The sequence below is a fragment of the Pedobacter gandavensis genome (assembly GCF_014172405.1).
GTDB lineage: Bacteria > Bacteroidota > Bacteroidia > Sphingobacteriales > Sphingobacteriaceae > Pedobacter > Pedobacter gandavensis.
This window is the reverse complement of sequence record NZ_WNXC01000007.1, coordinates 115344-173014: the sequence shown is the minus strand read 5'-3', so window position 1 is coordinate 173014 and position 57671 is coordinate 115344. Positions and strand designations below refer to the sequence as shown.

Sequence of the window (57671 nt, the reverse complement as noted above, 5' to 3'; positions counted from 1 at the left end):
AATCATCCGTCATTAAACTACCCAAATAAGATCAGTCAGAAAGATTTTGAAGGCTGGGTGCAGGAAAGAGGTTTGTACTTTGCTGTCGATGCAGATCCTAAATATACACCGATACTAGGTATGCACGATACCGGTGATACAGAACGGACAGGTTCATTGTTGGTTGCCAACTACGGTAAAGGGAAATATGTTTACACTTCTTTATCCTTTTTCAGGCAGTTACCTGCAGGGGTTACAGGAGCATACCGATTGTTTATCAACTTGCTTTCAAATAAAAAATAATGGATAATTACCGGGGATTTTATAGGTTTTTAATCGGCTGGCTTATCTTCTTAATCTTGATATTTTATGCGTTTACTAAATATTTCCAATGAGTAAAGTAGATTGGGCAGTATTGATTTTCACCTTGGTTGCAATTGTAGTTTATGGTGTTTACAAAAGTCGGGGCGCAAAAAATATCCAGGGTTTCTTATTGGGTAACCGGAGTTTACCATGGTACCAGGTTTGCCTTTCGGTCATGGCCACCCAAGCCAGTGCAATTACCTTTTTATCGGCACCAGGTTTGGCTTATTCTTCTGGAATGAGCTTCGTGCAGTTTTATTTTGGTTTGCCACTGGCGATGATTGTCTTGTGCATCACCTTTGTTCCCATTTACCATAGGCTAAAGGTGTATACTGCTTATGAATTTCTGGAACAACGATTTGACTTAAACACAAGGGCGTTGACTGCCTTTTTATTCTTGATTCAGCGGGGATTATCTACAGGGATCACCATTTATGCACCCTCTATTATTCTATCTACGATATTAGATATCAATACGACATATACGACGCTATTTATTGGGAGTTTGGTTGTCTTTTATACCGTTTATGGCGGCACAAAAGCAGTATCTTATACCCAAATGCTCCAAATGAGTATTATTTTTTGCGGATTGTTTGCTGCGGGAATTATGGTTGTTCATTTATTGCCAGGAGATATTGGTTTCGGAAAGGCACTGAGTATTGCCGGGAAAATGGGACGTACCAATGCCATTGATTTTACTTTCGATTTTAACAATCCTTATACGGTTTGGTCCGGTTTGATTGGCGGATTCTTTCTGCAACTTTCCTATTTCGGAACGGATCAAAGTCAGGTGGGAAGGTATTTGTCTGGCGCCTCAGTGAATGAAAGCCGATTGGGATTGTTGATGAATGGGCTGGTTAAAATCCCGATGCAGTTTCTAATTCTTTTAATTGGGGTACTCGTATTTACCTTTTATCAGTACAATCGGCCACCTATTTTCTTTAACAGCTTTGAGCTGAATAAGCTGGAAAAAAGCCAGTATCAGCCGGAACTGAATAAATTGAAAACTGCCTATGATGAGGCATTTGAAGAGAAACAAAAGGTGGTGGATCAGATGAACCAAGCCCTAGATCAGGATAATAAAGCGAAAATAGACCTTTACAGGACTGCTTTACAGCAAGCTGATGAAAAAGGTAAATCAATCAGGAAAGAAGTCACCACACTGATGACCAAAAATGATGAACGGGCTGATATCAATGATAACAATTATATTTTTCTGAGTTTTGTGACGCAATACCTGCCTAAAGGCTTAATTGGATTGTTGATCGCGATTATCTTCTTAGCTTCAATGGGTTCTACCGCAAGTGCATTGAATTCTTTAGCCTCCACCACAGTGATCGACATCTATAAGCGACTGATCCGTAAAAATGGATCGGATCACGAATACCTGCAGGCCTCCAGATGGGCAACTGTGTTTTGGGGGGTAGTCTGTATCATCATGGCCTTATATGCGAGTAAAATTGGAAATTTACTGGAAGCAGTGAATATCTTGGGCTCTTATATTTATGGAACCATTCTGGGGGTATTTCTGGTAGCTTTTTATATCAAACATGTCAATGGAAGAGCTGTATTTCTCGCTGCGATTATGGCTGAAATTGCCGTTGTGTTAATCGGGCAACAAAAGTGGGTGGCTTATCTGTGGCTCAACGTGATTGGTTGCCTGTTGGTTGTCGCACTGGCAATTATTATTCAGCAACTGATTAAAGGGGATAAGGTGCCAGAAAAGGTAGTTTAGCCCGTGGGATTTTTATTGGACTGAGTATATTTTAAAATCAGAAAAGGTTCCTGTGATCACACCGGAACCTTTTCGCTTTTGAACAACGCTTCTATTGTAGCGGTTGTTTTCCCTTAAAGGGATATTATTTTTTTGCTTCAGCAAGCAAAGCACTATTTAGCCTCACATATTCATCAACTTTCGCTTCAGTAGCTAGTTTTATTCCAGCCTCTGCAGAAGCAATTGCTCCGGCTTTATCACCCATTTTCAATTGAATACGGCCTTTCCATAACCTTACCCATGGCGCTTTAGAATCAGCAGCTTCAGCAGCATTTGCCCATTCTAATGCTTTTTTTAGGTCTTTACCATTTTCGTAGTAGTATTGTGCAGCAGCTAAATAAGGTTTTTTCTCTCCTTTCATGGCTTCCTCAATGCTGGCCATCACCTGAGCATCAATTTCCGTGCTCAGGTCAATGTTTAATCCTGTGTTTTCCCAAGATAGTTGCAATTGAGCAGTAGTTGGGTATACATTAGCAAACTGGATGCTGAAGGTTTCTACTTTTTCTTTTAGTTTCACTGGTTTTACTTTGATGCGCAATACATCTTCAGCTTCCTTATATTCATAAGCACCCCATTGTTTCGAATCTTTATTAAAAATTACGGTCCACTCTGTTTTACCTGGAATGGTAAATAAACCATAGGTACCAGCTGCGAGTTGCTGTCCGCCAATTTTTACGGGTTCACTAAAGGTGATCGCTGTGGCTGAATTAGCCCCAGTGCGCCAAACTTTGTCGAATGGTTCCATAACGCCAAAGACTTTACGGCCTTTCAGGTTTGGGCGGGAATAAGAAACCTTGATTGTACCCAACCCAAAACTTTGAGTAATGGTTTGAGCAGAACTCGCCTGCGGTATTTTTATACCCTGTGCCTGAAGTTCTGTGTTTAATGAAACTGCAAGTGCAAGGATCATTAAGGTCTTTAATGTTGTCTTCATTTGATTAAGTTTTTTTGTTACTAATTTACACTAAAGAATGATTATTTTCTATAAATCAATTATAGAAGCGCTTCCTGCTGAAATATATGACGCACATATTAGAGAATCAATTCCTAAATTAGCCAAATGCTTAATGTACGTCCTGTTTTTCCAGTATTTGCTTTTATTTTTCCAGTGCTTGCTGCTGTTTTCTTATCCTGTGCAACGGTAAAACCCTTACCTGATCCAGGTGTTGAAACCGGGGTTTCCCGCAGTCTCGCAAATTATAGAAAGGCAAATATTTCTGAAGTACAATACCTGATGGAGCTGGATATCCCAGCAGAAAAGGTTCAGAAGATTGGAGGCTTAGCGGAGATTTCTTTTCAGCTGAAGGCTACAAAATATCCCTTGCAGCTTGACTTTAAAGAAGACCAAAGCCGGATTAAAAAGCTTTCCGTAAATAGTGTTTCCGTTGGAATTAATCTACAAAAAGAGCATTTACTGGTAGATCAGCAATACTTGAAAGTAGGAAGAAATGTGGTCAATATAGAATTTTGGGCCGGGGACGGAGCTTTGAACCGAAATGCAGATTATTTATATACTTTGTTTGTGCCAGATCGGGCAAGGACTGTTTTTCCTTGTTTTGATCAGCCAGACCTGAAAGCAGTTTATACGTTGACCTTAAAAGTACCCGAGGACTGGAAAGCGATTGCAAATGCAAAATTGAAGGATTCTATGGTTGTAAATGCCCGTAAAACGTATCGATTTCAACCCTCTGACACAATTAGCACCTATCTTTTTTCTTTTTCTGCAGGGAAATTTGAAGAGATAACAGGCCAAATGGATCATTTAAAGGCAAATTTCTTATACCGTGAAACAGATACCGCTAAGCTAAACCACAGCTTAAACGAGATATTCAAGATTCATGGAAATTCCTTGAAATTCATGGAAAACTGGACTGGGATTGCTTATCCATTTCAGAAGTTTGATTTCGTTTCTATCCCCGATTTTCAGTTTGGGGGAATGGAGCATGTTGGGGCAATTCAATATAAAGAATCGTCTTTGTTTTTAGATGGCGGTGCAACGAAAGACCAATTGAACTCGAGAGTCAATTTGATTGCCCACGAAACTGCGCACATGTGGTTTGGAGATCTGGTTACGATGGATTGGTTTACTGATGTCTGGATGAAAGAAGTATTTGCCAATTTTATGGCAGATAAAAGTACAGAGGGACTTACAGGTAAAGCCGATTTTGATTTGAAGTTCTTAGTGGATCATTTTCCAGCAGCTTATGGGGTTGATCGTAGTATTGGCGCAAACCCGATTCGTCAGGATCTTGGTAATTTAAAAGATGCGGGAACACTTTATGGTAACATTATTTATCATAAAGCGCCAATCATGATGCGGCAGTTAGAGCGTCTGATGGGAAAAGAGAAATTTCAACAAGGAGTTTCTGAATACCTTAAGAAGTTTGCCAATGGCAATGCTTCCTGGCCTGATTTGATTGCTATTCTGGATAAATATGCAGCCGAAGATTTACAAAAATGGAATAAAGTATGGGTAAATGATAGCGGCAGGCCTGTCATAGATTACCAGTTGGAAAAGAAGGATGGTAAAATTACCAGCTTTAAAGTCCAGCAAAAACCGGAATACGGCAATAGAAACGGCAGAAACAATAACGCTATAAACAATAATGTTGGAAATGAAAGCGCTGAAAAGGGAAAAATCTGGCCACAACTTTTTGAACTCAGCTTATATTACCCGGATGGCGTTAAAGAGCTGACCGTAAATTTAAATGCAAAAGAAGTGGAGGTAAAGGAGGCCATAGGAATGGATTTACCCTTATTCCTGCAGTTTAATTCCTCCGGACAAGGTTACGGCGTATGGCCGGTAGATCCTGCGATGTATGCGGCACAAGATCAATTTTCAGTATTTGCTGAAATGAAAGCGCCTTTAAATCGTGCTTCTGCTTATATTTCCCTTTATGAAAACATGCTGAATGGCAGGTCAATAAAACCGGCAGTATTGCTGGATTTGTTGATGAGCAGGCTTGTTTCCGAAAAGGATGAACTTAACCTGAAACTAATTACCGGTTATATTGGTGTGATCTTCTGGGAATTTAGCAGTACGGAAGAAAGGTTGGCTATTCAGGAAAAACTAGAAAGAACACTTTGGAATGCCATGGTAAATGAACCATTGGCAAACCATAAAAAATTACTTTTTAAGGCTTATCAAGATGTTTTTCTATCAAAAACGGCAGCAGATCGATTGTTGCAGATTTGGAAGAATCAACAAGCACCACAGGGCTTAATACTATCAGAAGATGATTATACGGCGCTTACTTTTGCTTTGGCGCTAAGAATGAACGATAATGCTGATCTGCTTCAATCACAATTGGACAGAATTAAGAATGTTGACCGCAGAAAACGTTTTGAATTCATTAAACCTGCTGTTTCTTCTGAACTATCTGATCGGAATGCTTTTTTTAAACGCCTGGAATTAAAAGCCAACAGGGAAAAAGAAGCCAACGTTGGTGTTGCATTGTATTATTTGCACCATCCACTTAGGCAATCCACTTCTATTGCGTACCTGCCTAAGAGTCTGGAAATGCTTGCTGAAATCCAGACCACTGGTGATATCTTTTTCCCTCAAAGTTGGTTGCAATCGACCTTTAGTTATTACCAAACTGAGCAAGCGGTTCAGGTAGTTACAGATTTCCTGAATGCAAACCCGGATTATAATCCTAAGCTGAAGGCAAAAATACTTCAGGCTACAGATTACTTATATCGGGCATCCCGTTTAAAGAAAAACATGAGCATGGAGGAGTAGAAGGACCAATTATTTAGGTTTAATGGTTTTATAGGTTATTTTCATCGTTTCAATAGCATTTCCCTGTTTTCTTGAAAGGCTGGATGGGTAGTTGTTGGTGTTGTATTCATAAGTATAAACACTTCCAACTACAGCTGTGGGCAGATAATCGATCTGCAAAGGATTACTTTTAGAAAAAATCATGCTGGACTGCTGTTGTGTTAAAAGGAACAATTGAAGGTAGGGGATGTGCTGATAGATTCCCGCTCTGTCGTCGTAAGTACTACTCCTCGTCGTCGTTTTACCATTATTGGTTACCGCAATACTATTCGCATTTCCTAAACTATCATAGCCGATCTTTTCTTCTTCAAAAATTTTGCTGTTGACGCCATATTTTTTGACTTCTGAGATCTGGCCCTCCTCATTGTAAATAATGGAATAATATCCTGATGAAGTTGATTTACCATCAAATAAAGAGATCTTGTAAATCTGCCCCTCCTTATTTAGGAAATAATCAAGATACTGTTGGAGTTTATTGTCCTTATAGTATTCATACGTTAGCGGAGTACCATCCGGCCGGTAAAAGAATTTGGTGATCCTGCCATCGGATTGTGTAATTTCTGTCAGTCTGCTGGTTTCCCCCTCATACTTAAATTCGGTACGGAGATTGGTGGTCGTGATTCCAGAAGGAACCATGACTGGTTTGGCTGGAATCGGTTTTTCTGGTTCTTTAGGTTTTTCTTTGTCCTTAGTGGGAGCTAAAACTGATTCTTCATTCTTCTGGCAACCATAGCCTAGTAAAATGAAGCATAACACGACTAAAAAAAGTGGTAGTAAAAGTGTGCCAATTGGGAAAATGATCTTTCTGTTCATAAAATTGGGATTGATGAAGGTCTAATTTATATTTAATTATCTTTAAACGGTGAGTGTTGTGATTAATAGTTAAATGTATTGGGCTTGTTTTTTACTTAGTTATGTTTAATTAATTTGCGAAAAGTATGTTCTACACGCATTAAGCAGTAACTTAGCAAGCAAAGATTCCTTTATCCATTACCGTTTATTTTAAATTAATATGGACGATTTTTTAGCAGCCCGCCTTCAGATGGCCTTCTCCCTCGGCTTTCACATTGTTTTCGCTTGTATAGGAATGGTCATGCCATTTTTCATGTCTTTAGCACATTTTTATTGGCTCAAAACGAAGAAAACAGTTTTTCGGGATGTTACTAAGGCTTGGAGTGCAGGTGTTGCCATTTTCTTTGCCACTGGAGCGGTTTCCGGAACGGTATTGTCCTTTGAACTTGGCCTGCTCTGGCCGAAATTTATGGAACATGCAGGACCAATATTCGGGATGCCTTTCTCTTTAGAGGGAACGGCATTTTTTATTGAGGCGATTGCGCTTGGCTTTTACCTCTATGGCTGGAATAAGCTTAACCCTTGGTTTCACTGGGCAACAGGCGTAGTGGTGGGGATTAGTGGCCTGCTATCCGGAATTTTGGTGGTTGCTGCTAATGCTTGGATGAACAGTCCGGCTGGATTTGATTATATAGATGGAAAATACCTGAACATAGACCCCGTAAAAGCAATGTTCAATGAGGCCTGGTTTTCTCAATCCCTGCATATGACAGTCGCCGCTTTTGTATCCACAGGATTTGCGGTGGCAGGAGTCCATGCGCTTATGATTCTGAAGGGAAAAAACGTAGCTTTTCACAGTACTGCATTTAAGATTGCAGCTATATTTGCTACGGTTGCAGCCTGTTTACAACCGATAAGCGGAGATATCTCCGCAAAAGATGTAGCCAAGCGTCAGCCGGCAAAACTCGCCGCAATGGAGGCTCATTTTCATACGGAAAGGAATGCGCCACTGATTATTGGTGGGATTCCAGACACTGCGCGGAAAACGGTAGATTATGCCATTCGGATTCCTGGTTTGCTCAGTTTCATGACTACGGGTGACTTTAATGGTGAAGTAAAAGGCTTAGATAGCATTCCAAAGGAGGATCAACCACCAGTTGCGGTAACCCATTATGCTTTTCAGATTATGGTAGGACTGGGTATGGCGATGGTTGGATTGGCACTGCTATACTTCCTGGCTTTATGGAAAAAAGGCAACTGGCTGAAAAGTAGTTGGCTGCTCAAATTATTTGTGCTGGCCACGCCAATGGGATTTATCGCATTGGAAGCTGGATGGACAGTGACGGAAGTTGGACGCCAACCATGGATTATTCATGGGGTGATGCGTACTGCTGATGCTGTGACTCCAATGCCTGGAATAGCCTATTCTTTTTATCTGTTTACCGGAGTATACATTTCTCTGGCAGTCATCGTGATTCTGTTATTGTACCGTCAGATTACCATGGTCGGTAAAATTTACGATTCATCATCCAAAGTTCCTAAAAGCTAATATTATGATATACGTTGTGATTACTTTTCTCTGGACCGCAATTCTACTTTATATTTTATTAGGCGGAGCCGATTTTGGCGCAGGTATTATCGAGCTGTTTACCTCTGAAAAGAATAAAGACAGAACGAGAAAAACCATGTATGAAGCGATTGGCCCGATTTGGGAAGCCAATCACATGTGGTTGATTATTGCTGTGGTGATACTTTTTGTTGGTTTTCCTAAAATATACACCACCGTATCCATATACCTGCATATACCACTGGTAGGCATGCTCCTGGGGATTATCGCCAGAGGCACCGCTTTTGTGTTTCGAAATTATGATGCTGTTGAAGATGATATGCAGAAAGTGTATACGCCAATCTTTGTGTATTCCAGCTTGATTACGCCCTTCTTTCTGGGGATTATTGCGGCGAGTGCGGTATCGGGAAGAATCGATCCGCAGGCAAATGATTTCTTGTCAGCTTTTGTGTTTAGCTGGCTGAATTGGTTCTCCGTTGCCGTTGGTATTTTCACAGTCAGCATTTGCGGCTTTTTAGCAACTATTTTTATCATTGGCCAAACCAGGGAGGAAAGTGATCGGCTTCATTTCATCAGAAAAGCAAGAAGAACAATTTTTATCGTTATGTTTTGTGGGGCATTGGTTTTCCTTGCCGCTTATTTTGAACAAATACCATTATTCAGCTGGATTTTCGGGGATACACCAGGGTTAATCGCCATCATTGCTGCGAGTATTTCTTTGGTTGTCATGTTTTTCGTGCTAGACAAAGACAAACCTATACTTTTAAGATTGTTGGCAGGTTTCCAGGTGACCATGATTTTATTTGCGGCTACCTATAGCCATTTCCCTGATATCCTCCTACTGAAAGATGGCGAAAACCTTTCTTTGTTAACGCATCAGGGACAAGTTAAAACCATAGACTCTTTGGGTTATGCTTTATTGATTGGCAGTATTTTTATCTTACCGGCTTTAGTATACCTGATTTATATTTTTCAAAAGAAAAAGGAAGTGCCGGTCGATCATTGAGGAAAGAAGGGGATTTTGCAATTAACCTTTTGGCTTCACAATAAATGCCCTGATGATTAAAAAAACGATGATCAATCCCATTAGCATAATCATGATTTCTGACATTCCTACTTTTACTCCTTGTATATTCATGGTTTCAATTTTTTTTAAGGTATAAAATAAAACAACTAAAAACCCTGTTTTTAATTTACATCAAACAATTAGGCTGTTCATTAGCTTTTAAAGAGGAGAATTCTTTAAAATAGAAAATTATGGACAGGTTGATCATGGAATCCGTATTATCGGATGTAAGCAGTTTTAATTTAACAAAAGATAGCCGCGATGGATTCAGTGGAGCACTGGTGATGGGCTTTACAGAAGATCGTATTGCGCAGGTTAACCACGCTTTTTCTGAATTAAAAAAAATGGTTCAGGAGGAGGGCATACAGCTACTGATCTGTAAAACGATGGTGGATGGTATTTATGATCTGGAAATTTGTACGGATGTTCTGGATGAACCGGTTCGGATTAATAATAAGGCAATCAGCCATGATATGATCCTGGAAATAGCGCGGCATGCTGGCGCTGATCCTAAAGTATTACTCGGTGCAGATGGTTTGTCTGTAGAAAATTGGCTAGGAATTGGTCAGTTAGCCATCAAAAATTGCGAGGGATAGTTTTTAATTTAAAATTCTGTATGTAACAAATTAAGATAAGTATTCTATTCAGGATATATTTTATGTTTAATTCGCGTTGATTTTTGCACACCTTAAAGTTTTGTATTTAGGGAGCCGGATGTGTAATTGTTTGGTTATGAGTTTGGTTGGTTGTTTTATTAGTGCAGCAAGCGAATAATCAGGTACTTAAGACAGCCGGGTACGAAAAGCAAATAAAACAACGGGAAAATGATGGGCTGGGAAATTTAATATATTGATTAAACCTAAACCTTTTTCCAAAGTCTCAAACATATCAACTGATTATACGACCTCTTTAATTTGAACCATTATGAAAATGAAACTCTCCAAACTAAGCCTTTCTTCCTTATTACTCCTCGCATTCAGTTCTGCTGGATATGCTCAAAAACTTCCAGATGTTCAGTCTAAGGGTGTATATGCACCTGCAGGAATAAGAGCAGATGGAAAGAACACGGAGTGGAATGATAGTTTTCAGGCGCTAAATAAGAGCACAAATATTTATTATACGATGGCTAACGACGAGAATAACTTGTATGTAGCCATTAAATCAACAGATGCAGCCAATAATACAAAGATACTGGCGGGGGGCATCACGCTTTCCATCAACCCTGATGGTAAGAAAAAAGAAAAAGAAAGCATCACTTTAACCTATCCTGTGGTGAACAGAGCTGGGATGAGGAATGGCGGAGGTGCTGGAGGAGTTCGTAGAACGGTAACCATGGGTGCTGGTGGTTCGATGACTGTTATGGGGGGTGCTTCAGGGCCTCAAATGACTAAATTGCAAAGAGATTCCATGATGGCCGAAATGCAAAAGAAGCAATTGGCACAGGTTAAGGAGATTAAAATAAGTGGTTTTAAAAACACTACAGATACCTTGATATCTATATATAATGAATACAGCATTAAAGCAGTCGCCAGTATTACCAAAGAGAATGCTTTCTTCTACGAAATTGCCATTCCTTTAACAGCATTGGGTATCACAGCTGATAGCAATAAAGAATTTGCTTATAATATCAAACTGAATGGTTTACAGATGCAAGGCTTTGATGGCGGCGGCGGCGGTGGCGGTGGCAATGTGTCGGTTAGAGTTAGTGGCGGAGGCGGTACCTTTGGTTCACGCGGTGGCGGAGGCGGTAACTTCGACTTTCAGGCCCTAATCAGTCCAACAGATTTTTGGGGTAAGTATACCTTAGTTAAAAAATAAACCCAGGATTCCCGGAGCATTTTCAGCCTTATACACAGACACACAACCAATACAACCTCATGAACCATTTCTACACGGTTACAGCCTTAAGGCTGCAGCAAATTCAGCGCATCCGATATTCTTCTGCAGCGTTAAAAAAAACACTGCTATTATTTAGCTTTCTTTTAAGTTCTGTATATGGCTTTGCTCAAAATCAAGGTAAACAAAATCCACCGCCACCACTTCCTACCAGGGAAATTAGTGGGATGGTAAGAGATTCCACCGATCTAGGTGTAATTGGTGCTACGGTAACACTGACTTCAGCTAAGGATACTTTGAAAACCAGTACAAATTCGGATGGGATTTTTGTCTTCAAAAATGTAAAGTCGGCAACATATACGCTAATGGTTCAAAGTCTTGGTTATAATCCGACCAAACCTGTTCGCTACAAACAGAATGATGCCATACCCAGAATTGTAATGGATCCAATTACCTTAAAAGAAGAGAAAAATCTGCTGAATGAAGTCGTGATCAGCGGAACACCTTCCATTACTTATAAAACTGATACGGTAGAGTATAAGGCCAGTGATTATATCGTCCGGAAGAATGCAACAGTTGATGAGTTGTTGAAGAAAATGGAAGGTATGGAAGTGGGTACAGATGGAAGTTTAGTCCACCAAGGCCAGGCAGTAACCAAGGCTAAGCTGAATGGTAAAGAATATCTTGGCGGAGATATCGCAAATGCGATTAAAAACCTGCCCGCAGAAATCGTCGATAAAATACAGGTCGTAGATGATTATGGAGATCAGGCTGCAAGAACCGGTGTGAAAGACGGAGACCCGGAAAAGATTTTAAACATCACCACCAGAACAGATAAATCAGTGGGAAACATGGTGAATGCCAATGTCGCTGCTGGAAGTAATAAGCGGTTTGAAAGCGGAGTTTTCGGTACGAGAATTAACGGGAATCAAATTCTTGGTGTCAACGGAAGTTTCAATAATACCATTAATGGGGTAGCTTCCAGCGGAGACAACGGCGCTAGCACTAATACCGGCGGCGGTGGAGGCAGAGGTGGGAATACTATGAATACTGGTAGTGCAGGAAGTACCGGCGGTAGTGGCGGAACAACGCAGGTGGGGAATGGTTCATTTAGCTACCGCGACAAAGTGAGTAAGAAAGTTTCTGTGAACCTAAACTATGGTTTCACCTCCACAGATGTGAATTCCCTGACTAGAAGTACAGCACAGAGATTTGCTGTAATTGATACCAATGTACAGAAGGGGGTCATTGATAATAGGACGGATGAAGTGGCAAGAAGTATGGCGGATAACCTGAATCAAGGGCACAATGTTCGATTGGAAGTGGAAGCTGAGCTGGATAGTAGTAACTTTTTAAGAATCATTCCTACCCTTAGGTACAGCTCTTCTACAAGTAACAGATTGGATTCGATCTTCCAGACAGGTTATAACCATAGAAATGAATTTACCCGGAATTATAGTAAAACCACCAAGCCACAGATAGGTACATCGATTTTCTATCAGCATGTTTTCAAAAAGCCTAGAAGAAATGTTTCCATGCAGGTAGACCTGAACAGTAATAATCAGGATGCGGAGCAGATTCAAGATGGTAGGTATGTGTTTTTTAATCCTGATCCAACGAAAGATCCTACAGATTCCCTCGTGAATCGGATCATTGCCCGCAAAAATTTGCAGGATAATTATAGAGGTAGCTTGACTTATGTGGAACCTTTAACAAACAATACTCAATTGGAATTTAATGCGCAGGTGAATTATAATGGTTACGACAATACCGCCACCACCAGAAATATTGGTCCGGATGGATATTTGGCTGTGATTGATTCCCTAAGCAATATTTACGATTACTCTTTTACCCAAGGGCGTATCGCGATGAATTACCGTTATGGTCTGGATAGGATGTCAAAAGTGAGGTTCTCAGTCGGACTAACAGGTGTTCCTGCAGTATTATCCGGAACTAAAGCAAGTTTAGGAACCAGCACACATAGAAACAGTTTTAACCTGATTCCAATCGCAAGATTCGAATATATGTGGTCAAGACAGCATAGAATTCAAATCAACTATGCAGGAAATGCAGTTGAACCTACATTTGATCAGATTCAACCAGTTAGAGATGTAACTAATCCACAAAATCCTGTGATCGGTAACCCAGATCTGCTCGCTTCTTTTACGCATAGCCTGAATGCCAATTACAATAATTATATCGCCAATTCTAAACTGAACTATTCCTTGAATGTGAGGGCTACAATGACAGACAATGCAGTCATCAGAAACGTAGTACAGGTCAGAACGGTGCTTCCTAGTGGTGCTTTTAATACGATCAATGAAACCAGATATTTAAATACCAATGGGGTGTATAATGTAAGTGGTAACTATTCCATAAATAAACAACTGAACGATAGAAAATATAATCTGGCTTTTAGTGGTTCATTTAGCTATGACCACCGGATATCTATGACCAATAACCTTAAAAATAGTGCAAACGTTTTGACCATGATGGAACGTTTTGGTCCAAGGATAAATCCTACGGAATGGTTCGAAATCAATCCAAACGTTTCTTATACCAATACGCGCTCAACAAATAGTCTGGTAACCGCGGCAAATAATGATTATAATACCCTGGCATTAAACGTAGATGGTCGGGTGTATTTTTTGGAAAGCTATTTGTTCGGCTATAACGCCAGTAAAAATTATGTAAGAGGTCTTGCTTCTAACATCACAGCAAATCCTTTTGTAGTCAATATGTATGTAGAGAAGGAGTTTTTTGAACGTAGAGGGAAAGTTACTTTACAAGCTTTTGATATACTAAATCAGAACCATTTCGTGTCAAGGGATATTGTAGGAACTGATATCATCAATACGAATACGAATGCGTTGAGCCGGTATTTTATGGTGAGATTGACGATGAGATTGCAGAAATGGTCTGGCGCGCAAGGGAAAAATGGACGAGGAGTGATGAGAAGAGGGGATGGAAGTTTCATGTAAGACAAAATAAGTGAATCTGTTCGAAGGCTGGAATATTTGCCCGAAGTGGGCAAACCTTCCTAGGCCTTCTCACAGACACTGATTTTGTTGGGAAAAATAGAGGGAGAGGAAGAGGGAGAGGAAGAGGAAGAGGAAGAGGAAGAGGAAGAGGAAGAGGAAGAGGAAGAGGAAGAGGAAGAGGAAGAAGGAGAAGAAGAAGGAGAAGGAGAGGAAAAATTATATAGCCCCTGAGCAGGATTGGAACTAGATTTCAGCTTGCTCAGGGGTTTTTCATTTTCCGGGATACCTTAGCTCTTTAGGGTTGGGGATGGTATTTAAGTGATAATTCTTATATTCGCCTGGGGGATACAATGAAATGCTTAATTATGAAACAATATCGGACAACGAGCTTGCCGAGTTGTTAAGATCTGGGGATAGGGGAGCATTCACAGAAATTTACAACAGGTATAAGTGGTTATTGCATAGCCATGCCTATAAGTGGATGCAAGATCGGGAGGAGGCCAAGGATATTGTTCATGAGCTTTTTGTAGCGTTATGGACAAAAAGAGAAAGTCTGTCTTTTCCGGATAATCTATCCGCTTATCTCTATACTGCAGTTCGAAATCGCATTTTCAATGTCATCTCTCATCAAAAAGTAGCTTCCCAATATCTGAATTCCCTACAGGCTTTTATAGATGAAGAACAAGGTGCTACAGATCACCTGGTACGGGAAAAACAAATGACCTTATTGATTGAAAAAGAAATTGCTGCCCTGCCTGTTAAAATGAGGGAAGTTTTCGAACTCAGTAGAAAAGAACAGTTGAGTCATAAGGAAATTGCAATACAGCTTACCCTTTCTGAGCAAACAGTTAGGAAACATGTACAACATGCACTAAAAATTCTAAGGGCAAAACTTGGCCTTATGGCATTTTTATTCCTGATTTCACATTGATATTTAGCTACTTCGCTATTTAGTTTAACTTTTTTCATTTTTATTTACCCCCTACGGTCTGGTTGCCTGTCTGTTGTTTTGATAAGGATAAACAGCACTCCTTCAAGCTATGGCGAAACTAGACGCAAAAGAGTTATTGATCAAATATCTTTCCGGAGAATGTACGGAAGAGGAGCAAGCGCTATTGGCGCAATGGCACCTGGATAGTACTGCGGAAATGGAGGGTCAAATGACCGGTCTTGAGCTAACAGATCAGGAGCGTAGTGATGATTTGGACGAAATTTGGGGAAGACTTCAGTTAGCAGAAGAAAAATCAGCACCGGAAGTGAGAAAACCATCACGTGTTGTTTTATGGCCTTCAATTGCCGCTGCAGCAGGAATTGCTGTCGCGTTAACCGCGGGAATACTTTTCTATAATGCCAAGTCTGCGAAAGAGAATAAATCCATTCTGGCAAAATCAGCAATCCAGCTGCCATTACCTGCCGGAGGAAACAATGCAGTACTCACGCTAAATGATGGAACGCAGATTTCTTTGTCGGATGCTAAAAAAGGAACGCTGGTTAACGAGTCTGGAATTAGTATTTCTAAAACCAAAGAAGGACAGCTGGTCTACCACCTTTCTAACGTAAATAAACCGAATTCATACAACACGATTAGTACCCCTAATGGTGGCCAATATCAGGTGGTGCTGCCAGACGGCACCAAGGTATGGCTCAATGCAGCTTCTTCCTTAAGATTCCCGCTAACTTTTGATCATTTGACTGAACGTAAAGTGGAATTAAAAGGGGAGGCTTATTTTGAAGTAGCCAAACAACTGAATAAAGAGAAAGGGGAAAGGGTTCCTTTTATTGTACTGACCGACAAGCAACAGGTAGAAGTATTGGGGACTCATTTCGATATCAACGCCTATAGTGATGAGCCAACAGTAAAAACCACCTTGATGGAAGGTAGTGTTAAAGTTGCAGGCCAGAAAAGTTCTTTGTTGCTTAAACCGGGAGAGCAGGCAACTGTTAGCAATGATAAATTTAGCTTATCGAAGGTAAACACCGAAGAGGTGATCGGCTGGAAAGACGGTTATTTCCGTTTCAATAAGACCGATTTAAAAACGATCATGCGCCAGGCTTCACGTTGGTATAATGTGGACGTCGTTTATGAAGGATCTATTCCTCCTGAATTATTTACGGGAGAAGTGAGCCGACAAGTCGATGCCAACGCATTTTTGGAAATGCTGAAATTCATGAATGTCAAATTTAAAATAGAAAAGCAAACCAACGCCAGAAGTAAAATTTTGGTCTCGCTCTAATCAACAAATCATAAACCATAAACTAAAAAAAAGATGAAGAAACATTTACTAACCAAAGAATAGGAGCAGAGAGAAATTAACCTACAAATAACCGGGAAAGTGTTGAAGCACTTCCCCGGTCGAAGATCCTGATTGATACTCGGGATCAATGTCCGGTTAATCCATTTTTCTGTTTGTCCCGATCGTAATCGGGACGGAAAAAAACGCAGCAATAGATCCAACTATTTTTAACCCAACCTTACAAATGTATGTATTTATTTAATACTTCAAAAGGTATGGACAGGGCTCGCCTTGTGCCATATTTTAAACCATTTCAGGCTGTTTATGCAAGGGTTTCCAGCATAGATGCCTTAACCAGAAAACGAATTATGATGCGGATTAATTTGATCACCATAATGATCACTATGACCCTGGTACAAGCTGCGGCGAGCACCTTTGGTCAGAGGGTTACCCTGCGGGAAAAGAATGCCAGTTTACAACAGGTACTCTTGTCCATCAAGAAACAAACTAATTACACCTTTCTTTACAACAGTGAGTTGGTTAACGGTGCAAAGAGAGTGAGCTTAAACCTGGAGAATGTGAAATTGGAACAGGCCTTGGACGCTTGTTTTCAAGGGCAGGATCTGAGCTTTAAGATCATTGAAAATACGGTGGTGATCAAGAAAAAGGATTTCACGGTATTGGATCAGCTAAAAAGCACTTTCAAATTCGTAGAAGTAAAAGGAAAAGTACTGGATGAAAAAGGACTGCCTTTACCTGGAGCAACCGTTCAGGTCAAAGACACGAAGAAAACTGTCATGACCAATGGTAATGGAGATTTTGTACTCCCTGCAGTAGATGAAAAAGCAATGCTGATCGTCTCATTTATCGGTTATAAATCAAAAGAAGTTCCGGTAAGTCAGGGCAACCCTTTGACGATTACTTTAGACGTTAATCCTGGGCAGCTGTCGGAGATCTCCATTGTCTCTACTGGCTACCAGGACATCCCTAAAGAGCGTGCTGCAGGGGCTATCACCACAATTAATGCAGACAAGGATCTGAAGGGCAAATTGCAAACCAATATCTTGGATAGAATTGAAGGGATGTCTGCTGGTTTAACGAGTTATAAAACAGGTGGTCAAACGACTTACCAAATTCGTGGTGTTTCTTCTTTAAATGCAGAGGTGAAACCACTTATTGTAGTTGATGGAGCACCTTTTGAAGGCGATATTCAAGCTATTAATCCTGCAGATGTAGAATCTGTTAATATCTTAAAAGATGCTACAGCAGCCTCAATTTATGGGGCAAGATCCGCCAATGGTGTGATCGTAATTAATTTGCGCAAAGGAAAAAAAGGACCAGTAAGGATTAATTATGCCGGAACTGCGAAACTTACTCCAATTCCTAATCGTGATTATGCCAATAAAATGAGCAGCTCGGAATTGGTTGATTTTCAAAGAGATATGTTTAACCTCAGGTCAGGTTCTTATGAAGGAATAGATCCGCGTAAGTCTATGAATGATATTTATAGATTATTATATGATGCCAAACAAAAAGAAAAGGTAAATGGAAAATGGGATCAGTCGGATGAAAATCTACTGCAGTCTGATTTGAATTTCTACAGAAACAATGATAGATACGATCAGGTTCTTGATCAGTTTATTCGTAAAACAGCCATAGTACAACAACACAATTTGTCAATGTCTGGTGGTTCAGATTTTTATACCTATAACCTGAGCGGAAACTACATGTCGAACAGTCCTTATGAAAGGGAGCAAAATAACAGCCGTGTTGGTTTTAACTTGAATAATACTTTCAATTTTACCAAATGGCTGAAATTAAATGTGGGGGTATTGACCAGTTCTTTTAAAGAAGATTATGACAATGGTATCAGCGGTTTTGGCTTGTTGAATGCAGGTAAAGCTTCTTATTATATGTTAAGAGATAACAGTGGAAATCCGGTAAACTGGTACAATTCAAAATCGCAGTTTGAAATAGACCGATTAAATGCACTGGGTTTACAAGATGAAAACTATGCGCCTGTGAATGAAATGAGCAGGAAACACTATAACAATAGCAGTAATTATCTGAACCTGAATTTCAATGCAAATATCAAAATAATGGAGGGATTGTCCTTAAATCTACTTTATCAGAAGGAGAAGACAGACAATTATACGAAACAATACCTGAGCAAAAATGCGTATGAAGTGAAGACGATGATTAATGATGCGACGAGAATCACCGCTGCTACAGGTGCAAGAGAATTCCTGATTCCAAATGGAGGACAAGTAGATGAAATTCGTGGTGATGTCAACTCACATACTTTACGTGCGCAATTAAATTACAATAAATCATTCGGAGAGAAACACCGAATAGATTTTATTGGGGGGGCTGAGCAGCGTAGCATACTAAGCACGAGAACCAGGTTGTATAGATATGGATACAATGACAATAGTCTTTCTTTTGGTTTTATCAACGAAGGGCTTTTGGCTGTTTTACAACCAAACACGGAGGCTGTTTTTGGTAGTTTCTCTTATAAAAGACCAGATCAGAAATTCATCAATAAAGAGGATAGGTTTGTTTCTTTCTACGGGAATGGCTCTTATACCTTTGACCGTAAGTTGACCGCAACTGCAAGTATTCGTATGGATCAATCGAACTTATTTGGTACAGATCCTAAATACCAATATAAGCCACTTTGGTCTACTGGCTTATTGTATGTTGTTTCAGAAAATGATAATGATTGGTTGGATCGTCTTGCAGTACGTACTACTTATGGTATCAATGGAAACATCTCAAAAATAGGTGGACCATATATGATCAGTGTAGATTATAGCAGTCCTAATCCTTATACTTTGGAGGCACAAGCCTATATCGACACACCTCCTAATTCTGGCTTGCGTTGGGAAAAAACCAAAGTAACTAATCTTGGGCTTGACTATAGCTTATTAAAGGGTAAATTTTCCGGAAGCATAGATTTTTATAATAAAAACACGACCGACCTATTGGGTCCCTTAAATACAGATCCAACTATTGGCTGGAGTTCAGTGATTATGAACTATGGAAGTATGCGAAATCGTGGTGTTGATTTTTCATTCAGTAGCAATAATATAGCTAACACTAATTTTAAATGGAATACTACCCTAAACTTCAACTACAATAAAAACGTAATCACTAAAGTTGAAAATCCAGGTAATACCATTTACAGTTATGTTAATGGGGTAAATAATAGAGTAGGCAAACCAATGAACGCATTGTATAGCATCCGTTATAAAGGATTAGATGAGACCGGTAAGCCTATTGCTTTAACCAAGGATGGCAGAGAGGTGAAAATGACTACAGGTTTAACGGTGGATGATTTGATTTATGAAGGAACAACCACTCCTCCTTATTCGGCTTCATTAATGAATACTTTCAGCTATAAAGATTTTGATTTGTTCTTTATGTTCATCTATTATGGTGGCCATAAAATGCGTGATGTCATTAGTACCTATCTGACGAAGTTACCAGAGCTGAATTATACCGTCAATATGGATAGAGCGAGCTTAAATTATTGGAAAAAACCTGGAGATGAAAATATTCCAGGAATGGGGCCCGGCTATTATTCTAATGCTGCGGATGCTTATACGCAAATCTGGTCGGCTGGAAATCAGGGAATTCAAAGGGCAGATTACATCAAATTAAGAGACGTAACGCTGAGCTATTCACTGGCAAATGAATTTTTGAAAAAGAATTATATCCAAAAATTACGTCTGAGCTTCCAGGTACAAAATGCATGGAGATGGTCTGCAAACAAGCAGAACCTGGATCCTGAAGTTTGGAATGGAACCAATTTGACACCATCGAGAGGGAATTTTATTCCAGCAACCTACACTTTTGGTTTGTCGGCTAATTTTTAATCCATAAAATATATACAAATGAAAAAGATATTTATTGCTTTATTGCTTACTACAGGCCTTTGTACCGGATGTAAAGATTATCTGGACATTAAGCCTAAAGGGTATACCATTCCTGAATCTTTTGAGGATTACAAGAAACTACTGAATGATCAGAGCCTGTATAGGGTTTCCTCAGGTTATCCGAATTACCTGACGGATGATGCACAAGCAGGAGAGTTGAAGGATGTGAATAGTAGTGCTGATTATACTTTATATTCTTTGTTTAAGCGTAATCTGTATAGTTTTCAACCCGGTGCTGTTTTCCAGCCAGGTGAAGGCGATTTCTTTTATGAGCCGGCTTATTCGCATATCTTCACCTATAATGTTGTAATTAACAATATAGAAAAGACACCTGAAGGTGCAGTTGCTGAAAAAAAGCAATTAAAAGCAGAAGCTTTAGTTGGTAGAGCCATGGAATATTTTAATCTGGTCAATGGTTATGCTGTACATTATGATGCTGCAACTGCGAGTACCGATTTAGGTGTTCCTTTGATCTTAACGGAAGATATCAATAAAAAATACACCAGAAATTCAGTTGCTGAAGTGTATTCAATGATTTTGAAAGATCTAACTGAAGCTCAGCCTAACTTGTCTTCTAAAGCTGATCATAAATTTCGCCCGACAAAAGCGGCTGCTTATGCCTTTTTGAGTAAGGTGTATCTTTATATGGGTAGATATACAGAGGCATTACAAAATGCCAATGAGGCCCTAAAGTTAAATAAAAATTTAATCGACTACAGTAAGTATACCACACAGAAAGGTACCTGGGGGAGAGTCTGTGAAATTAAGGATGTAATGGTTCCTTTTCCACAAGTAGATAAGAGTATAGAAACGGTTTGGGCGCGCCAAACAGCATCTAGTAGTGGTACGGTGATGACAGAACTCTATGCTAGCGCTGATTTACTAAATGTTTATGCTAAAGATTTACCTGCCACTGCGGTTGATCAACGTTTTAATCTTTTCTTTTGTACCGGACAGGCACAATTCGGAACGAGTATTATCAAATTCCCTGGAAGATCTATCTGGGCACCATATATCGAGTTTAATATGGCTTTTAGTACAGGAGAGTTGATGTTAATCGCTGCAGAGTGCGAAGCTAGAATAGGTGACCAAGGGATTGCTTTGCAACATTTGAATACCCTTAGAAATGCGAGAATTGTTGGTAATAAGCCATTAACAGCCACTACAAGAGAAGAAGTCTTGAGGATGAGCCTGGAAGAAAGAAGAAGAGAAATGCCTTTTCTTGGAATTAACCGTTTGGTTGATTTGAAACGTCTCAATAAGGATCCTCGTTTCGCAAAAACGATAACCCATACCTTCGGAACGCAAACCTTTACTTTGCCAGCAAATGATAAACGTTACGTGTTGCCAATTCCACCGAAAGTGTTGGAAAGAAATCCTTCCATTCCAGTTTTGGATCGCTAGTAATGTACTTATTTCATTCTGTTTTTCTTTGGCATTTAATGCTTCGGAAAAACAGGATGAAAAATAAACCACTGAGTTTTCATAAATCCGTAGAATCACCCAAATAAAATAGAACATATGAAATACCTTAACCTATTCCTGTTGTTGTTGATCGCCACTGGCCTGAAAGCGCAAGAAGGAATCAAATTTAATAAAACGACCACCTGGGCGGCAACAACTGCAAAATCTGCCGAAGAAGGAAAACTGATCTTTATCGATTGCTATACTTCTTGGTGTGCACCCTGCAAATGGATGGATCAAAATGTATTTACTGATCCGGTAGTTGCTGATTTTTTCAATAGCCATTTTATTAATGCTAAAATTGATATGGAAAAGGGAGAAGGTGTTGAGCTTCGTAAAAAATATAATGTGCAGTCTTTCCCAACCTTCCTTTTTGTAAATGACAAAGGAGAAGTGATCCACAGAACGGCTTCAAGAATGACTGTTGCCGAATTTCTGGAAGAAGGAAAAATGGCTACAGATCCAAAAAGAAACCTTTCTTTCTTAAGCCAGAAGTATGAATCCGGACAAAGGGATATTCCTTTTGTACTGGATTACTTCCTGGCATTGCAGAAAACAAACCGCAATATTGGAGATCCTATCGGAAAAGACATTACCGAAAGAATCAGCCTGCAAGAATTGAATTCTGCATTGGGATGGAAAGCGATTAAAGCTTTGGCCAGAACAGAAAGCGATCGCTTAGGCGCGCATTTCATGGCAAATCAAACTACTTATGCTGCCTTTGCAACTGAAGTAGAAAGAGAGAAACTAAAAGATCGTTTGATCACGAGCACCATGTATGGGTATATGTACAGCAAGAATGAAAAGGCTTTCATGGACCGTCTTTCTTATTTCAAGAACTCGGATAACTTAGATCGTAGAAAGCAAGGTATCATGCTGGAAGCAGACTTCTATCTGGACAATAACAGGGAAGCTGATTATATTAAAATCACGAATGCGGCCTTAAAGGGGGATCTAAAAAGTGATGCGGAAAAGTTGAGCTTTTTAGCGAGAAGAGCAGATGGTAAAAGCGGTTCAAATGATAGAGGTACTGATAATGCGAAAGTGCTTGCTAATCCTAAGATTTTAAAACAAGCCTATAAATTGGCTAAACAAGCAGCAGTCCTGGAACCGGAAGATTACTCTACGCAAAGCACTTTCGCTAAAGTATGTTTAACATTAAAAAAGAAAGATGAAGCACTGGTAGCTGCAAAAAAATCTAGAGTTCTTGCTGATGCAGAAACTTCTAAAATTCAAAAGTTAGCGCAAGAGCTGATCGATAAAATTGAGTTGTTATAAGGCAGTAAAATATTAAGCAAAGGACCATCAATTTAAACAACATCATATAAACACATATAATGAACAAAATATTTAAGATTTCAACGCTGTCACTAGGTTTAGTGGCCCTGTTGAATGTGGCAGGAGCAAATGCTCAACAAGCAAAAGGTTTTACCCTGACAGGTGAATTAACCGGCGTAAAGGACGGAGATAAGATTTTATTAATCCGTAGTACCGATCAGAATACTTCAGACACACTTTCACAAACAGTAAAAGGAGGGAAGTTTGTATTAAAGGGGGTCATAAAGAATGGAGCTGAGTTTTTCAGCATCAGAATGGAAAATAAGCGTCTGAGATACAATGCGTTTCTAGACAATTCCAATATGACATTAAAAGCGAATGCGGATGATTTTACCGAGTCGGTAATTACCGGATCGATTGCACATGAAGATCATTTGAAATATTCGGCAGCTGTGGCTCCTTTGATGAGTACCATGAGGGCTTTGAACAAAGAATATAGCGATGCTAAGAAAGCTGGTAATACAGAGAAACTGGCTGCGATCAGTAAGCAATTTGATGAGCTGGAAGGCGAACAAACAAAGCTAACAGATAATTTTATAAAGAATAATCCACAGTCTTATTATACCCCATACCTGATCTTTAAAGGTGATGTAGAACCAACTACTACTTTGCCACTTTACAATGCCTTATCCGCAGCTGTAAAAAAGAGTACTTATGGTCTACAGCTTAAAGCTCGTTTAGATGCCTTAGCAAAGGTTGCAATAGGTGTTAAAGCACCTAATTTTAGTGCGCAAACACCAGAAGGATTAACACTTTCCTTAGATGAAGTTGTCGCTAAAGGTAAATATACACTGATTGATTTCTGGGCATCCTGGTGTAGCCCATGCAGACAAGAGAACCCAAATTTGGTGGCTGCTTTTGAGAAGTTCCACGATAAAGGACTAAATGTATTGGGGGTTTCTCTGGATAAGCCAACCGCTGCTTCGGCATGGAAGAAAGCGATAGCTGATGACAAATTAACCTGGTACCAGATTTCTGACCTTCAATACTGGCAAAGTCCGATGGTGAAACTATACGCAGTAAGAGGTATCCCTCATTCTGTTTTAGTGGATGCTAAGGGCATTATTGTAGCAAAAGACCTTAGAGGTAAAGCGCTTCATGATAAGCTTGCAGAGCTGATGAAATAAGCGGTCAGCGCTTTTGCAAAGTGCATAAATTTGATATAACCAGAAAAGGCTTATTGAACTGAAACAACACAGTTCAATAAGCCTTTTATATTTTGTATGCATTTTCTTGCGGTCTCAGATTTTAGGGCATAAAAAAAGTCCCTGGTTGATGAGGGACTTTTAATTTCTTCTTTATGATATTAGTAAGGAAATTCGTCGTTACTTTTAGTCGTTACGCCTTCGTGGTTCTCGGAGTATTCGTAACGTTTTTCAACCACATCCTGGTGGTTTTTAATGTAATCAACAGTCTCATTTAATCCTTCTGCAAATTTCTCAAAGTCTTCTTTGTATAGGAAGATTTTATGCTTTACAAACACACCGTCTTCTAGTCTTTTCTTACTTTCAGTTAAAGTTAGGTAATAGTCCCCTGATCTTGTCGCTTTTACGTCGAAAAAGTACGTTCTTTTACCGGCCCTTACTTTCTTCGAAAAAACCTCTTCTCTCTCTTTGTTGTCAAATTCTCCCATGTTGGTATTAATCTTGGTTTTGGTTCGGGTAAATATAAAGCAATAATTATTAAACTTCAAAATAGAAAATTACACAAAAGAACTTTCATTTATCTAAATCGGAGGGAAAAACAGGGTTTTAGGATTTTAATAATTGTTATATCGCAGAACTGCTGTTAGTTTCCTCTTCCAACAATTGATTTTGATACATTTCCGCATAAGCACCATTAAATTGAAGTAATTCGGCATGTGTACCCTGTTCAATGATCTTTCCGCCATCTAAAACCAGGATCTTATTGGCATTTTTGATGGTGGATATCCGGTGGGCAATCAGGATACTGGTTTTTCCTTTCATGACACGTCCGAGATTGTTCAGAATCTCCTCTTCTGTACGCGTATCTACTGCGGAAAGACAATCGTCAAAGATCAAGACTTTAGGCTCTTTGATCAGGGCTCGTGCAATGGATACCCGCTGCTTTTGTCCGCCAGAAAGGGTGATGCCCCGCTCACCAAGCATGGTATCAAATTGATGCTCGAAATTGATGATGTTTTGATAGACGGCCGCATTTTTAGCAGCCTGTATCACCTCAGCTTCATTAACCTCGTCTAAACCAAAGGCGATGTTGTTTTGTATCGTATCGGAAAACAAAAAGACTTCTTGTGGTACAAAGCCAAACTGACTTCTGTAATGTTGTAAGTGGAGGGTGTTGATCGGCTTTCCGTCCATTTTGATATGGCCTTCATCTACATCATACATGCGCATCATCAGATTGGCAAGTGTGGATTTTCCAGAACCTGTGCGGCCAATAATGGCTACAAACTGACCCTGTTCGATTTCAAAACTGATATTCTTCAGGGCCTGAATTCCGGTATCAGGATAGGTGAAAGTCACATTTTCGAACTTGATGTTTCCGTTAATTGGACCGATCTCCGCAGATCCGGAAATAATCTCTGGTTTCAAATGGAGAAACTCATTGATCCTTTTCTGAGATGCTGAAGCGCGTTGAATCAGGGTGGTTACCCAACCCAACATGGATACCGGGAAAGTAAGTTGGTTGACATATACAATAAACTCGGCAATATTTCCTGGCGTGATGGCTCCTTCAATCACCTGTTTTCCGCCAATATAAACGGTTAAGATCGTACTCAGTCCAACCAATAATAACATGGTAGGGTAAAAGAGCGCTTGAACTTTTACTAAGCCCATTGCGTTGTTCTTATAACCCTGGCTTTCTTCTGCGAAGACAGCTTTGGTATGGTCCTCCCTAACATAGGACTTGAGTACACGGATGCCGGAAAAGCGCTCTTGTACAAAACTACTCAGTCGGGAAAGCTGTTCCTGAATCTGCTCACTTTTCTTGTTAATTACTGTATTGACAAAATAAATGATCAATACGAGTACGGGAAGCGGGAGTAAAGAGAACAGTGCGAGGGTGCTATTGACTGAGAACATCGCATAAATGACCAATATAAATAACACACCAGTATTGATGGCATACATAATTGCAGGGCCAACATACATACGTACCCGGTTTACATCTTCCGTAGCGCGGTTCATTAAATCACCGGTATTGTTTCTACGGTAAAAACCAAGGCTCAGTTCCTGGTAATGTGCGTAAATTTCATTCTTCATGTCATACTCAATGTGTCTGGACATCAGAATAATGGTTTGACGCATGAAAAACAAGAATATTCCCCTTAATAGATACAGAACAAGTACCAGGAGTCCAAAATAGAACAGACTTTGACTGAAAATATCATAGATGATGCTGCGGCGTTCAAAACCTTCGAATAAGCCATAGATCTGTATGTTTTCTGTAATTAAATTGAAAGCATGGCCGATGACCTGTGCAGGTATCACAGCGAAAATATTCGAGATGATCACGAAAAACACCCCCGGAATTATCCACCATTTATATTTATAGAAATATTTGTTTAAAAATTTGAGGTGTTTCATGAATAAGCAAAGTTAGCCAAATGAAGGTAATTTTTTTAAAGACTTTGGTTAAAACTGTGTAAATAATGTTTTTTTATGCTAGTTTTGCGACATATCTGATAAACAAAATTATATGCCTGATAATAGTTCTCTTGTGAATTCAGTTTTAGATCAATTAAGCGCCGCTGGGCATAAAAAGGTAGTTTTTTGCAATGATCCCGATACCGGTTTAAAAGCCATTATCGCTGTTCATGATACAACATTAGGTCCTGCTTTAGGCGGAACAAGAATGTGGAGTTATGTGACAGAGGCGGAAGCATTGGAAGATGTACTGAGATTATCCAGAGGAATGACCTATAAAGCAGCCATCACCGGCTTAAATATTGGCGGTGGTAAAGCCGTGATTATTGGGGATTCCCGAAAAGGAAAGTCTGAAGCCATGATGCGCAGCTACGGTAGATTTATCAGAAACATGAATGGAGAATTCATTACGGCAGAGGATTTGGGTACCACAACTAAAGATATGGAGTACATCCGTATGGAAACCGAGCATGTAACCGGTGTTCCAGAATCTTTAGGAGGAGCAGGTGACCCAGCACCACATACTGCAAAAGGCGTATTCTTAGGAATAAAGGCCTGCGTAAAAGAGGTGTTTGGAACAGATATGCTGGCAGGGCGTTCAGTAGTAGTGCAAGGGATTGGTAATGTAGGAGAACACCTGGTAGAGCTGTTAAGAGCAGAAAATGTAGAAGTATACATCAGTGATATCAACGAAGAACGTTTGCAACATGTTGCACGTACTTATAAAGCCAAACCTATTGCTGCCGATAAAATATTTGGAATAGATGCCGATATTTATGCGCCATGTGCCCTGGGAGCTACGGTGAATGATAGAACGATTCCTAAAATGAAGTTCGCCATTATTGCTGGTTCTGCAAACAATCAGTTGGCAGATGAGCAGGTACATGGTAAACTCCTGTTGGAAAAGGGCATATTATTTGCGCCGGATTATCTGATCAATGCCGGTGGTTTGATCAGTTGTTATTCCGAATTGACTGGTTACGGAAAGAAACGTACCATTCAGCTCACAGAAAACATTTACAATGCCACGCGCGACGTAATTAGAATGTCTAAAAAAGACAACATCCCAACGATTTGGGCTGCTAATCGCATTGCTGAACAAAGGATAATTGATATCAAGAAAATAAAATCATCATTTTAGTACACAAATCACAAATTAAATAACCCGGTAATTTACCACTCGTTCTTACAAATTCATGTTAAACAGAAGGCACTTAAGAATTAAAGCTTTGCAAAATATTTTTGCATGGCAAATGACAGACAAAAGAGATTTAGCTTCTTCAAAAAAGGCGCTATTGGAAAGTATTGACAGCGTGTACGAGATGTACATCTGGATGCTATCGCTCCTTGTTGAAGTCACAGAATACACTAGCATCGATGCTATTGAAAGGTCAAATAAACATTTGCCTACACCAGAGGATTTAAATCCTAACATGAAACTGCTCCACAATAAATTTGCGGTAACTCTAAAAGAGAACCCAGACTTTAAGGACAATGTCAACAAATATCAGATCAACTGGATGTCTGATCCTGAATTTGTAAAAGGTATCTTCAATGCCTTAAAAGTTACCCCTGAATATATCGCTTACCTTGCCGATGAGGACAATAGTTTAGAGGAATCAAAAGTGATCATCAAATTTATCTTCAGAAAGATTATTTTGAAAAGTCACAACATCATTCAAGCATTTGAGGATAAATTTATCAACTGGTCTGTAGATAAAGAAGTGATGCAAGGAATGGTTGCGAAAACGCTAAAGAACTTTACTTCTGAAGACCCACGCAAAAACAAGCTGACTCCAATTAGTCAGGATTGGGAAGAAGATAAGAAATTCGTAGAAGATCTTTTCATTTACACCCTGAAAAACAACAAAGAATACCAGGAACTTATTGCGGAACGTACCAAAAACTGGGAGTCTGAAAGGATTGCATTAATGGATACCATTTTGATGAAAATGGCGATTTGTGAATTGTTGAATTTCCCTTCTATTCCTGTTAAAGTGACGATTAACGAGTATCTTGATCTATCAAAAGATTACAGTACTCCGAAAAGTAATTCGTTTATTAACGGTATCTTGGACAAAATTTTAGGTGATCTGAAAAGAACGGATAGCATCCACAAATTGGGTCGCGGATTAATCGAAGAATAAGTAAAAAGAATATGAAACGAATCTTGTTAATTGCAATTGCAGCAATGACATTTGCTTCCTGCCAAAATACCACAAAAACAGCTGGTGGAAATACTAAATCGGGGACAACATCTGTCGCTGAAGGTACTGATCCTGTTGCTGCAGCCGATGCCGCAGTGATGACTTTTGATAATGAAAACTATAATTTCGGTAAGATTGCTCCGGGAGAAAAAGTTCATTACAGTTATAACTTTAAGAACACTGGGAAAAGCCCTTTAATCATTACCAATGCGACTGCAACTTGTGGTTGTACGGTTCCTGAGATTCCTAAAGAGCCGATTCTTCCAGGTGCATCAGGTAGCATTAAAGTGGTATTTGACAGTAACGGCAAATTTGGAATGCAGGATAAAGTGATTACGGTTACTTCAAATGCAAATCCAACCGTAGCTGAACTGCATTTAACAGGAGAAATTAAAGAAAAGTAAAAACGAATAAAATCTTATATATAATCATATGATGTCAACAGTAATCTTACAAGCAACAGGTGGTAGCAGCATGCTAGGTACCCTGGTACCAATGGTTTTAATCATGGTGGTATTTTATTTTTTCATGATCAGACCGCAGGTTAAAAAAGCTAAGGATCATAAAAAATTGGTTGAAGACTTGAAAAAAGGAGATAAAATTGTTACTACTGCCGGTATTCACGGTAAAATTGTAGATATGAACGATACGACTTTCTTAATTGAAGTAGAAGGTGGTACTAAAATCCGTTTTGATAAAACTGCGATCTCTTTAGATGCAACGAAAGCTGCAGCTCCTAAAGTTGATCTTGCAAAAACTGATGCTCCAAAAGCATAGGTTTTACAGCTATACTGGTAAAAGCCGCATCCTTCTTTGGTGCGGCTTTTGCATTTCAGTATATTTGTTTACTTTGTCCATATGCCGATCATCAAACTCACAAAAGTAGAGCAAAAGCGTTTCTTGGCGCTGGTCACCTGTCTGTTCCTGGCTGTTGGGGCATGGTTATTCATGGCATTAAACAATAAGTATGTTTATACCGCCAAGACGGTACTCGATTATAAAAACTTCCCTCAAAAGAAGGCTTTTCATCCGCTGCAGTCAGATACGGTAGATTTACAGGTGGAAGGAACAGGCTGGCAGCTTTTATTTGCACGTTTGAGAATCAAACCGCAGTCGATCTCAATCAACCTGGAGAAACTCAATAACAGAAACTATGTGTTGTTTTCTGAACAGCTTTTCAATGTCAATCGTCAGCTGGAATCTTCTCAAAAGATCATTTCGGTGAAACCGGATACGTTGTATTTTGATTTCTCTGAAAGGAGAGTGAAAAGAGTTCCTGTCAAATTGGTTTCGAATCTGAGCTTTGTACCGCAGTACGGGATTTCCAATGCGATTAAAGTGAACCCAGATTATGTGACGATTTCTGGTCCGGAAGAAGAGATCACAAAGATTAAGGAATGGAATACAGATACACTGAAGCTCGAAGATATTCAAAATTCTACCGTAGCTCGAGTAGCTATGGTACAGAATAAGATGAAAAATGTCAATATTTTTCCGACCAGTGTAGACGTGAAATTACCGGTAGATGAGTTTACGGAAAAAGTGATCGAAGTTCCATTAAAGGTGATCAATAATAAAGAGTATTACAATGTCAAGTTATACCCTAAAAAAGTCAAAATCACTTTAATGGTGGCTTTGTCGAAGTATACCCAGGTGAATGAAGAGTTTATCGAGGCAGTAGTGGATATGAACGAGTGGAAAGTTTTTCAGCACAATCAATTGAGTGTACGCTTGAATCGTTTTCCAGAATATTGTAAACTGGTGAAGATTAAACCTGCCAAAGTTGATTTTATTATAGAAAAATAATGTTAAAAATAGGAATAACAGGGGGGATTGGAAGTGGGAAAACCACGGTATGTCGGGTTTTTGAAACCCTGGGCATTCCAGTGTTTTACGCAGACACCGTTGCCAAACAAATTATGGTGACAGATCCCATCCTGATTCAAGGCGTAAAAGATGCCTTTGGAAGCGAAAGTTACAGTGATTCAGGGTTGTTAAATAATAAACATATTGCTGGAATCGTATTTAATCAAGCTTCGGCATTGGAAAAGTTAAATCAGTTGGTTCATCCGGCGGTATTTCGAGCCTTTGACCAATGGGTGGCTCAGGTATCTCCAAATGCTCCGTATATCCTCAAAGAAGCAGCTTTGCTTTTTGAAAGTGGTTCGTATCAAATGTGCGACCGAAATGTGCTGGTGATTGCGCCTTTGGAAACTAAATTGCAGCGCGTCATGCAGCGCGATGGGGTCACCGAAGCGCAAGTGAAGGCACGCATGGATAAACAGCTCTCCGATGAGGAGAAAGCCAAAATGGCGGATATGCTGGTCCATAACAATGAAACAGATTCTTTAATTATACAAGTGATGGCTTTACACCATCAATTCTTAAATACAAAACCTTAATGATATTAGATGATTTTATAGTTGCTACAAAAACTGGTTTATTTTGTAGATATGGTGATTTTTATCTGGATCCAAAGGAAATCGTAAAAGACGCAGTCATCTCCCATGCCCATGGAGACCATGCCATTGGTGGCAATCTCAATGTTTACTGTACGGAAACAACCTCGTTGTTTATGAAACACCGTTACAAGAAATTTGCTGCTGGCGAGTTTCATTTGAAAGGATACCACGAGCATTTCACACTAAATGGTGTTAAAATCAGTTTTATTCCCGCCGGACATATCCTGGGTTCTGCCATGATTTTGATGGAATATCAAGGAGTAAAATACCTGTACACGGGAGATTATAAGTTGCAGCCAGATAAGACCTGCGAGCCAATTGAATTCGTACAAGCAGATGTCCTGATTACTGAGACTACTTTTGCCGATCCGAACACGCGCCATCCTGTGGCAGAAGAAGAGATTTTGAAACTGAATGGTACGCAAAGTAATATTATGCTAGGTGCTTATGCATTGGGTAAATGTCAGCGACTGATTAGTTTGATGAATGACCATTGTCCGGAAAAAAGGATACTGGTACATCATAGTATGATGCCTTTTGTGAAAATTTATGAGCAGAATGGCATAAATATGGGAAAATATGAAATGTACGATCGTAAGGTGATGAAGAATACCCCAGCTAATATGGTGTATATGGTTCCACCAATGGTATTCAGAAGTTATTTTAGAGCGATTAACGTGATTAGAGTGTTTGCTACGGGCTGGAAGCACTTACAGAATAATAGTGAAATTCAATTGTATGTTTCTGACCATGCAGATTGGAATGACATCATTTATACTATTGATCAGGTGAAACCTACTGAGGTCTGGACCAATCATGGCGATGGAAAGCAGCTGAAGGAACATTTTGCGAATAGTTTGGTCGTTAAATTGCTTACATAGTATGATAGAGGGGATAGACTATTATTTGAATGAGGATGGGTTGATGGTTTTCACCGAAGCCTATCACCTCAAAAGGGGCTATTGCTGTAAGAATAAATGTAAACATTGCCCTTGGGGATTTGGTAAGAAAAGAACCAACGACAAAGATGGGGATCAGAATTAATGGAATGACTGAGATGCAGTTGGAGAAAGAAATAAAAGCGACGAAATTTAAAGATATATACCAACAGGTAATTGCCAATCTGGTATTTAGCAATAGCTGGTGTAATGACTATTTTAAACAAGTCATAGCGCCCTATGAGATTACCCCTCAGCAGTTCAATATTTTAAGGATATTAAGAGGGCAGTATCCTGCACCTTCCAAGATTAATCTGTTAAAGTCAAGAATGTTGGATAAAATGTGTGATGCTTCCCGCATTACAGAACGTCTGGTGCAAAAGAAATTAGTGGCCAAAAGTGTAAATGCTCATGATAAACGTGCGGTAGACATTCTGATTACGGATAAAGGATTAAAATTGCTCCTAAAGATGGATGAAGAAGTTGACCTATCTGCTTTGGCCGCAAAGAATTTGTCGCAAGAAGAAGCCAGCTTACTAAATGAACTGCTGGATAAAATGAGAGGTTAGTTCCAATGAGACTAACCTCTCATTTATTAATTGTATGATTTTATAGGCTTAGTGCTGATGCGTGTGCCCGGTCATGAAATAACCGATTAAGGCAATTCCTACACCACAAAGTACCGCGATCATCTTTCTTTTACTCACCTTATGGTCTACACTGGATTCAAATAGAATGGTGGTAGAGATGTGTAAGAAGATACCAATTACGATGCCCATAATCTTATTAAAGTAGTCTTCCACGCCACCAATGGCTCCGGTACTTAGTCCATAGCTTACATAAAAGCCTAATGGCGCCATAATTGCGAAGATACTGATGTAGAATAACACACTGTTTCGATTGAATTTACTTTGCATCAGGATACTTGCTAAAGCAAAAGCTGCTGGAATATGGTGTAAGGAGATTCCGAAAATCAAGGCATTGTGCTGATCTTTAGCTAATGGCATTCCTTCCAGAAAAGCATGCAGACAGAGACTAATCATGATGCCGTAAGGAAAGGCTTTAGAATCGCCGTGTTTATGGATGTGGCCATGTTCTACGCCTTCTGAGAACTGTTCTAAAAGAATCTGAAACAGAAAACCGATCAGGATAAAGATACCAATTTCCGCATGGTCTGGTCCGCTATAGGCCTCTGGAATCAAGTGTAATACAGTGATCGCAAACAAATAAGCCCCACTAAAGGAAAGGATTAGCTTCAGCAGCTGAGATTTATCGCTCTTTACCATGAAGATGGCAGAGCCTCCCAAAAAAGCACTAAAGAATAAAATGAGCAACTTCCAGATTTCCATTATACTTGTGGTTGTATTTTTTTGTAGATGATTGAAGTCGTGAAACCAATTAGACTGCCGAGTAAGGCACCAACCAAGGTATCAATTGGGTAGTGTACCCCGACATAAATTTGTGAGAAAGAAATGAGGAATGCCCAGGCAAGTCCGATTGGCAAAATAGGCTTCCATTTATCATAGAATACGAAAATCAGGAAAACAGCCATGGCAAAATGATTGGTGGCGTGGGCAGAAGGGAAACTATAACCGCTGCCACATGGGACACGGCGAACCAGCTCGCCAACCAGATCCAGGTTATTACAAGGTCTGAGGCGTCCTGCCAGTGGTTTGATCACTCTGGAAGCGATTAAATCGCCCATAGCAACAGTAAAAGCAAGCATTCCAATGATATACCATCCTCTTTTTTTGTATTCTTTAACACAAAAGATAATGATAAATAAATATAATGGCGCCCAGAAATAACGGTTGCGCATCAAAGGAAGCAGCCAATCGAAAAATGGATTGCCCATGTCCCGGTTTACTTTCAGAAACAATTCTACGTCAATCTGATGCAGGCTTTCTAGCATACTTTTTTACAAATTAAAATCAAACGGTCGGATTTAATCTCATCAAATGGCTCTAAGGCATAGTTTCCAAAGGTTTCAGTGACTTGTAAGCCGCTTTTTAGTAGCATTCTTTCAAAATCTTCTTTGCTGAAGGCTTGAACGCGCTCTTCAAAAGCGAAAGATTTATTCCGGTGTTCAAAATTGATATGTTTGATGATTTTGCCATCGGCAACAAACTTATGGAGATGAAATTCAATGCCATCCATTGTTTTTGTTTCCTGCTGCGTCAAATTTTTAATGATCTTCTGTGTGTTGAAATAATCAATAACTAAGGTTCCATCAGGCTTTAAGCTTTTTCTGAAAGCGGTTAATGCACTCACATGTTCTTTTTCAGTTTCAAAATAACCAAAACTGGTAAACAGGTTTAAAGCCAGGTCAAAGTAATTGATGAACGACAGTTTGCGCATGTCATGCACGAAGAAATGCAGGTTCTTTTGTTCAAATTGCTGCGCATACTTGATGCTTTGCTCGGAAAGGTCTATCCCTGTAACATCGTAACCTTTTTTGTTCAGGTAAATCGCATGTCTCCCGCGACCACAAGCGATGTCCAGAATTTTGGAATCTGAAGCAGGCTTTAGATGGGCAGATAGATTATCAATTAAGAATTCTGCCTCAGCGTCATTACGTTGACTGTATAAAATATGATAATAGGGAGAGTTGAACCAATATTGAAACCACTTGCGCTGCATAAAGCCCGTTTTTGTTGATGTTTATGAAAAACACAAATATAGTATTTTCAAATGCAACAATGAGGATTATTTGAGCTTGCTCTGAGATTTTAATGATGTTAATTTTACGATTCGAGACCGTATAAATCAGTCTTTATGTTGTTTTTTTGCTATTTTTGAAAAAAAAACCGAATAACTTGACACTAATAAAATCTATCTCTGGAATAAGAGGAACCATCGGAGGAATTGCCGGTAATGGTTTAACTCCTATTGATATCGTTAAATTTACTGCAGCTTATGGCTCATGGATTATCAATAAAACGAATATTAAGAAAATTGTTGTTGGACGTGATGCCAGGATTTCTGGTCAAATGGTGAACAACCTGGTCATTGGAACACTTCAAGGTCTGGGCATTGAAGTCATTGACCTTGGTTTATCAACCACTCCAACAGTGGAGATCGCTGTACCTCTTGAAAAAGCTGGTGGAGGGATCATCTTAACCGCAAGTCATAATCCAAAACAATGGAATGCCTTGAAATTATTGAATGAAAAGGGTGAGTTTATCAGTGATGCGGATGGAAAGGAACTTTTAGAGATCGCTGAGAAAGCAGAATTTAGCTTTGCTGAGGTAGATGATCTAGGGACAGTAACTCAGGATGACAGCTATTTGCAAAAGCATATTGATGCTGTTTTAGCTTTGCCATTGGTAGACGTTGCAGCCATTAAAGCGGCAAACTTCAAAATTGCGATCGACTGTGTGAACTCCACAGGAGGGATCTTTGTACCCGCTTTATTGAAAGCCTTAGGTGTAGAAACAGTGTATGAATTGTACTGTACTCCTGATGGTCATTTCCCACATAACCCAGAGCCTTTACCAGAAAACTTAACGGAGATCGCTAAAGTGGTAAAAGCTAAAAATGCTGATTTAGGAATTGTTGTAGATCCTGATGTGGACCGTTTATGTTTTGTATGTGAAGATGGTGCAATGTTTGGAGAAGAATATACCTTAGTTGCAGTAGCAGACTACGTACTTAAAAACACTCCTGGAAACACGGTTTCTAACCTTTCTTCGACCAGAGCATTGAGAGATGTGACGGAAAGAGCGGGTATGGAATACCATGCATCAGCTGTTGGAGAGGTGAACGTAGTGAATCAAATGAAAGCAAATCATGCGATCATCGGTGGAGAAGGAAATGGTGGTATCATCTATCCTGAATCTCATTACGGTCGGGATGCTTTAGTAGGTATCGGCTTATTCTTAACGCATTTGGCTAAGTTTGGCAAATCGATTTCTCTTTTGAGAAGTAGCTACCCTGCATATTACATCTCTAAGAATAAAATTACACTAACACCTGAAATGGACATCGATGCTTTGTTGCTGAAAGTTCAGGAGAAATATAAAAACCAGCCTACCAGTACAATTGATGGGTTGAAAATCGAATTTGATAAAGAATGGGTGCATTTACGTAGGTCTAACACGGAGCCAATCATTCGTATTTATAGCGAAGCAGGTAGCGAAACTGTAGCTGAAAACCTGGCTTCAAAGATCATTTCAGATATTAAAGAAATTTTAAAATTGAACTAATGAAGGTAAACAGGATCTATTTAGACAATGCGGCAACAACACCTTTGGACCCAGAGGTGATTTCGGAAATGGTAAACGTAATGACTAATTTTTACGGAAATCCATCTGCAATTCATGCTCAGGGTAGAGAGGTGCGAACGCTGGTTGAAAAAGCAAGGAAAACTGTTGCCAGTCTCTTAAATGCGACTCCTGCAGAGATCTTTTTTACCTCTGGGGGTACTGAAGCGGACAATACTGCCATTCGTTGCGGAATTGCTGCTTTTAATATCAAACATGCCATTACTTCGAAGATTGAACACCACGCGGTAGAGCATACTTTAGGTATGTTATTGAAACAAGGCGTAATTGAGAAGTTAAGCTTCGTGAACATTGATACGAAAGGAAATATTGATTATGACCATCTTGAGGAGCTGTTAAAAGAAAACGGACGCTCTTTTGTTTCTTTGATGCATGCCAATAATGAATTGGGTACCCTGACAGACATTGAACGTGTAGGAGAGATTTGTGAGCAATATGATGCCATTTATCACTGTGATACGGTGCAAACCATGGGTCATTACAAACATGATGTTAGAAAACTGAAAGCACATTTTATTGTGTGTTCAGCGCATAAATTACATGGTCCAAAAGGGGTAGGTTTTCTTTTTGTAAATCACAATGTGAAAATCGCTCCGATGATTTATGGTGGTGCACAGGAACGCAATATGCGCGGTGGTACAGAAAATGTATACGGCATTATTGGCTTGGCTAAAGCTTTGGAAATGGCTTATTCGGAAATGGAAAGTCACCAAAACCATATTCAGGGATTGAAAGATTACCTAAAAAACAGATTGAGTACTGAGATTGCTGACATTAGCTTTAACGGGGAAACGGATGCCGATAAGAGTTTGTATACGGTATTGAACGTTTCTTTCCCGGCCATGGATATGTCAGATATGCTATTGTTTAACCTGGATATTAACGGTATTTCTGCTTCTGGCGGTAGTGCTTGTTCTTCAGGATCTAGTATTGGATCCCATGTGTTAACCGGTATTCATGCAGACCCAAACAGACCCTCTGTAAGGTTCTCTTTCAGCAAGTATAACACCAAAGAAGAGTTAGATATTGTAGTGGATAAAGTCAAACAAATCGTAAGTCAGAACGTTACAGCTTAAAGATTTTCTTTATGCAGTTTCATCGAATTACAACAGCCAGCGATCCCTCGCTGACTTTCATTAAAAAATTATATGAGGATGCCTTCCCTCCGCATGAGCGGAGGGATTGGGATTCCTTGCTGAAGCGAATTTCCACAGACGAGGAAATGCACCTTGATCTCATTCATACCGACGACGGACACATTGGTTTTATCATTTGGTGGGAGATTTCCGGCAGTTATTTCGTGGAACATTTTGCAATTGATGCTGAGTTGAGGGGTAAGAACTATGGTGCTGCCGTGCTCAATTATTATAAAAAACTGCTGCCCGGCAGAATTTTACTGGAAGTAGAGCCTCCTGAGGATGAATATTCGACCCGCAGAATTGGTTTCTACGAACGTCTGGGCTTCCAGGTGTTGAATTTCAGCTATAGACAACCTTCTTATACCGATCCATTGGAATCCTATCCGATGTTATTGATGGCAACCTCCGATTTTGAGGAAAGCGAGTTGACTATATTAGCAAAGCTGATCAAGGAAAGAATCTACGCTCCAAGATCTTTTTAGCATTATTTTTTTTAATATTTTTATATAAAACATAACAGTTTTAGCGTTGTTAAGTAATCAGCTTCGGTATACTTCAATAAATCATAATGTTATGAAAAAGCCGGTAAACAACAATGAAAGACACAGTCATCGGAAAACGGTGTACAAAGAGACAGAAGATTTTGGAAACAACAAGCCAGATACTGGCGATACCTCTTCTGCCGGAGATTTTAGTCGGACAGATTTTCTAAAGAAACCCCGCAGGAGCAATAAGCCCATGGGTTCCAGTCATGAACCAGGAACCTTCCCAGGAAGGTAGCCCTTCGTCATCCGATTTAAAGTAACAATTACAGCTACATTGCTAATGAAGGCGCCATATTTAAATATAGCGCCTTTTTTTATTTAAATAATTGAGAAAAATCTATTACTTTAGGACAATGCTAAAACGTTTTTAGCGTGAAATGTGCCGTTGTTTGCAGAAATGTTCAATTGCGGCATTTGAGGCCAGATTTTAAACCAAATATTATAATTTATTTATCCAATATCATGATGATGAAGCGATACTTAACCGCATTACTGATTGCAGGTTCTTCCGCAGCTTTTGCGCAGACCGTTGGTAAACTGAGCGATCCGGTAGAATGGATCAACCCATTAATGGGAACGGCAAGCAAGCCCTCAATGTCTAACGGAAATACTTATCCGACAATTGCCCTGCCTTGGGGCATGAATTTCTGGACGCCACAAACCGGTAAAATGGGGGATGGATGGGCCTATACCTACGATGCCGATAAAATTCGTGGTTTCAAACAAACGCATCAGCCATCACCATGGATGAATGATTACGGACAGTTTTCGATCATGCCGGTAACTGGTAAGAAACGTTTTGACCAAGAAGAGCGCGCCAGCTGGTATTCTCATAAAGCAGAAGTAGTGAAGCCATATTATTATAGTGTTTATCTGGCGGATGCAGACGTGACAACAGAAATTACGCCTACGGAGCGTGCGGCGCAGTTCAGATTCACCTTTCCTAAATCAGACAGTTCTTTCGTTGTGATTGATGCTTTCGATAAAGGGTCTTACATTAAGATTTTCCCTAAGGAAAGAAAAGTGATCGGTTATACCACCAGACATAGTCATAAAATGACTCCTGAAAACTTTAAGAATTACTTTGTAGCTTATTTCGATAAAGATTTCGTGTCTGCGAATGCCTGGAAAGGTAAAGAGCTGTTGAAGGATGAACTGGAAATTAAAGCAGATCATTCCGGTGCTATTGTAGGTTTTAAAACTAAAAAAGGCGAGCAGGTAGGAATGAAAGTTGCTTCGTCTTTCATCAGCTTTGATCAGGCAGAACTTAATTTAAAAAGAGAACTGGCCAATGATACTTTCGATGCAACCAAAACAAAGGCTAAAGATGTTTGGAATAAAACGTTAAGCAGGGTAGCTGTAGAGGGTGGAACAGTAGACCAGACCCGTACTTTTTACTCGAGTTTTTACCGTACTTTATTCTTCCCGAATAAACTATATGAATTGGACGCGAGCAATAAGATTGTACATTGGAGTCCATACAACGGTAAAATCTTACCTGGCTATATGTTCGCCGGAACAGGATTTTGGGATACTTTCAGAGCATTATACCCTTTCTTGAATTTGGTTTATCCATCGATCAACAAAGAAATGCAGGAAGGATTGATTAACGATTACAAAGAAGGCGGATGGTTGCCAGAATGGTCTAGTCCAGGTTATGCAAACGTCATGGTTGGAAACAACTCCGCTTCGGTAGTCGCAGATGCTTACATTAAAGGCCTTCGTGGTTATGACATCAATACTTTGTATGATGCTTTGGTGCATGGCGCAAATAATGAAGGACCTTTGGATGCAGTAGGAAGAGCAGGGGTGAAGTACTATAACGAATTGGGTTATGTTCCTTATGATGTGAAAATCAATGAAAATGCTGCGCGTACTTTAGAATATGCTTATGATGATTTTACAATTTACCAATTGGGTAAAGCGTTGAAAAAACCAAAAGCAGAAACGGATATCTATGCAAAACGTAGTATGAATTATAAAAATCTTTTTGATCCTTCTAGTGGATTGATGAGAGGTAAGAATAAGGACGGACAGTTCCAAACGCCATTTAACCCTTTTAAATGGGGTGATGCGTTTACGGAGGGTAACAGCTGGCATTATTCCTGGTCAGTATTCCAAGATATTGATGGTCTTGCCAAATTAATGGGTGGTAAGGAAAAGTTTGTACAAAAACTAGATTCTGTATTTACATTGCCTCCAATCTTCGACGACAGCTATTACGGTAGTGTGATTCATGAAATTCGGGAAATGCAGGTGGCCAATATGGGGCAATATGCGCATGGTAACCAACCGATTCAACACATGATTTACCTGTATAATTACGGCGGTGCGCCATGGAAAACTCAATACTGGGTACGTGAAACGATGAACCGTATGTATAAGCCAACTCCAGATGGTTATTGCGGAGATGAAGATAATGGACAGACTTCTGCCTGGTACGTGTTTTCAGCAATGGGCTTTTACCCGGTAACACCTGCTACTGACCAATATGTTTTAGGTGCACCTTTGTTTAAGAAGGTAACTTTAAATCTGGAGAACGGTAAAAAAGTAGTGATCAATGCGGCTAATAATAGCGATGATAACAGATATGTGCAAGGTCTGAAATACAATGGTGCTGCTTATCCTAAGAATTGGTTGAGTCATTCTGAACTGACCAAGGGTGCAACACTTGATTTCAATATGTCTGCTACGCCGAATAAGCAGCGTGGAACGAAAGAAACAGATTTCCCTTACTCATTCTCCACTGATCCTAATAAATAGGCTTAGGAACGAATAATTGGCGAAATTTGCGCTGATCTAGATTTCTAAATAAGGAAATGTAAAAGAGAAAAATATAGCGCATAAAAAAACTGGGAGATTTAAAAACTCCCAGTTTTTTATGCTTAAACTAAAACTAAAGATTCAATTTTAGTATAATGATTAAGCCCCATCAACGTAGATTTTACTGTTGATGGGGCTTTAAATATTTGTTTCGATTGAAATTAGTTGTTTAACATTCTAATGAAAGCTGCAATTTTAGCTTTCATCGCTCTGCGGTCTACAATAAAGTCAAGGAAACCATGTTCCTGTACAAACTCTGCAGTTTGAAATCCTTTTGGAAGGTCTTTTTTAATCGTTTCTTTAATTACCCTCGGACCTGCGAAACCGATTAAGGCTCCTGGTTCTGCGATATTGATGTCACCAAGCATCGCATAGGATGCCGTTACTCCACCTGTCGTAGGATCGGTCAATAAAGAGATGTAAGGGATTTTTGCCTGGCTCAACAAAGCTAATTTAGCCGATGTTTTTGCCATTTGCATTAGCGAGAACGCTGCTTCCATCATTCTGGCACCACCAGATTTAGAAATCATCAGGAATGGAATTTTATGTTTGATGCTATAGTCAATAGAGCGGGCAATTTTTTCACCTACTACTGATCCCATAGAACCACCAATAAAGTTGAAGTCCATACAGGCAATCACCAGATCCTGACCTTCAATTTTACCTACACCTGCTCTGATTGCGTCTTTTAAGCCAGTTTTAGCCTGACTTTCTACCAAACGATCTACATAAGGTTTGCTATCTGTGAAGTTTAACGGGTCACCTGAGGTTAGATTTGCAAATAACTCTGTGAACTCATTATTGTCAAATAATACTTGAAAATATTCCTTTGATCCCACCCTTAAATGGTAGTCGCAATATTGGCAAACGTATTTATTTTCAACCAGATCGGCACTGTGGAGTGCTTTCTTACAATTTGGACACTTGTTCCATAAACCGTCTGGCGCTTCTTTTTTTTCTTCTGTTCGTGTACTGATACCTTTTTTTTCTCTCTTAAACCAAGCCATGTTATTTGTTGAAAAATGCGAGTACAAAGAAACAAAAAAAAATTAGAACAGTTTAAGGTAGTTTTTAGTTAAAAATAATAGGCCTTAGATTTGGCCGGAGGGATATTTTTCCTAACTTCGGCATATATAAAATTATAAAAAATGAGTTTAAAAGGCTATAAAGGCGTAATTTACGGAGATGCCGTTCAGGAATTATTTGAACAGGCTAAAAAACATCAGTTTGCATTACCTGCAGTTAACGTTACCGGTACTAATACAGTAAATGCGGTAATGGAAACAGCTAAGGCAGTTAATTCACCTGTTATGATTCAGCTTTCCAATGGCGGTGCCCAATTTTACGCTGGAAAAACATTGAATAATGACAATTTGAATGCATGTGTATTAGGCGCAGTTTCTGCAGCTAAACATGTTCATTTATTAGCTGAGCATTACGGTGTTGCAGTAGTTTTGCATACTGACCACGCAGCAAAGAAACTATTACCATGGATCGACGGTTTATTAGACCATGGCGAGAAATTCTTCGCAGAGCATGGTAAACCATTGTTTTCTTCACATATGTTAGATTTGTCAGAAGAATCTATCGAAGAAAATATTGAGATTTCTGCTAAATACCTGGAGCGTATGGCTAAAATGGGTATGACTATCGAAATCGAACTAGGTGTAACTGGTGGAGAAGAAGATGGTGTAGATAACAGTGATGTAGATAGCTCAAAACTATATACTCAACCTTCAGAAGTAGCTTATGCTTACGAAGAATTGAGCAAAGTGAGTGATAAATTTACGATTGCAGCAGCTTTCGGTAATGTTCACGGAGTTTACAAACCAGGTAATGTGAAATTACAACCAATAATTCTTAAGAATTCTCAGGATTTCATCAGAGAAAAATTCGGAGTTACTGCTGAGAAACCAATCAACTTTGTATTCCATGGTGGTTCTGGTTCTACTCAAGAAGAAATCAGAGAAGCAATTTCTTACGGAGCAATCAAAATGAACATCGATACCGATATGCAATGGGCATTATGGGAAGGCGTTTTGGATTATTATAAAGCAAATGAAGCTTATCTTCAAGCGCAAATTGGTAACCCTGATGGCGATGATAAACCAAATAAAAAATATTATGATCCTCGCGTTTGGTTACGTAAAGGTGAAGAAGCTTTTGTTAAACGTTTAACTCAGGCTTTTGACGACCTTAACTGTAGAGACGCTAGCGATAAACTATAGTTTTTCGTTAAGATCAGGCGTTTTAATACGCTAAAACAAACAGCGGCTGCATCATATCATGGTGCAGCCGCTGTTTGTTTTAAATAAAACATCAATAAATCATAATCCCTATTTTTATCATATTTGTATAAATATCAGCAAGCAATGGAAACACTATTTGTAAATAAGGTCAGCGGAAAAGAAACATTGGATCAAGTACATGAGATCCGTAGAATCGTCTTTGTAGAGGAGCAAAATTGTCCGCCGGAATTGGAATGGGAACATGAAGAGGAATCTATTCACTTTCTTGCCACGATGGACAATCAGCCATGTGGTGCTTGTAGATGGAGAAAGACAGAGCAAGGCTATAAGCTGGAAAGGTTTGCAGTGTTAAAAGCATATAGAGGGAAACGAATAGGACAGGCCCTGGTAGCGGCAGCCCTGGCGGATTTACCTGCAGATGCAACTTATATTTACCTGAATGCACAGTTGGAAGCTATGCCTTTATACGCTAAATTTGGTTTTGTGGCAGAAGGACCACAATTTGAAGAAGCAGGAATTCAGCATTTTAAAATGGTGAAGAGAGCATAATTCCTGATCAACAAAAGATGAGATTCATTCATTAACTTAAGAATATCTGAGGGGAGAGCTGTACAGCAGCTTTCCATTTCTCCATATTCAGGCCTAAAGTTTCTCCCTTAGTTTCCAAAAACCAGATCAGATCTTCTGTTGCCAAATTACCAGTTAGTTCGTCTGTCGCCATAGGGCAACCTCCGAAGCCTTTTAAGGCACTATCGAAACGATAGCACCCAGAATCATAAGCGGCCTCTATTTTTTCGATACGAGTGTCCGCTGTGCTGTGTAGATGAACACCAATCTCTACCTGATTAAAATTCCTGATCATTCCTGGCAAAATTGCTTTTATTCTTTCAGGAGAGGACACTCCGATAGTATCAGATAAAGAAATGATTTTGACACCTAAGCCAGCCAGTACGTCTGTCCAGTGTAATACGATCTCTTCATTCCATAAATCTCCATAAGGATTTCCGAATCCCATAGAAAGATAAACCACTGCTGTTTTATCATGGCGATTACAAAGTTCCAGCATTTGTTTCACCGTATCCAGTGAAGCTGCAATGGTGGAATTGGTATTGCGCATTTGGAACGTTTCAGAGATTGAGAAAGGAAAACCGAGCTGATGGATTTCCGGGTGTTGAACAGCGGCTTCTACACCCCTTAAATTGGCTACTATCGCCAATAACTTAGACTTTGTAGTACTCAGGTCAAGTTTTGCCAGGACTTCTGCGGTGTCTTTTAGTTGAGGAATGGCTTTCGGACTCACAAAACTGCCAAAATCGATGGTATCAAAACCCACTTGCAGCAGCAGATTAATATAAGCTGCTTTGAGATCCGTGTCTATGAAATGATGGATCCCTTGCATGGCATCCCTTGGGCATTCTATAAGTTTAATCGACTTTTGCTGGTTCATGCGGTACTTTCTTATGGTAAGGTCGTATAATCAATCTTGTTCCACGATCGTAGCTGAAATAACTCCAAACCCAGTTTACAAAAACTACAAGTTTATTTCTAAAGCCAACGAGTGTCATCAAATGTACAAACATCCAGGTAAACCACGCGAATACTCCTTGAAATCTAATGTTGTGTAAATCAACGACTGCGCGGTTTCTACCTACTGTGGCCATGGCGCCCTTATCTTTGTATTTAAAATTTGACGTTGGTTTGTGTTCAATGATGTTCAACAAGTTTTCAGCCAATTGCCTGCCTTGTTGAATAGCTGCCGGAGCGACTCCCGGGTGGCCATTAGGAAACTCTTCAGTGATCATAGCGGCTACATCACCTATGGCGTAGATATTCTCATACCCATCCACTCTATTGACCTCATTTACCTTTAACCGATTCCCTCTAACCACGTCTTCTGGATTTAAGCCATCTAAGACCACACCTTTTACTCCTGCAGACCAGATCACATTTGCAGAAGCGATTTGTTGCCCATCACCGAGAGAAAGCATGTTGCCATCAAAGGACTGCACCCTGGCCTCAGTCATGATTTTTACGCCTAGTTCTGTTAAAAATAAATGGGCTTTTTTGGATGCCTGTGGGGACATAGCGCCAAGTAGTCTTGGAGAACCTTCAATCAGATAGATCAATACTTTGTCGATATCTAGCTCTGGGTAATCACTTTTTAACACATGTTTTTTAAGCTCGGCAATGGCACCTGCGGTTTCTACCCCGGTAGGACCGCCACCCACCACTACAAAAGTCAATAGTTCATTTGCCCTTTCCGGATCGGGAGCAATCTGTGCAGCTTCTAAATTCTGAAGAATCAAGCTCCGCAGATTTAGGGCCTCAGGAATAGATTTCATGGGCATCGCATTTTCCTGGATCTGATCTTGTCCGAAGAAATTGCTGGTCGAGCCAGTGGCAATCACCAAATGGTCGTAATCAATACTGCCAATACTCGTCTGAATGCAATTGTTTAAAGGTTGTACAGCGTTTACTTCAGCAACGCGGAAAGTCAGGTTTTTCTGCCCTTTAAAAATTTTACGGAGGGGGAAGGCAATGGAATCTGCTTCTAGTCCGCCAGTAGCCACCTGATACAGCAGGGGCTGAAAAGTATGGTAGTTGTGTTTATCTACCATGATCACTTCAATCTCTTTATCTCTTAGTTTCTTCGCTAATTCTATCCCACCAAATCCGCCACCTACGATGACTATTCTGGTTTTGTTGCCCTTCGGGAAGTGTTGCTCCATAATAATTGAATTTCTTAAATTATAGCTATAACAAAAAAGGCACCCAAAAAGGGTGCCTTTAATTATTAAATATTAAGATTTCTTATTTGTTCTTACCTAAATCGATAACGATAGGGGTAGAGATACACAATGATGAGTACGTACCGATGATACGACCAATCAATAGTGCGAAGATAAATCCGCGGATACTTGCGCCACCGAAGATGAAGATCACAAGTAATACGAAGAATACAGTTAATGAAGTCAAAATAGTACGACTCAATGTGCTGTTTAGTGCAAAGTTGATCAGTTTATTACGTTCTTCACCATGTAGGTCTTCTTTTCCGGTTTCCGCTAATTTCTCACGGATACGGTCAAATACAACTACAGTTTCCGTCATGGTGTAACCCATTACCGTTAAGATCGCTGCGATGAAATCCTGGCCAATCTCTAATGAGAATGGAAGTACACCGTCTAAGATCGTGTAGAAAGATAATACCAGTAACACATCATGGAATAATGCGATTACCGCACCTAAACCATAGTTCAGTTTCTTGAACCTTACTACGATATAGATAAACATCACTAAACAAGAGAACAAGATTGCTCCGTAAGCTCCGTAAACAATGTCACTTGCAATGATCGGACCTACCTTCTCATTACTTTCAATTTTATAAGAAACACCAGTTTTAGATAAACCATCATGAAGGGCTTTTTCTACTAACTTATCCGCGCCATTGTCTTGATCAGTGATGTGGTAAGTAGTGGTGATTTTTAATTCGTTGCTTGCGCCAGCAGTTTTAACTACAGTTTCCGACTCAGGGAATACTGCGGCTAATTTCGCTTTTACATCTTCCGTTTCCATTCCTTTATCGAAGTGAACGATATACGTTCTACCACCTTTAAAGTCGATACCTAAGTTCAATCCACCATTTTTGAAGTAGAAGATGAAACCTAATACGATGATCGCAGTAGAGATGCTGTAATAGATTTTTCTATGTCCAACGAAGTTAAAGGCCATGTTTTTGAAAGCATGGATCGTGTATTTATTACCGAAAGTAATGTTTGCTTTTTTCTCTAATAACCAGTCGAACACTAAACGTGAGATCAATACCGCACAGAATAATGAAGAAAGGATACCAATACAAAGTGTAGTTGCAAAACCTTGAACCGGACCAGTACCGAAAATGTAAAGAATTGCTCCTAATACAAATACGGTAACGTTTGAGTCAATGATAGAAGACATTGCATGTTTGAAACCTTCTTTGATTGCAACCGGAGTTGGTTTACCTAAGTTCAGTTCTTCTCTTACACGTTCGAAGATCAGGATGTTCGCATCTACGGATAACCCGATTACCAATACGATACCTGCGATACCTGGCAAGGTCAATACAGCACCCAGTGAAACCAGGATACCCATGATGAAGAATAAGTTGATCACCAAGGCAAGGTTAGCTACCCATCCTGCTTTATTGTAATATAAAGCCATGAATACTAAGATCACCACGAAGGCAAGTACGAAAGAGATTAAACCATCATGAATTGCCACTTCACCTAAAGAAGGACCAACCACGAACTCACCAACGATTCTTGCTGGAGCTGGAAGCTTACCTGCTTTTAAGATGTTGGCTAAATCTTGTGTATCATTAACGGTGAAGTTACCAGTGATAGAAGAGATACCGTTAGGAATTTCGTTCTGTACAGTTGGTGCAGAGTAAACCGTATTGTCTAATACAATTGCAATAGATTTTTTGTTGTTTGGATCTGCTGCTGCTTCTGCAGTAATTTTTTTCCATTTCGTAGCGCCATCGCCAGTCATGTACATTGTTACTTCTGGTCTGCCTTTCTGATCGTAATCATGACGGGCATCGCTGATTGCATCACCACCTAAATCTGGTTTGCCATCCATTGAAGTCGCTTTGATTGCATATAATTCAAAAATCTTAGCACCACCAGTAGTCGAAACGTCCATTGGTTTAACGCTCCACATGAACTTGAAGCTCTGAGGAATGATAGAAGCTACTTCAGGTCTTTTGAAGTATTCATTTACTTTCGCAGTATCTTTTTGAGCTACCCAACCAACAACAGGACCCGGACGCAATGAAGTTTGTCCGTTTTCAGCTTGATAAGTAGGTACGTTTAATACAGAGAATAATGGATTAGATTTTGCAACATCTTTGTTTTTCAAAGCTGTTGAATCTTTGGTGTCTTTATTTTTAGCAAGACCAGCCAACTTACTTTCTGATTTCGCAGCGGTAGTATCTGTACCTGCTGTAACTACTTCAGTAGTTTTTAAAGTGGAAGCTAATGTCTTGTTGATGTTTTCCAATACTGGATACACTTCCTCATTGTTGTATACCTGCCAGAATTGTAATTCTGCAGATCCTTGCAATAATTTGTGAACCCTTTCTTTATCCTGAACACCTGGCATCTCAATCAGGATACGGTTAGTACCTTCTTGTTTTTGCATGTTAGGACTTACCACACCGAAACCATCGATACGGCTTCTGATGATGACGAAAGAACGGTCAATCGCACTTGTTGCTTCTTTAGACAAATAGTTTTTAACCTCTGAATTGCTGGCGTTAGCTTTTAGCAATTTAGCGTTGTCTTGATTTGAAAAGAAGTCAGCCAATTTCACATTCGGAGAAAGTTTCTCAAACTCATCCACAAATAATGCGATGAAATCTTTTCCACCTGCATTAAGTTTTTCTTGCGCAATTGCCAATGCTTTGTTGAAATTAGCATCATCAGGATTACCAGCTAATGACTTAACCAGTTCAGATAACGAGATCTCCATCGTTACGTTCATCCCACCTTTAAGGTCTAGCCCAAGGTTAATTTCTTTTCCTTTACAAAACTGGTAGTTAAATCCAAAAACAGGATAAACCGGCACTGTGGCCATAGAATCTAAATAAGCTTTTTCCTTATTCAAGTCTCCTTTGGCATAAGCCTTTGCGTCTTTTTCAACTTTCGAAGTGACAAAGTTGAATGAGAGAGAATACACACAGACAATACCTAGTAGTATTGCCATAAATTTAATAAAACCTTTACCCTGCATTTGTTTGTAATTATTAGTCTATATAAGCTATATATTTTTTTAACAAGTCGGCAAATCTAATTATTTTTTTAAATAATAGGCTACCTTCTTAATTTTTTATTATGGGAGCTTAACTATTTGCGTTCAAGCGTTGAAAACGTATAAGCTACCTTGTTTTTTTCATCAGGAAGATGATTTTCTGTACTGAGTTCCTTCCATGCTGCAGGATCAATTTCTGGGAAGAAAGTGTCTGCTTCATAGGATTGGTGTACTCTGGTTAGGTAAATCTTGTTGCTGAGTGCTAAAGCGTGCTTGTAAATTTCTGCACCACCAATGATGAAAACCTCCTCTGTACCTTCGCAAAGTGCGAGGGCCTCGTCTAAGCTATTGGTGATTTCTGTCCCCGGAAGTTCCAGCTCGTGGTTTCTGGTAATCACAATATTACGCCTGTTGGGAAGTGGTCTGCCAATGGAATCGTAGGTTTTTCTGCCCATGATGATGGTGTGTCCACTGGTAATGTCCTTGAAATGTTTTAAGTCTGCTGGCAGATGCCATAACAATTGGTTGTCTTTACCGATGGCATTATTTTCGGCAATGGCGACTACAATGGAAACGATCATACGGCAACAGCTCCTTTAATGTGAGGATGTGGTTCGTAACCCTCAAGGTTAAAATCTTCAAATTTAAAATCCATCAGGTCTTTGACCTCTGGGTTAATTTTCATGAGCGGTAATTTTTTTGGCTCCCTGCTCAATTGCAGTCTGGCCTGGTCTATATGGTTATTGTATAAATGGGCATCACCAAGCGTATGAATGAAATCTCCGTATTCGAGTCCACATACCTGGGCAACCATCATGGTCAATAAGGCGTAAGATGCGATATTAAACGGAACTCCCAAAAAGATATCTGCACTTCTTTGGTACAATTGACAGCTTAGTTTACCATCTGCGACATAAAATTGGAAAAAGGCATGGCAAGGAGGTAATGCCATATCTTCGATATCGGCTACATTCCAGGCAGACACAATAATCCTTCTCGAGTCTGGATTGTTCTTTATGGTATGGATGATTTGGCTGATCTGATCAATTTTACGGCCGTCAGGCGTTGGCCATGAACGCCATTGGGAACCATATACTGGTCCAAGGTTTCCAGCTGCATCTGCCCATTCGTCCCAGATTTTTACGCCATTATCTTTTAGATACTTAATGTTGGTGTCTCCACTTAAGAACCAGATCAGTTCATGGATAATGGATTTGAGGTGTAATTTTTTTGTGGTCACCATTGGAAATCCTTCCTGAAGGTTAAATCTCATTTGATAACCGAACACGCTAATGGTTCCTGTTCCGGTACGGTCATGTTTCTGTGTGCCATGATCGAGCACGTGCTGCATTAAATCTAAATATTGTTTCATGTATTGGCAAGCTTCTTTTGTCTGCAAAAAAGACTTGTGCAAGATAGTATTTTTTAAGAGTTAGCTGTGACCAGCCGCTGCAAAAGTAATAAATAAAATAATCCCGGAAGAGTAGGGGGGCGGGTAGAGTGGCCTATTCGAATTGGGTATAGAAAGAGTCCTGGTAGGACTTTAATGCCTGCAGGTGGTTTGTTCTGGTTGTTTTTTGAATTTTCAAGTGTTTTTCTGAATTTTTAATTAATGCAACAAAGGGAAAATTTGAATTAGTAAGTTTGCGATACAAAATCATAATGGATGCTTGCCTTTGCTAACGCTAAAATTAATCTTGGTTTACAGATAACCGGAAAACGTGCGGATGGATACCATAATATTGAAACCGTTTTTTATCCGGTGAAGCTTTACGACGTTGTTGAAAGCCTGGATGCCGATGTATTAAGTTGTACTGTTGAAGGAATTGAGGTTCCAGGAGCGGCAGCAGATAACATCTGTTTGAAAGCTTATCAACTGTTGAAACAAGACTTTGACCTTCCTCCTCAACACCTTTGTTTGTTGAAAAACATCCCGGTAGGGGCTGGCTTGGGGGGCGGTTCTGCTGATGCTGCTTTTATCATTAAGCTCCTGAACGATAAGTTTAAACTCGGTCTTTCTATCCCTAAAATGGAAGATTATGCCAGGCAACTTGGTGCAGATTGTGCCTTTTTTATCAGGAATGAACCTCGGTATGCGGAAGGAAAAGGGGATGAGTTTACCGAAATTCAGGTAGATCTCTCGTCCTATTTTCTGGTATTGGTAAAACCAGTATTCCACGTTTCTACGGCGGAGGCTTATGCAGGAATAATGATCGCAGACACTGGTACATCGGTAAAAGATTTAATACATTTGCCTTTGAGGGAATGGAAAGCGAATCTGAAGAATGATTTCGAGACTTCTGTGTTTTTGAAGTACCCTGAAATTGCAGCGGTCAAAGCGCATCTTTACCAGCAGGGAGCAATTTACGCAGCAATGAGTGGGAGCGGATCGGCGGTATATGCCATTTTTGAAAAACCAGTGCAACTTCTTGAACTCGAAAGAACCAATAAAGTATTTTATAACGTTTAGTGAATTATGGAAATCAACCTGATAAGAAAAAACGATAAATTTAATTTTGAAGCAGAAAATTCTAGCGGTTTTAAGGTAGAACTAGATGCAAAGCAGGAAATAGGCGGCGAAGGAAAAGGTTTCCGCCCAATGGAGATGCTGCTGATTGGCCTAGGCGGATGCAGTGGAATCGACATGGTAAATGTCCTGACGAAACAAAAAGAACCACTGGATGATGTGAAGATCAAAATCAAAGCCAGCAGAAAAACGGAAGAAATGCCGCCTATATTTGACGTCATCAACATTCATTTTGACTTGTATGGCGCTTTAAACGTTCAAAAAGTAGAACGTGCATTAGCCCTTACCTTCGATAAATACTGCTCGGTATCCAATATTTTGGGACGCTCAGCAACCATTAACTTTACATATACCATTCATCAATAATAAAATGCAAGAAGAGAACCAAGAAGAGAATTTCGAAACCCTGGCCATACGCTTACAAGCCGAGAGAACCCATTTTAAAGAGCATTCGGTGCCTTTATACCTGACTTCAAGTTATAAATTTGACGATTCGGAAGAAATGCGCGCTTTGTTTGCAAATGAAAAGGAAGGCAACGTTTACAGCCGTTATGCCAATCCGAATACTTCTGAATTAATTGATAAGATGGCCGTTTTAGAAGGCGCAGAATCAGGATGGGTAACGGCAACCGGTATGGCTGCGATCTTTACCACTTTTGCTGCTTTTTTAAAGTCTGGTGATCATGTATTGGCTAGCAGATCTGTTTTTGGATCTACACACCAGTTATTAAATAATATTTTCCCAAAATGGGGGATTTCCTATACTTATGCGGATCTGGATAAACCAGAACAAATGGAGCAAGGAATCCAGCCAAATACAAAAATCATTTTTGTTGAAACGCCTTCCAACCCTGGGATCGATATTATCGACCTGGAGTGGCTGGCGAAACTGGCAAAAAAACATGGGGTATTGTTAGTGGTAGACAATTGCTTTGCCACACCATACCTGCAACAGCCTATTAAATTGGGTGCAGATATTTCTATCCACTCGGCTACTAAGTTTATCGACGGACAAGGTCGTACCTTAGGTGGTGTGATTTTAGGTTCAAACAAATTGATTCTGGAAATCGAAGCCTTTGCTAGGCATAGTGGGCCGGCAATGTCGCCTTTCAATGCCTGGTTGTTATCGAAAAGTTTAGAGACTTTAGCCGTTCGTATGGACAGACATTGTGAGAATGCAATGAAAGTAGCCGAATTTTTAGAAAGTCATCCCCGCATTAAAAAAGTTAGGTATCCTTTCTTACCTTCTCACCCTCAGTATGAAATTGCTAAAAAGCAAATGAAACAGGGTGGTGGTATTGTAACCTTAGTGATTGAAGGTGGAGCTGCTGCAGCCAGCAAATTCATGGATAAGTTGAAAATGTTCTCCATTTCTGCAAATCTTGGGGATACGAGATCAATTGCTACTCATCCTGCAACCAGTACTCATTCCAAATTAACGGAAGAGCAAAGGTTAGAGGTTGGTATTGAACAAGGATCTGTTCGTTTGTCAATTGGTTTAGAGCACATCAATGATATCCTTGCTGATATCAAACAGGCATTAAGCTAACTAATTAATATAATCGCGATCTTCATCGCTGATCGATTTCTTAACGTCCTCAGGTTTTTCCTGGGGATGTTCTTTATCATAGGTACTGATGGTAACTTTTGGTCGCCCGGCCATATAACCCAGTATGAACCCAATAAAAGTACAGACTCCAATCACTAAAAGCTTAGAAACATCTGCTTTTGCAAAAATGAAATCAAAACTTACCTGATCAGTATTGATCATTAAAAAGACAGTAATGAGGACGGTAAAGACGATGATGAAAATGGTTTTGGCGCGCATGTGTTAAAAACTATAATTTAAAATTAGTTCTAAGATAGGATTTTGATGATAAAATTTGTTTACAAAAACCATTCTAGCCCCTATATCCACTACAGGTTGGTAGCGAAGTAAGTTCATACTACTACGTAATTCGAAGCCAAAAGTTTTAGGCTGACTCAGATTTGTGTCCTCCCCAAGGTTTTCATAATGACAAAATAATCCTCCCCGAAGGTTACGGACGTACGCCAATGCGCCTACTTCTGCATCTGGAAAAGCAATTGGGAAACGGTAGTTTAGCAATAGCGTGTTTTTAAGAATATTGATCGCTGGAATGTTATTGTACCCGTAAACCGTATTTATTTGCTGATCGAATGTTCTAATTCCTGAGCTGTGTTGAAAGCTGAAATTGGCGAGAAAAGAGTGGTTTCTGGCTATACCAGGGAAGTAAAAAAAGGTTTCTGCAGCAAAAAGATCACCGGTAAGTTGTTTGTCAAACGGCTGATGCAGATAGGTTAACCTTAAAATTTGAGCCCATTTTGGAGCAACATCTCTTTCCGATTGTCTGATGCTATGGGTAAAGCTAAAGCTATACTCCAAGGGGAACTTCAGGGTGTTAATGTAATTTTTTGGCATATTCTCCGGGTGGTACCTTTTCGTGTAGCTGGTCGTGGTACTGAAAGAGAAATTGTAATTGTCGTTTAAGGCGTTCAGACTGAAGGGTAAGGTGGCCGCTAAGCGAATGTCGTTTTCTCGCCAATCGCCCTGCTGTACTCCTTTTGAGCTATTGTAGAACGCACGTCTTGGTCTGTTGCGATAGGTGACGCCCAATACCGGATAAAAACCTTTATAGGTAAATCCTGCATTGTATTCAAAGCGTCCCAGATCCCGGAAGTAATTGACGCCCGCAAAAACATTCATGGTATTCAATAGGTTGTCGGAGTTAATTTGCAAGCCGCCACGGTACTCATCTTCAATAACGGGATTAACACTGTGTACCCGGAACAAGTTTTTTAATCCACCATAGGTCTTTGAAGTATAACTGCTGTCCGGAATGTGGTTAAACACATTACCCGTGTTTTCTTGTTTTGCTGCCGCTGCGCCAAGAAAGACAAAGTGACTTTCTCCAGGAGCTTTTGCTTGAATACTAGTTTCTGTAATTTCATAACCATCAATTCCATAGTTATTGAAAATCATGGTTTGCTCATCAGCAGAAAAGGCTGGGTTAAATGCACCGTATTTGGCTGCACTAAGCGCGCTTATTTTTTTTGAGGCGATGTCTAAATAGTAAATGTTGTCAATTCCATTGTAATGCGCATTAAAAGCAATGCCTTTGGAAAAGTAAATAGGTCTGCTGAGCTGCTGTTGGCTGAAGGGGATTAATACCTCTGTTTTTCCATTGCGATCTAATTGCCGAAGCTCCTTCCCTTGCTCAGTCACAGCAATAAATGCGATGGCTGTACCATCCGGATTGAAGGATGGGGTTTGAAGAATCAGATTATTCGGATTCGGATAGGTGTGAAGGGTTGCTCCGGTTTTAGCATCCAGTTCTACCAAATTGGCCTGATTACTCAGGTCATACCTTACCGCGATTATCTTGCTGCCATCCGAAGATAGGGAAGGGGAGAATAATCTGCTTCTGGAACTGAGTTTATGTACACGTCCACTTTTTAAATCATACCTATTAATGACGCTGAAGCTTTGCTGTTTAAACCTCGGGTCGTACCTGACCTCATCCCAGACCAATACCCCCTTTGCATAGCTGAACCAAGGTTGTTCCTGTAAGCCAATAGCGCGTAGTTTTTTCTCTTTTTTATCCGGTCCTATTCGCACAAAATGCGGGGTTTCTCCCTTGCTTTGTTTTAACGCAATAATCTGTTGGTCGTTGATTTTAACCGGCAGAAAATAACTAGTGGCATAATCTGCTTTTTTATTCAGTACCGGATAGTCCTTTGAAGGTGTTTTATGGGCTTGTTCAGTCCATTCTGCACGTAGCTTTTCTGTATTGGTACGGAACCATTCTGTAGTTCCTTTGCCACTAAACTTTTTTAGACTTTTAGAAAAAGGGTAAAGACGGGCAGGATGGTGTCTAATATCGGTAAGTACGCTATCAAACACATATTTTCCGGAAGCTTCCCGAATTCTGGAGGCCAGGGTATAGCCGAGTTGGTAATAACCAGGAGTAAGGTCTTTCTCCGAATCGAAATTAGATTTGGTATAAGAATATTTTTTTCCTTCCAGGAGTTGGGTTCTATAGGGCATGATCCAGCTCGGGATTCTTCCTCGACCGGCATTGGTTAATGAGGTTTCTGTGCTGACAGCATCTCCTTCAAAATACCAGAGCGGAATACTAACGCCGAGCCAGGCAAAATAAACGGTTTCCGGAAATGGCTGCGCTTTTTCTCCGGTGAGTTTATCGAATTGTGCCACATGGCGAAGTTCATGAACGGCCAGGTTATTGAGCCAATCCTGACTATCGAATTGTTGTGGAGGGGTAGTGTAAAATTCCGATTTCTTTGGTGCAAGCTGAACAAAGCCATTTGCAATGACACCCCGATTTTGAAGAATAATGGGGATGATGGTTTTTAATTCACCTAAACTTGCACCTACATAAGGGTAAATGTGCGTAATCGTGTTCGACATCCGTTGTGCTTCTTTCTCCAACTCTGTCGGGTAAATGATCCTGAATCCTGAAGCATTAATTTGTCTCCATTTTACACCAGGAGGGTTTTGTTCGGAGTTGAAAATCTGGGCAAAGCTACTTGGCCCGGTTAGACTTATTGTTAATGAAGCTATAATGGCAATGATTAGCCGACTATTAACTGAGTATATCGCCATTATTCTGGTTACTGATGGTTCGGACTTGAATGTTTTTTATGCTTTACAGGTTGATCTTATTCCCGGGTTCATTAAAAAAATGGAAGAGGAAAACAAGTACCAGGGCTGAAATATAAGTATTTTTTCGGAGATGAAAACAGGTGTTTTGAGCGGGAAGGAAGAAGGTAATGAGGTTATTCCCTGTACTTAACTAATTTAGACTCTTGCGTTTTTGATAAACCGGATATAGGAAAACGGCTCCAATGATCAGGAGAGCTCCTGCATAAAAACCGACCGACATGGTTTCTTTTGTCCCAAAGAAAAGGAAGGCCAAAATGATGCCATATACGGGTTCGAGATTGGTGATGAGTGCCACCCGAAAAGCAGATAGCGTACGCATGACAGATACACCTGCTACATAGGCTAGTGCCGTGCAAATGGTGCCCAGTAACAAGAGATAAGACCAGTCTGAAAAGCTTAGGTCAAATTGTTCGCTTAGTAAGGAATGGTCAAATAAACGGTAAAGCGTGATCCAAAATAAGGCACCTGCCATTTCATAAAAACCAATGATTTTTGGATCGCTTTTCTGTACCAATGTAGAGTTGATGGTGGAGAATAAGCTGGAAGCCAGTGCAGAAGATAGGCCCATAATAATGCCTAAAGTATAGCCTGACTCGAATTTAAAGATCAGGTAGATGCCCAAAATAATGATTAGTCCGATGATCACATCTGGAACCAGAATTGGCTTTTTCTTAATCAGTGGTTCTAAAATCGCGGTAAAAAGCGTAAATGAGGATAGGCAAACGAGTGTAACCGAGACCGTGGAAACCTTAATGGCATAAAAAAATAGAATCCAATGTAGTGCTACAATACTTCCGGTAAAGAAGAATTGAAGGAATTGTTTCCTGGAAACCTTTAAGCTCGTCTTAGAACAGAGAAAATAGATAAACAAAGTCAGACTGGCAATCAATACACGATACCAAACCAACTGTACCGCATTAACCGAAATTACTGCACCAAGGATACCGGTAAAACCCCAAATAAAGACGGTAGCGTGTAAAATTAACAGGTTTCTTTTCGTAGAAATTTGAACCGGCGCTGTCACTTATTTTGGTGCTTTTCGGAGTAAATAATAGCCCAGTAAGCCGAAAATTATAGTGGGCACCATTACCGCTAGTAGCGGCGAAATCCCTCCCTTTAAGGAGAACATCTTGGCAAACTGGTTCAGGACAATATAGCCGAAGCTTAAAATAATCCCTATTCCCAGTGGTAATCCCACACCACCACGAACTTTTCTGGAGGATAATGCGACCCCAATGAGGGTAAGTACGAATGCGGATAAAGGTTG

Annotated in this window: 51 protein-coding genes (2 of these 51 cut by a window edge); 34 read left to right on the top strand and 17 right to left on the bottom strand. The window is 39.8% G+C overall.

What is annotated here, in order from left to right; all coding sequences use genetic code 11:
* Positions 1-282, top strand: partial view of a PIG-L family deacetylase gene (locus GM920_RS17995; protein WP_182960037.1) — the end only. The gene continues 2157 nt to the left of window position 1, outside the view; 282 of the gene's 2439 nt are visible here — the last part of the coding sequence; its start codon lies off the left edge, out of view; the stop codon is at positions 280-282.
* Positions 283-370: 88 nt separating this feature from the next.
* On the top strand, positions 371-2077 hold the full coding sequence (locus tag GM920_RS17990; protein ID WP_182960035.1) for a sodium:solute symporter family transporter: 1707 nt from the start codon (positions 371-373) through the stop codon (positions 2075-2077).
* A gap of 124 nt (positions 2078-2201) precedes the next feature.
* Here GM920_RS17990 and GM920_RS17985 read toward each other — a convergent pair whose 3' ends face one another.
* The gene (locus tag GM920_RS17985) at positions 2202-3050 is read right to left on the bottom strand and encodes a DUF2911 domain-containing protein (RefSeq protein WP_182960033.1); all 849 of its coding nucleotides are present in this window, start codon (positions 3048-3050) and stop codon (positions 2202-2204) included.
* 126 nt (positions 3051-3176) lie between these two features.
* On the opposite strand from GM920_RS17985, the gene GM920_RS17980 reads away from it, so the two are divergent.
* Positions 3177-5858, top strand: a complete 2682-nt coding sequence (locus GM920_RS17980; protein ID WP_182960031.1) for a M1 family aminopeptidase — start codon at positions 3177-3179, stop codon at positions 5856-5858.
* Positions 5859-5867: 9 nt separating this feature from the next.
* On the opposite strand, the gene GM920_RS17975 is transcribed toward GM920_RS17980, so the two are convergent.
* Positions 5868-6710, bottom strand: coding sequence for a hypothetical protein (locus tag GM920_RS17975; RefSeq protein WP_182960029.1), 843 nt, complete (start codon positions 6708-6710; stop codon positions 5868-5870).
* A gap of 199 nt (positions 6711-6909) precedes the next feature.
* Between GM920_RS17975 and GM920_RS17970 the strand changes: the two genes are divergently transcribed.
* The 12 genes from GM920_RS17970 to GM920_RS17915 all read left to right on the top strand — a co-directional run bounded on the left by GM920_RS17970 (position 6910) and on the right by GM920_RS17915 (position 24240).
* Entirely contained in the window at positions 6910-8238 is a 1329-nt protein-coding gene (locus tag GM920_RS17970; RefSeq protein WP_182960027.1) for a cytochrome ubiquinol oxidase subunit I, read from the top strand.
* Positions 8239-8242: 4 nt separating this feature from the next.
* On the top strand, positions 8243-9262 hold the full coding sequence (locus tag GM920_RS17965; RefSeq protein ID WP_182960025.1) for a cytochrome d ubiquinol oxidase subunit II: 1020 nt from the start codon (positions 8243-8245) through the stop codon (positions 9260-9262).
* A gap of 251 nt (positions 9263-9513) precedes the next feature.
* The gene (locus tag GM920_RS17960) at positions 9514-9918 is read left to right on the top strand and encodes a hypothetical protein (RefSeq protein ID WP_182960023.1); all 405 of its coding nucleotides are present in this window, start codon (positions 9514-9516) and stop codon (positions 9916-9918) included.
* 328 nt (positions 9919-10246) lie between these two features.
* Positions 10247-11140 (top strand): hypothetical protein, encoded by an 894-nt coding sequence (locus GM920_RS17955; protein WP_182960022.1) that lies wholly within the window; start codon positions 10247-10249, stop codon positions 11138-11140.
* A gap of 59 nt (positions 11141-11199) precedes the next feature.
* Positions 11200-14139, top strand: a complete 2940-nt coding sequence (locus GM920_RS17950; protein WP_182960020.1) for an outer membrane beta-barrel protein — start codon at positions 11200-11202, stop codon at positions 14137-14139.
* 87 nt (positions 14140-14226) lie between these two features.
* Positions 14227-14370 carry a hypothetical protein gene (locus GM920_RS17945; RefSeq protein ID WP_182960019.1) on the top strand — a complete coding sequence of 48 codons (144 nt, stop codon included), beginning with the start codon at positions 14227-14229 and terminating at the stop codon, positions 14368-14370.
* Between the two features lie 124 nt (positions 14371-14494).
* On the top strand, positions 14495-15070 hold the full coding sequence (locus GM920_RS17940; RefSeq protein WP_182960017.1) for an RNA polymerase sigma factor: 576 nt from the start codon (positions 14495-14497) through the stop codon (positions 15068-15070).
* Between the two features lie 109 nt (positions 15071-15179).
* On the top strand, positions 15180-16373 hold the full coding sequence (locus tag GM920_RS17935) for a FecR family protein (RefSeq protein ID WP_182960015.1): 1194 nt from the start codon (positions 15180-15182) through the stop codon (positions 16371-16373).
* 248 nt (positions 16374-16621) lie between these two features.
* A complete protein-coding gene (locus GM920_RS17930; RefSeq protein WP_182960013.1) occupies positions 16622-20251 on the top strand; it encodes a SusC/RagA family TonB-linked outer membrane protein in 3630 nt (1209 codons plus the stop codon).
* Positions 20252-20269: 18 nt separating this feature from the next.
* On the top strand, positions 20270-21715 hold the full coding sequence (locus GM920_RS17925) for a RagB/SusD family nutrient uptake outer membrane protein (protein WP_182960011.1): 1446 nt from the start codon (positions 20270-20272) through the stop codon (positions 21713-21715).
* Between the two features lie 117 nt (positions 21716-21832).
* On the top strand, positions 21833-23053 hold the full coding sequence (locus GM920_RS17920) for a thioredoxin family protein (protein WP_182960009.1): 1221 nt from the start codon (positions 21833-21835) through the stop codon (positions 23051-23053).
* A 59-nt stretch (positions 23054-23112) separates the two neighbouring features.
* The gene (locus GM920_RS17915; protein WP_202986143.1) at positions 23113-24240 is read left to right on the top strand and encodes a TlpA disulfide reductase family protein; all 1128 of its coding nucleotides are present in this window, start codon (positions 23113-23115) and stop codon (positions 24238-24240) included.
* A gap of 179 nt (positions 24241-24419) precedes the next feature.
* Here GM920_RS17915 and GM920_RS17910 read toward each other — a convergent pair whose 3' ends face one another.
* Entirely contained in the window at positions 24420-24746 is a 327-nt protein-coding gene (locus GM920_RS17910) for a DUF3276 family protein (protein WP_182960007.1), read from the bottom strand.
* 136 nt (positions 24747-24882) lie between these two features.
* Complete coding sequence (locus tag GM920_RS17905) at positions 24883-26682, bottom strand: ABC transporter ATP-binding protein (protein ID WP_182960006.1); 1800 nt, start codon at positions 26680-26682, stop codon at positions 24883-24885.
* A gap of 112 nt (positions 26683-26794) precedes the next feature.
* On the opposite strand from GM920_RS17905, the gene GM920_RS17900 reads away from it, so the two are divergent.
* From GM920_RS17900 to GM920_RS17860, 9 genes are all read left to right on the top strand, one after another.
* A complete protein-coding gene (locus GM920_RS17900; protein WP_182960004.1) occupies positions 26795-27883 on the top strand; it encodes a Glu/Leu/Phe/Val family dehydrogenase in 1089 nt (362 codons plus the stop codon).
* A 112-nt stretch (positions 27884-27995) separates the two neighbouring features.
* Complete coding sequence (gene nusB / locus GM920_RS17895; protein WP_231634951.1) at positions 27996-28889, top strand: transcription antitermination factor NusB; 894 nt, start codon at positions 27996-27998, stop codon at positions 28887-28889.
* Between the two features lie 11 nt (positions 28890-28900).
* Complete coding sequence (locus GM920_RS17890) at positions 28901-29353, top strand: DUF1573 domain-containing protein (protein WP_182960002.1); 453 nt, start codon at positions 28901-28903, stop codon at positions 29351-29353.
* Positions 29354-29381: 28 nt separating this feature from the next.
* Positions 29382-29726 (top strand): preprotein translocase subunit YajC, encoded by a 345-nt coding sequence (gene yajC / locus GM920_RS17885; RefSeq protein WP_182960000.1) that lies wholly within the window; start codon positions 29382-29384, stop codon positions 29724-29726.
* Positions 29727-29807: 81 nt separating this feature from the next.
* Entirely contained in the window at positions 29808-30755 is a 948-nt protein-coding gene (locus GM920_RS17880) for a YbbR-like domain-containing protein (RefSeq protein WP_182959998.1), read from the top strand.
* On the top strand, positions 30755-31351 hold the full coding sequence (coaE, locus tag GM920_RS17875; protein ID WP_182959996.1) for a dephospho-CoA kinase: 597 nt from the start codon (positions 30755-30757) through the stop codon (positions 31349-31351). The genes GM920_RS17880 and coaE overlap by 1 nt, the downstream gene beginning before the upstream one ends.
* The gene (locus GM920_RS17870) at positions 31351-32292 is read left to right on the top strand and encodes an MBL fold metallo-hydrolase RNA specificity domain-containing protein (RefSeq protein WP_182959995.1); all 942 of its coding nucleotides are present in this window, start codon (positions 31351-31353) and stop codon (positions 32290-32292) included. Before coaE ends, GM920_RS17870 begins: the two co-directional genes overlap by 1 nt.
* A gap of 1 nt (position 32293) precedes the next feature.
* The gene (locus GM920_RS17865) at positions 32294-32455 is read left to right on the top strand and encodes a DUF5522 domain-containing protein (protein ID WP_182959994.1); all 162 of its coding nucleotides are present in this window, start codon (positions 32294-32296) and stop codon (positions 32453-32455) included.
* Positions 32412-32918, top strand: a complete 507-nt coding sequence (locus GM920_RS17860; RefSeq protein WP_317171561.1) for a MarR family winged helix-turn-helix transcriptional regulator — start codon at positions 32412-32414, stop codon at positions 32916-32918. Before GM920_RS17865 ends, GM920_RS17860 begins: the two co-directional genes overlap by 44 nt.
* A gap of 48 nt (positions 32919-32966) precedes the next feature.
* Here GM920_RS17860 and GM920_RS17855 read toward each other — a convergent pair whose 3' ends face one another.
* From GM920_RS17855 to GM920_RS17845, 3 genes are read right to left on the bottom strand one after another with little or no spacing between them, the layout of a single operon-like run.
* Positions 32967-33698 (bottom strand): ZIP family metal transporter, encoded by a 732-nt coding sequence (locus GM920_RS17855; RefSeq protein ID WP_182959992.1) that lies wholly within the window; start codon positions 33696-33698, stop codon positions 32967-32969.
* Positions 33698-34261: a phosphatase PAP2 family protein gene (locus GM920_RS17850; protein ID WP_182959990.1), complete on the bottom strand. Its 564-nt coding sequence runs from the start codon at positions 34259-34261 to the stop codon at positions 33698-33700. The genes GM920_RS17855 and GM920_RS17850 overlap by 1 nt, the downstream gene beginning before the upstream one ends.
* Positions 34255-34989, bottom strand: coding sequence for a class I SAM-dependent methyltransferase (locus GM920_RS17845; RefSeq protein WP_182959988.1), 735 nt, complete (start codon positions 34987-34989; stop codon positions 34255-34257). Before GM920_RS17845 ends, GM920_RS17850 begins: the two co-directional genes overlap by 7 nt.
* Before the next feature lie 176 nt (positions 34990-35165).
* On the opposite strand from GM920_RS17845, the gene glmM reads away from it, so the two are divergent.
* The 5 genes from glmM to GM920_RS17820 all read left to right on the top strand — a co-directional run bounded on the left by glmM (position 35166) and on the right by GM920_RS17820 (position 41079).
* Positions 35166-36554 (top strand): phosphoglucosamine mutase, encoded by a 1389-nt coding sequence (gene glmM / locus GM920_RS17840; protein ID WP_182959986.1) that lies wholly within the window; start codon positions 35166-35168, stop codon positions 36552-36554.
* Positions 36554-37708, top strand: a complete 1155-nt coding sequence (locus GM920_RS17835) for a cysteine desulfurase family protein (RefSeq protein WP_182959984.1) — start codon at positions 36554-36556, stop codon at positions 37706-37708. Before glmM ends, GM920_RS17835 begins: the two co-directional genes overlap by 1 nt.
* A gap of 11 nt (positions 37709-37719) precedes the next feature.
* The gene (locus GM920_RS17830; protein WP_182959982.1) at positions 37720-38253 is read left to right on the top strand and encodes a GNAT family N-acetyltransferase; all 534 of its coding nucleotides are present in this window, start codon (positions 37720-37722) and stop codon (positions 38251-38253) included.
* A gap of 91 nt (positions 38254-38344) precedes the next feature.
* Complete coding sequence (locus GM920_RS17825) at positions 38345-38551, top strand: hypothetical protein (protein WP_182959980.1); 207 nt, start codon at positions 38345-38347, stop codon at positions 38549-38551.
* A 233-nt stretch (positions 38552-38784) separates the two neighbouring features.
* Positions 38785-41079, top strand: a complete 2295-nt coding sequence (locus GM920_RS17820; RefSeq protein WP_182960336.1) for a GH92 family glycosyl hydrolase — start codon at positions 38785-38787, stop codon at positions 41077-41079.
* A gap of 221 nt (positions 41080-41300) precedes the next feature.
* On the opposite strand, the gene accD is transcribed toward GM920_RS17820, so the two are convergent.
* Complete coding sequence (accD, locus tag GM920_RS17815) at positions 41301-42146, bottom strand: acetyl-CoA carboxylase, carboxyltransferase subunit beta (protein ID WP_182959978.1); 846 nt, start codon at positions 42144-42146, stop codon at positions 41301-41303.
* A gap of 141 nt (positions 42147-42287) precedes the next feature.
* On the opposite strand from accD, the gene fbaA reads away from it, so the two are divergent.
* Together fbaA and GM920_RS17805 are read left to right on the top strand one after the other, a co-directional pair.
* Positions 42288-43367 carry a class II fructose-bisphosphate aldolase gene (fbaA, locus tag GM920_RS17810; protein WP_182959976.1) on the top strand — a complete coding sequence of 360 codons (1080 nt, stop codon included), beginning with the start codon at positions 42288-42290 and terminating at the stop codon, positions 43365-43367.
* A 144-nt stretch (positions 43368-43511) separates the two neighbouring features.
* Complete coding sequence (locus GM920_RS17805) at positions 43512-43937, top strand: GNAT family N-acetyltransferase (RefSeq protein WP_182959974.1); 426 nt, start codon at positions 43512-43514, stop codon at positions 43935-43937.
* A 31-nt stretch (positions 43938-43968) separates the two neighbouring features.
* Here the strand turns inward: GM920_RS17805 and GM920_RS17800 are convergent, their stop codons facing one another.
* From GM920_RS17800 to GM920_RS17780, 5 genes are all read right to left on the bottom strand, one after another.
* Positions 43969-44835, bottom strand: coding sequence for a hydroxymethylglutaryl-CoA lyase (locus GM920_RS17800; RefSeq protein ID WP_182959972.1), 867 nt, complete (start codon positions 44833-44835; stop codon positions 43969-43971).
* A complete protein-coding gene (locus GM920_RS17795) occupies positions 44813-46117 on the bottom strand; it encodes an NAD(P)/FAD-dependent oxidoreductase (protein ID WP_182959971.1) in 1305 nt (434 codons plus the stop codon). Before GM920_RS17795 ends, GM920_RS17800 begins: the two co-directional genes overlap by 23 nt.
* Positions 46118-46199: 82 nt before the next feature.
* Positions 46200-49157 (bottom strand): protein translocase subunit SecDF, encoded by a 2958-nt coding sequence (secDF, locus tag GM920_RS17790; protein ID WP_182959969.1) that lies wholly within the window; start codon positions 49155-49157, stop codon positions 46200-46202.
* A gap of 113 nt (positions 49158-49270) precedes the next feature.
* Positions 49271-49756 carry a dihydrofolate reductase gene (locus tag GM920_RS17785; RefSeq protein WP_182959967.1) on the bottom strand — a complete coding sequence of 162 codons (486 nt, stop codon included), beginning with the start codon at positions 49754-49756 and terminating at the stop codon, positions 49271-49273.
* Entirely contained in the window at positions 49753-50547 is a 795-nt protein-coding gene (locus tag GM920_RS17780; RefSeq protein WP_182959965.1) for a thymidylate synthase, read from the bottom strand. Before GM920_RS17780 ends, GM920_RS17785 begins: the two co-directional genes overlap by 4 nt.
* A 294-nt stretch (positions 50548-50841) precedes the next feature.
* Here GM920_RS17780 and ispE point away from each other — a divergent pair, with 294 nt between their 5' ends.
* The 3 genes from ispE to GM920_RS17765 are packed head-to-tail and all read left to right on the top strand — an operon-like array spanning position 50842 to position 53251.
* Positions 50842-51645: a 4-(cytidine 5'-diphospho)-2-C-methyl-D-erythritol kinase gene (gene ispE / locus GM920_RS17775; RefSeq protein ID WP_182959963.1), complete on the top strand. Its 804-nt coding sequence runs from the start codon at positions 50842-50844 to the stop codon at positions 51643-51645.
* A gap of 6 nt (positions 51646-51651) precedes the next feature.
* The gene (locus GM920_RS17770) at positions 51652-52068 is read left to right on the top strand and encodes an OsmC family protein (RefSeq protein WP_182959961.1); all 417 of its coding nucleotides are present in this window, start codon (positions 51652-51654) and stop codon (positions 52066-52068) included.
* 4 nt (positions 52069-52072) lie between these two features.
* Positions 52073-53251 carry a trans-sulfuration enzyme family protein gene (locus GM920_RS17765; RefSeq protein ID WP_182959959.1) on the top strand — a complete coding sequence of 393 codons (1179 nt, stop codon included), beginning with the start codon at positions 52073-52075 and terminating at the stop codon, positions 53249-53251.
* Here the strand turns inward: GM920_RS17765 and GM920_RS17760 are convergent, their stop codons facing one another.
* The 4 genes from GM920_RS17760 to GM920_RS17745 all read right to left on the bottom strand — a co-directional run.
* Positions 53252-53530, bottom strand: coding sequence for a LapA family protein (locus tag GM920_RS17760; protein WP_182959958.1), 279 nt, complete (start codon positions 53528-53530; stop codon positions 53252-53254).
* A gap of 3 nt (positions 53531-53533) precedes the next feature.
* On the bottom strand, positions 53534-56344 hold the full coding sequence (locus tag GM920_RS17755; RefSeq protein ID WP_182959957.1) for a hypothetical protein: 2811 nt from the start codon (positions 56342-56344) through the stop codon (positions 53534-53536).
* Positions 56345-56534: 190 nt separating this feature from the next.
* Positions 56535-57428 carry a DMT family transporter gene (locus tag GM920_RS17750; RefSeq protein ID WP_317171560.1) on the bottom strand — a complete coding sequence of 298 codons (894 nt, stop codon included), beginning with the start codon at positions 57426-57428 and terminating at the stop codon, positions 56535-56537.
* A protein-coding gene (locus GM920_RS17745) for an LptF/LptG family permease (RefSeq protein ID WP_182959956.1) crosses the window boundary here: on the bottom strand, positions 57429-57671 show its 3' portion. 861 nt of this gene lie beyond the right edge of the window; only the last 243 of its 1104 coding nucleotides appear in the window; its start codon lies off the right edge, out of view — the gene reads right to left on this strand; the stop codon is at positions 57429-57431.

What these genes read in the sequence shown, in the direction of transcription:
- GM920_RS17990 (WP_182960035.1), top strand. Translation starts at nt 371, where the DNA reads ATGAGTAAAGTAGATTGGGCAGTATTGATTTTCACCTTGGTTGCAATT.
- GM920_RS17985 (WP_182960033.1), bottom strand. Translation starts at nt 3,050, where the DNA reads ATGAAGACAACATTAAAGACCTTAATGATCCTTGCACTTGCAGTTTCA.
- GM920_RS17980 (WP_182960031.1), top strand. Translation starts at nt 3,177, where the DNA reads ATGCTTAATGTACGTCCTGTTTTTCCAGTATTTGCTTTTATTTTTCCA.
- GM920_RS17975 (WP_182960029.1), bottom strand. Translation starts at nt 6,710, where the DNA reads ATGAACAGAAAGATCATTTTCCCAATTGGCACACTTTTACTACCACTT.
- GM920_RS17970 (WP_182960027.1), top strand. Translation starts at nt 6,910, where the DNA reads ATGGACGATTTTTTAGCAGCCCGCCTTCAGATGGCCTTCTCCCTCGGC.
- GM920_RS17965 (WP_182960025.1), top strand. Translation starts at nt 8,243, where the DNA reads ATGATATACGTTGTGATTACTTTTCTCTGGACCGCAATTCTACTTTAT.
- GM920_RS17960 (WP_182960023.1), top strand. Translation starts at nt 9,514, where the DNA reads ATGGACAGGTTGATCATGGAATCCGTATTATCGGATGTAAGCAGTTTT.
- GM920_RS17955 (WP_182960022.1), top strand. Translation starts at nt 10,247, where the DNA reads ATGAAAATGAAACTCTCCAAACTAAGCCTTTCTTCCTTATTACTCCTC.
- GM920_RS17950 (WP_182960020.1), top strand. Translation starts at nt 11,200, where the DNA reads ATGAACCATTTCTACACGGTTACAGCCTTAAGGCTGCAGCAAATTCAG.
- GM920_RS17940 (WP_182960017.1), top strand. Translation starts at nt 14,495, where the DNA reads ATGCTTAATTATGAAACAATATCGGACAACGAGCTTGCCGAGTTGTTA.
- GM920_RS17935 (WP_182960015.1), top strand. Translation starts at nt 15,180, where the DNA reads ATGGCGAAACTAGACGCAAAAGAGTTATTGATCAAATATCTTTCCGGA.
- GM920_RS17930 (WP_182960013.1), top strand. Translation starts at nt 16,622, where the DNA reads ATGTATTTATTTAATACTTCAAAAGGTATGGACAGGGCTCGCCTTGTG.
- GM920_RS17925 (WP_182960011.1), top strand. Translation starts at nt 20,270, where the DNA reads ATGAAAAAGATATTTATTGCTTTATTGCTTACTACAGGCCTTTGTACC.
- GM920_RS17920 (WP_182960009.1), top strand. Translation starts at nt 21,833, where the DNA reads ATGAAATACCTTAACCTATTCCTGTTGTTGTTGATCGCCACTGGCCTG.
- GM920_RS17915 (WP_202986143.1), top strand. Translation starts at nt 23,113, where the DNA reads ATGAACAAAATATTTAAGATTTCAACGCTGTCACTAGGTTTAGTGGCC.
- GM920_RS17910 (WP_182960007.1), bottom strand. Translation starts at nt 24,746, where the DNA reads ATGGGAGAATTTGACAACAAAGAGAGAGAAGAGGTTTTTTCGAAGAAA.
- GM920_RS17905 (WP_182960006.1), bottom strand. Translation starts at nt 26,682, where the DNA reads ATGAAACACCTCAAATTTTTAAACAAATATTTCTATAAATATAAATGG.
- GM920_RS17900 (WP_182960004.1), top strand. Translation starts at nt 26,795, where the DNA reads ATGCCTGATAATAGTTCTCTTGTGAATTCAGTTTTAGATCAATTAAGC.
- nusB (WP_231634951.1), top strand. Translation starts at nt 27,996, where the DNA reads ATGACAGACAAAAGAGATTTAGCTTCTTCAAAAAAGGCGCTATTGGAA.
- GM920_RS17890 (WP_182960002.1), top strand. Translation starts at nt 28,901, where the DNA reads ATGAAACGAATCTTGTTAATTGCAATTGCAGCAATGACATTTGCTTCC.
- yajC (WP_182960000.1), top strand. Translation starts at nt 29,382, where the DNA reads ATGATGTCAACAGTAATCTTACAAGCAACAGGTGGTAGCAGCATGCTA.
- GM920_RS17880 (WP_182959998.1), top strand. Translation starts at nt 29,808, where the DNA reads ATGCCGATCATCAAACTCACAAAAGTAGAGCAAAAGCGTTTCTTGGCG.
- coaE (WP_182959996.1), top strand. Translation starts at nt 30,755, where the DNA reads ATGTTAAAAATAGGAATAACAGGGGGGATTGGAAGTGGGAAAACCACG.
- GM920_RS17870 (WP_182959995.1), top strand. Translation starts at nt 31,351, where the DNA reads ATGATATTAGATGATTTTATAGTTGCTACAAAAACTGGTTTATTTTGT.
- GM920_RS17865 (WP_182959994.1), top strand. Translation starts at nt 32,294, where the DNA reads ATGATAGAGGGGATAGACTATTATTTGAATGAGGATGGGTTGATGGTT.
- GM920_RS17855 (WP_182959992.1), bottom strand. Translation starts at nt 33,698, where the DNA reads ATGGAAATCTGGAAGTTGCTCATTTTATTCTTTAGTGCTTTTTTGGGA.
- GM920_RS17850 (WP_182959990.1), bottom strand. Translation starts at nt 34,261, where the DNA reads ATGCTAGAAAGCCTGCATCAGATTGACGTAGAATTGTTTCTGAAAGTA.
- GM920_RS17845 (WP_182959988.1), bottom strand. Translation starts at nt 34,989, where the DNA reads ATGCAGCGCAAGTGGTTTCAATATTGGTTCAACTCTCCCTATTATCAT.
- GM920_RS17835 (WP_182959984.1), top strand. Translation starts at nt 36,554, where the DNA reads ATGAAGGTAAACAGGATCTATTTAGACAATGCGGCAACAACACCTTTG.
- GM920_RS17830 (WP_182959982.1), top strand. Translation starts at nt 37,720, where the DNA reads ATGCAGTTTCATCGAATTACAACAGCCAGCGATCCCTCGCTGACTTTC.
- GM920_RS17825 (WP_182959980.1), top strand. Translation starts at nt 38,345, where the DNA reads ATGAAAAAGCCGGTAAACAACAATGAAAGACACAGTCATCGGAAAACG.
- GM920_RS17820 (WP_182960336.1), top strand. Translation starts at nt 38,785, where the DNA reads ATGAAGCGATACTTAACCGCATTACTGATTGCAGGTTCTTCCGCAGCT.
- accD (WP_182959978.1), bottom strand. Translation starts at nt 42,146, where the DNA reads ATGGCTTGGTTTAAGAGAGAAAAAAAAGGTATCAGTACACGAACAGAA.
- fbaA (WP_182959976.1), top strand. Translation starts at nt 42,288, where the DNA reads ATGAGTTTAAAAGGCTATAAAGGCGTAATTTACGGAGATGCCGTTCAG.
- GM920_RS17805 (WP_182959974.1), top strand. Translation starts at nt 43,512, where the DNA reads ATGGAAACACTATTTGTAAATAAGGTCAGCGGAAAAGAAACATTGGAT.
- GM920_RS17800 (WP_182959972.1), bottom strand. Translation starts at nt 44,835, where the DNA reads ATGAACCAGCAAAAGTCGATTAAACTTATAGAATGCCCAAGGGATGCC.
- GM920_RS17795 (WP_182959971.1), bottom strand. Translation starts at nt 46,117, where the DNA reads ATGGAGCAACACTTCCCGAAGGGCAACAAAACCAGAATAGTCATCGTA.
- secDF (WP_182959969.1), bottom strand. Translation starts at nt 49,157, where the DNA reads ATGCAGGGTAAAGGTTTTATTAAATTTATGGCAATACTACTAGGTATT.
- GM920_RS17785 (WP_182959967.1), bottom strand. Translation starts at nt 49,756, where the DNA reads ATGATCGTTTCCATTGTAGTCGCCATTGCCGAAAATAATGCCATCGGT.
- GM920_RS17780 (WP_182959965.1), bottom strand. Translation starts at nt 50,547, where the DNA reads ATGAAACAATATTTAGATTTAATGCAGCACGTGCTCGATCATGGCACA.
- ispE (WP_182959963.1), top strand. Translation starts at nt 50,842, where the DNA reads ATGCTTGCCTTTGCTAACGCTAAAATTAATCTTGGTTTACAGATAACC.
- GM920_RS17770 (WP_182959961.1), top strand. Translation starts at nt 51,652, where the DNA reads ATGGAAATCAACCTGATAAGAAAAAACGATAAATTTAATTTTGAAGCA.
- GM920_RS17765 (WP_182959959.1), top strand. Translation starts at nt 52,073, where the DNA reads ATGCAAGAAGAGAACCAAGAAGAGAATTTCGAAACCCTGGCCATACGC.
- GM920_RS17760 (WP_182959958.1), bottom strand. Translation starts at nt 53,530, where the DNA reads ATGCGCGCCAAAACCATTTTCATCATCGTCTTTACCGTCCTCATTACT.
- GM920_RS17755 (WP_182959957.1), bottom strand. Translation starts at nt 56,344, where the DNA reads ATGGCGATATACTCAGTTAATAGTCGGCTAATCATTGCCATTATAGCT.